The organism is Flavobacterium sandaracinum (genome assembly GCF_004349135.1).
In the GTDB taxonomy this organism is placed as follows: domain Bacteria; phylum Bacteroidota; class Bacteroidia; order Flavobacteriales; family Flavobacteriaceae; genus Flavobacterium; species Flavobacterium sandaracinum.
Window position 1 is genome coordinate 115343 of record NZ_SMFN01000007.1, and the last position, 57671, is coordinate 173013.

A 57671-nucleotide genomic window follows, 5' to 3' on the forward strand; every position below is an offset into this window, starting at 1 on the left:
ATGGACTTCAGCAAATGCTCAATTGACAGAGTTAGCAATGAAAAACATTAGAGAAGACCAACAAGGTTTCAACTCAGTGTATATGATGCTTGATTCTGGAGCAAGGGGTTCCAAAGAACAAATTCGTCAGTTAACTGGTATGCGTGGTTTGATGGCTAAGCCAAAAAAATCGACTGCTGGTGGTGGTGAAATTATTGAAAACCCGATTCTTTCTAACTTTAAAGAAGGTCTTTCGATCCTTGAGTACTTTATTTCTACTCACGGTGCGCGTAAAGGTCTTGCGGATACGGCATTGAAAACTGCCGATGCAGGATATTTAACAAGAAGATTGCATGATGTATCTCAAGATGTTATTGTTAATATCGAAGATTGTGGTACTCTTAGAGGTGTTGAAGTTTCAGCATTGAAGAAAAATGAGGAAATTGTTGAATCATTAGGAGAAAGAATTTTAGGACGTGTTGTTTTACAAGACCTTATTAATCCTTTGAATAATGAAGTTTTAATTGAATCTGGACAACAAATTACAGAAGTTATAATGAAAGCAATTGACGCTTCTCCAATCGAGAAAGTGGAAGTGCGTTCCCCATTAACTTGTGAAGCGTTGAAAGGGATTTGTGCAAAATGTTACGGTAGAAATTTAGCTACTGGTAAGATGACACAAAGAGGTGAAGCAGTTGGTGTAATTGCAGCACAATCTATTGGAGAGCCTGGTACACAGTTGACATTACGTACATTCCACGTTGGTGGGGTTGCGGGTGGTATTTCTGAAGAATCAAGTATCATTACCAAATTTAATGGTAAACTTGAAATTGAAGATTTAAAAACGGTTAAAGGAGAAGATAGTGATGGTAATTCCGTTGATATTGTAGTTTCTCGTTCTACTGAATTGAAATTAATTGATGAAAGAACGGGTATCTTATTAAGTACAAATAATATTCCTTACGGTTCAAGTATTTTCGTTAAAGACGGTCAATCTGTTGCTAAAGGAGATGTGATTTGTAAATGGGATCCATATAATGGAGTTATCGTTTCTGAATTTACCGGTAAAATTGCTTACGAAGAATTAGAGCAAGGTCAATCATTCATGGTTGAAATTGATGAGCAAACTGGTTTCCAAGAAAAAGTAATTTCTGAATCTAGAGCTAAAAAATTAATTCCAACTTTATTGGTTTACGGTAAAGACAATGAATTGATTCGTTCTTATAACTTACCAGTTGGAGCCCACTTGATGGTTGAAAACGGGGAGAAAATTAAAGCAGGTAAGGTATTGGTAAAAATTCCACGTCGTTCTTCTAAATCAGGAGATATTACAGGAGGTTTACCTAGAATTACAGAGTTGTTAGAAGCTCGTAATCCTTCAAACCCAGCAGTTGTTTCTGAAATTGATGGTGTTGTTTCTTTTGGAAAAATCAAAAGAGGAAACCGTGAGGTTGTTATCGAATCTAAGTTCGGTGATATTAGAAAATACTTGGTTAAATTATCAAGCCAAATTCTAGTTCAAGAAAATGACTTTGTAAGAGCTGGTGTACCGTTATCTGATGGTGCAATTACTCCGGATGATATTTTAAGAATTCAAGGACCAGCAGCTGTTCAACAGTATTTGGTTAATGAAATTCAAGAAGTATACCGTTTACAAGGGGTAAAAATCAACGACAAACACTTTGAAGTTGTAATACGTCAAATGATGCGTAAAGTAAGAGTACAAGATCCAGGTGATACTTTATTCTTAGAAGATCAATTAATTCACACTAAAGATTTTATCGTTCAAAATGATAAATTATACGGTATGAAAGTGGTTGAAGATGCTGGAGATTCTAGTGCATTAAAAGAAGGTCAAATTATTACGCCTCGTGAGTTGCGTGATGAAAACTCTTTATTGAAACGTACAGATAAAAATCTTGTTGTGGCTCGTGATGTTGTTACTGCAACAGCAACACCAGTTTTACAAGGTATAACAAGAGCATCGTTGCAAACTAAATCGTTTATTTCTGCTGCATCTTTCCAAGAAACTACTAAAGTATTGAATGAAGCTGCTGTTGCAGGTAAAATCGATTACTTAGAAGGATTGAAAGAAAATGTAATTGTAGGACATAGAATCCCTGCTGGAACAGGTATGAGAGAATATGATAATACGATTGTAGGTTCAAAAGAAGATTACAATGATATGATGGCTAACAAAGAAGAATATATTTATTAATATGAGTAATTCTAATCAACAACAAGAGCAGATTAATATTGAGTTAGACGAAAAAATTGCTGAAGGAATTTATTCCAATTTGGCAATAATAAATCACTCTTCATCAGAGTTTGTTTTAGATTTTGTAAGCATCATGCCAGGTATTCCTAAAGCTAAGGTGAAATCAAGAATTGTCTTGACGCCTCAACATGCTAAAAGATTGCTAAAAGCAATTGGAGAAAATATTCACCGTTTTGAAGTCGCTCATGGCGAAATAAAAGACACTGAACAAGCACCAATTCCGCTTAATTTTGGTCCTGCGGGACAAGCATAATACTCTTAAAAGGCTCCAGAAATGGAGCCTTTTTTATTTATAATTTATTCTTGAATGAAGAAGAGTTGTTTTAGCTTTCAAATTTTAAAATTTTACCCACTCTTGATTGAAATGATTTTTAGGGTATTACAAATTAGATTTCAATATACACTTCGATTTCCCCAGTACGCTCTGGTAATAACAGCACTATTTTCTGAGTTTGTGCACTGTTATTATTTGAGTCTAAACATCTTTCAACTTTAAGTTTGCGTTGTTATTCAATACTGCAACATTAACTCCTAGTTAAATCTAGCTTGTTTATAACAAATTTGTTCTTTAAACGAGTATTATGGTCCTTCATCGAAAATATTTTCCGTCCGTTTATAAATGCTATACTTTCGCTCTCGAGATAGAGAAAAGCATTCTATCTATTATAAAAACGAATTGTTATGAAATATTTTTCTTTAGAAGCAAATAAAAAAGTCATTTTAAATGGCTTCCTAATGGTTGCTTTTATTTTAGTGTCTAATACTGCTGTTTTTGCTCAAACTACAAAAAATGTAGCTGATGCAAATACAATTGAAGTTACTACTACCACTAAACAAGACAATGTTTCTGCAGTTTCATCTTCGAATAGTTTGAACTTTGTATTGTGGTTTATGGGTTCTAAACAAGATCCAAACACTACGATATCTACTGAAGGAATAAATACTAAAAAACAAGTTATTACTTCAGGTACAGCGCCAAATCGTTTGTTAATCAAAGCTTTTTTGAAAAAGGCAGTAAGTTTAGAAAGTATGGTGGCTTAAACTAAAAATAATTTTTAAAAGACATAAAAAAAACGCTAATTTTTTAATTAGCGTTTTTTTATGGAGTTTTTTTACTTTCATTTCTGGAGGACTTATTGTCATCCAGAGATCGTTTTTTAGCTTAAATATTATTCAAATTCTGAAGTAAAGAATAGTTTTACATTCGGATATTTATTTTGTGTCATTTGAATTGTAAAATCAGAATCAGCCAGAAATACTAATTGTCCATACTTATCATGAGCCAAGAATTTTTGTTTAATTCTTCTAAATTCTTTAAATTCTTCGCTTTTTGGGTCGTTTGGTTTTACCCAGCATGCCTTGTGAACCGGAAAATTTTCATACGTACATTTTGCACCGTATTCATGTTCTAAACGATATTGGATAACCTCGTATTGAAGTGCTCCAACTGTTCCAATGATTTTTCGGTTATTCATTTCTAATGTAAATAGCTGCGCTACACCTTCATCCATTAACTGATCAATTCCTTTATCCAATTGTTTGGCTTTCATTGGATCAGCATTGTTAATATATCGGAAATGCTCTGGAGAGAAACTCGGAATTCCTTTGAAACTCATGATTTCTCCTTCGGTTAACGTATCTCCAATTTTGAAATTTCCGGTATCATGTAAACCAACAATATCTCCAGGATAGGAGATGTCTACAATTTCTTTCTTTTCTGCAAAGAAAGCATTTGGACTGGAGAATTTTAAATTCTTCTTTTGGCGAACGTGATAATACGGTTTGTTTCTTTCAAAAGTTCCTGAAACAATTTTTATAAAAGCCAGACGATCTCTGTGTTTTGGATCCATATTGGCATGGATTTTAAAAACAAATCCAGTCATTTTCTCTTCTTTTGGATCTACTAAGCGTGTTTCGGAATCTTTTGGTCTTGGTGAAGGAGCAATTTGAACAAAACAGTCCAATAATTCTCTTACACCAAAATTATTTAAAGCAGAACCAAAAAATACAGGCTGTAGTTTCCCGTCAAGATAATCCTGACGATCAAATTTAGGATAAACTTCGTCTATCAATTCTAATTCTTCACGCAATCTATCAGCAGGTTTTTGACCAATGATTTTTTCTAATTCTGGATTCTGAACATCGGAAAAAGCAATCGTTTCTTCTATGTTTTTACGATTGTCTCCGCTAAATAAGTTGATGTTTTTTTCCCATAAATTATAAATTCCTTGAAAATCATAACCCATTCCTATTGGGAAGCTTAATGGTGTAACTGTTAAACCCAGTTTTTGTTCCACTTCGTCCATCAAGTCAAAAGCGTCTTTTCCTTCTCGGTCTAATTTGTTGATGAATACGATAATTGGAATTTTTCGCATTCTACAAACAGCTACTAATTTCTCTGTTTGTTCCTCAACACCTTTAGCAACGTCAACTACAACAATAACGCTGTCTACAGCAGTTAAAGTTCTAAAAGTATCCTCAGCGAAATCCTTGTGTCCTGGCGTATCGAGAATGTTTATTTTTTTGTCTTTATAATTGAATGCTAAAACTGAGGTAGAAACCGAAATTCCTCTTTGGCGTTCAATTTCCATAAAGTCACTCGTAGCCCCTTTTTTAATTTTGTTATTCTTCACCGCACCTGCTTCTTGAATCGCACCACCAAAAAGGAGGAGTTTCTCAGTAAGTGTTGTTTTTCCAGCATCAGGATGTGAGATAATCCCGAAAGTTCTTCTGCGTTGTATTTCTTCTAAAAAGCCCATATTTGTATAAATAGTTTGCAAAAGTACTATTTATAAATGCCAATTAAAAAAAATGCATACGCTAATTGGAGTAGGTGGGTTTTGAAGTTGCAATTCAGGTGATTTTAATTCATTATCAAAATTGCGAAGATTTAGTATAGGTACCAAAAAGGCTGCCTGATTTAGACAGCCTTGAGGACATTCATGTATTACATATTGATGGACCAAATAGAATAGCCGTTTGGCGGACATTGAATTTTAACCCATTTATCACCTTGTGTTGTTGGTAACCAAGTCGAATTTCCAGTGAAATCTTTGATTTGTGCGTTTGTCCAATTGGTTTGAATCCATCTTTCTTGCCAAGTGGATGAATTGTTGATGTAAACCACTAAACCAGGATTTCCATTATAGCCATTTCTTCGAGCGATATATTCATCAGTGTCTGTAAATAAAATGGAGGTATTTCCTGTCGCCTTTTGATTGTGAATCCAGATTAAATTGTTCATTTTTGTTTTGTTCAACCATTCCTCATAATCCTTGTAAAAAATTGTTGGATATCCTTCGTGAGTTAAAATATAAGCGTACGCTAACTCTTTTTTCCAAATTTCATCGGTGTCGTGGTTGGCTACAAAGGTGACTGCTTTATAGGGATTTCTTTTCCACATCATGTCATCATTCAAAATGTTTAAATTATTTCCGTCAAATGCATCATTCATTTTGTAATAACAGGCAAAGTCAAAAACAGAACTATTGGCATTATTCGCCCAATCATTTAATAGGTTCACGTTAGAATCCCATAATTCGCCAACAGAAAAACCGCCAACGTTTGCATTCCAATCTTTTATTACCCATGGAGCAAAACCTTTCACGTAATCAAATCTCCAGCCGTCAAATTTCATTGTGTTTTTGTAATATTTACCTACACCGTCTGTTCTTTTCCAAAGCCAGTCTTGTACATTTGGAACGACATGCGCTAAATCTGGAAAGCCTCCAAAAGCGCCTTCATCATTATTTCCATAAGAATTTTTATAAAAATCAGCGCTAGTTCTCTTAAATTTTCCTGAAGCAACACCAGTGAAATTTGTATATGTTTGCGTCCCTGTAAATGGATTGTTTTCTAATTGCCCGCCGCTGTTGTGGTTTAGTACCATATCGGCGTACACTTGCATATTTTCGGTATGAACTTTGGTGATTAGACTTTCGAGTTCTGTGCGGGAACCAAATCTTGTTTCCACGGTACCATTTTGGTTGTAATTTCCAAAATCAAAGTAATCGGTAGGATCATAACCCATAGAAAACGGTCCGTTTTGAGCTTTTGAAACCGGCGGAAGCCAAATGGAACCAATTCCAACATTTGACCACGCCGTTATTTTTGAATTAACAGTATTCCACCAGGTTCCACCGGCTGGTACATCCCAATAAAATGCCTGCATCATCACACCGCCACCAGGATTTGCAACGTATCGGCCTGTTGTGTTTGATTGTTTTCCGGTGCTGAAGGGGCGTCCATCGTGATTTGTAACATTAATAACTTTGAATTGTGCAGCCGCTTCTGTTGAATTGGTTACAAAATCATCGTTCGAATTACACGAGTACAAGCCAACGAGTAAAGCGGTTAACAAACAAATTTTAAATTTTTGTTTTTTCATAATAAGAATAATTTGGGGTTAAGTAATAGATTTGGGTAGGAGTAATTAAATAACAGAATAGGAAATAAACCGTTGTGTTAGATTTTTTTCGTAGGTTTAGGAATTTCAAACTAAATAATTTTGTGAATAGTAAAGTATTTATCGCTAAAAAGTAGCATAACTATATTTTTATATCTATTTTTTAAACAAAACAATATTTTTTTTAGCTAATTTATGTAAATTCTTATAGTAGAAGCATTAGTGCTGTTTTATTTTATAGCGAAAACGTTGTAGTGTTGAGAACTTTTTACTTAGCGCTCTTAAAATAAGATTTTTAAGAAAATATACCTTGCCTTTTATGGTAATGTTATTGAATTTTATTGAGATTATTTTTTGATGTGATTGCAATTGAAACTGGTTGTAGTAGTAGTTTTTAATTTAGAGATGAGGATTATAATATGAAGAAACACTTTGGTGGTAATTATAAGGTTTTAGATTTTGGAAATTAGAATCAACATTTACTTCTAACAGTCAGATTGTTGATAGCTTAGGGGCATGCCAAGTTAAATATTAAATGTCTTTATAATATTTTGTTAATACTAGTTAGGAAACTTGTATTATCTAATTGAATTGCTATTTTTGTTCGTTTTAAATTTGAAGAAAGTTGCTGCATTGTATTATCTAAAGCAGTTCAATACTTGATTCTTAAAGTGTATATTTGCCAAAATTATTCTGGATATATATAAATTTAAAAATAGCACGACCGGGATGTTTTACATTTAATACAAATTATAATAATGCCAATAAATATAATACAAATGAAATCTATTAATAATAGAATTGCACTGACTTTTTTTCTTTTGCTTTTTACAAGTGTCATAACAAGTGCTCAAGAAATTATTAAGGACTCGGTTATCGCTCCTGCTAAAAAGATACAATCGACCGGAAAACTTAAAATTGATGGAGTGATAGCAACTGTGGGAGACTATATTGTATTAGATTCAGATATTGACAAGTCATTTCTTGAAATTTCTACACAAGGAGGTTCTGTTAATGATATTTCAAGATGTCAAATGCTAGGAAAATTATTAGAAGATAAATTGTATGCGCATCAAGCAATTCAAGATAGTATCGTAGTTACAGATTCAGAGGTGAAAGGAATGATGGAAGACCGATTGAATTATATGATTGAAAAAATTGGTTCTTTAGAAAAAGTTGTTCAATATTATAAAAAGGATTCTGAAGAAGAATTTAGAACCTATTTCTCTGATATTCTAAAAGAAGGAAAGTTGAGTTCTGAAATGCGAAATAAGATCGTTGAAGCAGTAGAAATTACTCCAGAAGAAGTTCGTAATTATTTCAAGACTATTCCTAAAGCTGATTTACCAACCTTTGGAGTGGAATTAGAAGTGGCACAAATTGTGGTTACGCCTAAAATCTCGGCCGAAGATAAACAAAAAGTTATTGATCGATTGAATGGTTTCAAAAAGGAAATTGAAGAAGGGTCTAGTTTTTCTACTAAAGCAGTTTTATATTCTCAAGATCCGGGATCTAGATCGAATGGAGGATATTACAAAATGAATCGCAAAACACCATTTGTAAAAGAATTTAAAGAGGTTGCTTTCAGTTTAGAGGAAGGTGAAATATCAGCTCCTTTTGAAACAGATTTTGGATATCATATTATTTATGTAGAAAAAATTAAAGGACAGGAAATAGAATTGCGTCATATTTTACTTTCGCCAACGATTACTGAAACAGCGCTGGATGAAGCGAAAGAAAAAATTATTTTAATCAAAAAAAGAATTGAAGATAAAGAAATTACTTTTGCGGAAGCAGCCAGAACATTGTCTGATGAAAAAGAAACAAGAGCCAATGGAGGAGCATTAATCAACCCGCAAACACAGGATACTCGTTTTGAATTGACAAAAATGGATCCTACTTTTTACAGTCAAGTGTCTAATTTGAAAGCAAACCAAGTTTCTGTTCCTATATTAGACCAAGGAGAGGAAGGAAAGAAGAAATTCAAGTTAATCACAGTTACCAATAGAATTGATGAACATACCGCTGATTACGCCAAGGATTATATTAAAATTAAAGAATTGGCTTTAAAGAACAAGCAAATTACAGCTATAGGAAAATGGTTTAATGAAAAAATAAAAGAAACTTATATCAAAATCATTGGAGAATATAGAGACTGTGATTTTGCAAATAATTGGCTTAAAAAGTAGTCTTCTTTTTTGCCTTTTGCGGGTAGATTTGCAGTAAAAAAGTTTTCGTTAAATAAAGAAAAAGAGTTAGTTTTATGATTTCATAAGGCTAACTCTTTTTAATTTTAAAATACTTCAAACATGTCAGACGTAGCAGCAATACATAATTTAGTCCAAAAAAGAAATGAACTAAAAAAAGAAATCGCAAAAATCATTGTAGGTCAGGATGTTGTGGTAGATCAAATCTTGCTTTGTATTTTTTCTGGTGGTCATGCATTGTTGGTAGGCGTTCCCGGATTAGCCAAAACTTTGATGGTAAATACGCTGGCGCAAGCCCTAGGTCTTGATTTTAAGAGAATTCAGTTTACACCGGATTTAATGCCTTCGGATATACTTGGAAGTGAAATCTTGGATGAAAGCCGTCAGTTTAAATTTATAAAAGGGCCTATTTTTTCCAATATTGTTTTGGCAGATGAAATAAATCGTACGCCGCCAAAAACGCAAGCGGCATTATTAGAAGCCATGCAGGAACGTTCTGTTACTATTGCGGGGGAAAATTATAAATTAGATTTGCCCTATTTTGTTTTGGCGACACAAAATCCAATTGAGCAGGAAGGAACGTATCCTTTGCCCGAAGCACAATTAGACCGATTTATGTTTGCTATAAAATTAGAATATCCTTCATTTGAAGAGGAAGTTCAAGTAGTAAAACGCACAACCTCTGATGAAAAAAACACGATAAACCCATTGTTTTCCGCTCAAGAAATAATAGATTTTCAACATTTGATTCGCCGAATTCCTGTGGCGGATAATGTTATAGAATATGCAGTGACCTTAGTTAGTAAAACGCGTCCGGATAATCCGTTGTCAAATGAGTTTGTAAAAAATTATCTCGATTGGGGAGCAGGACCAAGAGCATCGCAAAATTTGATTTTGGCTGCAAAAGCCAATGCGGCTTTCAACGGAAAATTTTCTCCCGATATCGAAGATGTCAAAGCAGTGGCGATAGGAATACTTCGTCACCGAATAATCAAAAACTACAAAGCAGATGCCGAAGGTATCACCGAGGAAATGATAATTACAAAGTTGTTTTAAATGCTTTTTTTATTGTTTTTAGCTTGATTTTCGGGAGTAACTACAACGTTTTCTTAATTATCTTATTATTTGTATTTCAGAAATGATAAGAATGTATTTGATTAGTTATGGATTAATCAATTTTTTGTTAAATTTTTTAAATTTTATCATTTTTAAACAGTAAAAATCAGTATTAGGTAATAATATCTTTTGAAAACACCACGTCCATTAAATTTTTTTAGATTTCATCTTAAAGAACTAAATTTGCCTCATAAATAAAAACTAGATAGTATGGCTTTTAATTTTGAGAGGATCAAAAGAAGTAGCCTTTAACATTGAAAACAATTGTATTATGAGCATTTATAACGATTATCTAAAGGAAATCGAAGAAAGAAAAGGGCAGGGATTGCATCCAAAGCCAATTGATGGGGCTGAATTATTGGGCGAAATCATTACACAAATTAAAGATGTAGATAACGCAGATCGCGAAGACTCTCTTACCTTCTTTATCTACAATACGGTCCCGGGAACCACCCCTGCTGCCGGCAGAAAAGCTGCTTTTTTAAAGGAGATTATTCTTGGGGAATCAGTTATAAAAGAAATTACTCCAGCTTTTGCTTTAGAGCTATTGTCTCACATGAAAGGTGGACCTTCTATTGAGGTGCTACTTGACTTGGCTTTAGGCGAAAATGCTACCATTGCTAAAGATGCAGCACAGGTACTTAAAACACAATTTTTTCTTTACGAAGCAGATACTAATCGTCTAGAAACAGCTTATAAAAGCGGAAATGAAATTGCTAAGGAAATTTTAGAAAGCTACGCTAAAGCGGAGTTTTTTACAAAGCTTCCAGAAGTAGTAGAGGAAATAAAAGTAGTTACTTATATTGCTGGTGAAGGAGATATTTCAACTGATTTATTGTCACCGGGGAACCAAGCGCATTCCAGATCTGATCGTGAGCTTCATGGTAAATGTTTGATTTCTCCTGCAGCTCAGGATGAAATTCAAGCATTGCAAGCGCAACATCCTGACAAAAGCGTCATGTTGATTGCTGAAAAAGGAACAATGGGTGTGGGTTCATCGCGAATGTCAGGTGTGAACAATGTGGCGCTTTGGACTGGTAAAAAAGCAAGTCCTTATGTTCCATTTATAAATATTGCACCAATTGTTGCAGGAACAAACGGAATTTCTCCAATTTTCCTAACTACTGTTGATGTAACCGGTGGTATTGGTCTTGACCTTAAAAACTGGGTAAAGAAATTAGATGATAATGGAAATCCAATTCGCAACGAAAGTGGTGATGTGGTTCTAGAGGAAGCGTATTCTGTAGCTACTGGAACGGTGCTAACCATCAACACTAAAACAAAGAAATTATATAATGGCGATATAGAATTGATCGATATTTCTAAGGCATTTACACCTCAGAAAATGGAATTTATCAAAGCTGGTGGTTCTTACGCGATTGTTTTTGGAAAAAAATTACAAACGTTTGCTTCTAAGACTTTAGGGATTGCTATTGTTCCCGTTTTTGCTCCATCCAAAGAAGTTTCTATAGATGGACAAGGTCTTACAGCCGTTGAAAAAATATTTAATAAAAATGCTGTTGGTTCAACGCCAGGGAAAGTCTTGCACGCTGGATCTGACGTTCGTGTTACCGTAAACATTGTTGGTTCCCAAGATACGACAGGTTTGATGACTTCTCAAGAATTAGAGTCTATGGCTGCTACTGTGATTTCACCAATCGTTGACGGTGCATATCAATCCGGTTGCCACACAGCATCAGTTTGGGATAATAAATCTAAGGCAAACATTCCAAGATTGATGAAATTCATGAATGATTTCGGTTTGATTACAGCTCGTGACCCAAAAGGAGAATACCACGCTATGACCGACGTAATTCACAAAGTGCTAAATGATATTACTGTAGATGAGTGGGCAATTATTATTGGAGGTGACTCGCACACCAGAATGTCAAAAGGAGTTGCTTTTGGTGCTGATTCAGGTACCGTTGCTCTTGCATTGGCTACTGGTGAAGCTTCTATGCCAATTCCAGAATCAGTAAAAGTGACTTTCAAGGGTGACATGAAAAAATACATGGATTTCCGTGATGTGGTGCATGCTACACAATCTCAAATGTTGAAGCAATTTGGCGGTGAAAATGTATTTCAAGGACGCATTATTGAAGTTCATTTAGGAACCCTTACTGCGGATCAAGCCTTTACTTTTACGGATTGGACGGCAGAAATGAAAGCGAAAGCTTCTATTTGTATTTCTGAGGACGACACTTTGATTGAATCATTAGAAATTGCCAAAGGTAGAATCCAGATCATGATTGATAAAGGAATGGACAACGAAAAGCAAGTGCTAAAAGGATTGATCGCTATCGCAAATAATAGAATTGCAGCAATTCAATCTGGTGAAAAACCAGCGTTGACTCCAGATGCTAATGCAAAGTATTATGCGGAAGTTGTTATTGATTTAGACATCGTTGTGGAGCCAATGATTGCAGATCCAGATGTGAATAACGTGGATGTTTCTAAGCGCTACACGCACGATACCATTAGACCACTTTCTTTTTACGGGGGTGTGAAAAAAGTAGATCTTGGTTTTGTAGGTTCTTGTATGGTACATAAAGGAGATTTGAAGATTCTTTCTCAAATGCTAAAAAATATCGATGAGCAATACGGTAAAGTAGAGTTCAAAGCGCCGCTTGTAGTAGCGCCACCAACATACAATATTGTAGACGAACTTAAAGCAGAAGGTGACTGGGAAGTGTTGCAAAAATATTCTGGATTCGAATTTGATGACAATGCTCCAAAGGGCATTGCTCGTACCGGATATGAAAATATTTTGTATCTAGAGCGTCCCGGTTGTAACTTATGTATGGGTAACCAAGAAAAAGCAGCCAAAGGCGATACAGTTATGGCAACCTCTACGCGTCTTTTCCAAGGAAGAGTTGTTGAGGATACAGAGGGTAAAAAAGGAGAATCATTGCTTTCATCTACACCAGTTGTGGTATTGTCTACAATTTTAGGCAGAACTCCAACTCTTGAAGAATATAAAGCAGCGGTGAAAGGAATCAATCTAACACAGTTTGCGCCATCTCATAAATTATTGGTAAGGTATTAACAAGTATTTGTTAATTATATCAAAAAGCCTGAGTCTCCCAAAAGACTTAGGCTTTTTTTATGGGTATAGTTTCTCTATTTTTTGTACCTTGTGACTATTAAAGACTTGAATTTTTATTATACATAACAAACAATCCTATACATTATGGCTTTTGATATTGAAATGATTAAAAAAGTGTACGACAACATGACAACTCGTGTTGATAAAGCACGCGAAATAGTTGGACATCCACTTACTTTAACCGAGAAAATCTTATACAATCACCTTTGGGACGGAATGCCATCAAAAGCTTTTACACGTGGTGCTGATTATGTTGATTTTGCTCCAGATAGAGTGGCTTGTCAAGATGCTACTGCTCAAATGGCGTTGTTACAATTCATGCACGCTGGTAAATCTAAAGTAGCTGTGCCTACAACGGTACATTGTGATCACTTGATCCAAGCTAAAGTGGATGCGGTGACGGATTTGGCCAGAGCAAAAACGCAGAGTAATGAAGTGTTTGAATTCCTTTCTTCGGTATCTAATAAATACGGAATTGGTTTTTGGAAACCAGGAGCAGGAATTATTCATCAAGTAGTACTTGAGAATTACGCATTCCCAGGTGGAATGATGATTGGAACCGACTCTCATACGGTAAATGCAGGTGGTTTAGGAATGGTCGCAATTGGTGTTGGTGGTGCTGATGCTGTTGATGTAATGTCAGGAATGGCTTGGGAATTAAAATTCCCAAAATTAATTGGAGTAAAATTAACGGGTAAGCTTTCTGGTTGGACAGCTCCAAAAGACGTTATTCTTAAAGTAGCCGGAATTCTTACTGTAAAAGGTGGAACGGGGGCAATAGTTGAATATTTTGGGGAAGGCGCAACCGCTATGTCATGTACTGGTAAAGGTACCATTTGTAATATGGGTGCCGAAATTGGCGCAACAACTTCTACATTTGGGTATGATGATTCCATGAGTCGTTATTTGCGTTCTACAGACAGAGCTGATGTTGCCGATGCTGCCGATAAAATTGCACCGTATTTAACTGGTGATGCAGAAGTATATGCTAATCCAGAATTGTATTTTGACCAAGTAATCGAAATTAATTTAGACGAATTAGAACCGCATTTGAATGGTCCCTTTACACCAGATTTAGCAACGCCTATTTCTAAAATGAAAGAGGAAGCCATCAAAAATAACTGGCCTTTGAAAATTGAAGTGGGTTTGATTGGTTCTTGTACGAACTCTTCTTACGAGGATATTGCTCGTGCCGCCTCTATTGCAAAACAAGTTACGGATAAAAACCTAAAAATTAAATCGGAATTTACCATTACTCCAGGTTCTGAATTGGTTCGATATACTATAGAACGTGATGGATTTATCGATATTTTTGATAAAATGGGAGCGACTGTATTTGCAAATGCGTGCGGACCATGTATCGGGATGTGGGATAGAGAAGGTGCTGAAAAAGAAGAGCGCAACACAATCGTTCACTCTTTCAACCGTAACTTTTCAAAACGTGCCGATGGAAATCCAAATACTTTGGCTTTCGTAGGTTCGCCTGAATTAGTAACCGCTTTGGCAATTGCAGGAGATTTAAGTTTCAATCCGTTGACGGATACTTTAATTAATGAAAATGGAGAAGAAGTAAAACTAGACGATCCAACAGGAAATGAACTGCCACCAAGAGGTTTTGATGCGGAAGATCCCGGTTTTCAAGCACCAGCCGAAGACGGTTCAGGGGTTCAGGTTTCTGTTAGTGAAACTTCAGAAAGACTACAGTTATTAGCTCCGTTCTTGCCTTGGGATGGAAAAAACATCACAGGCGCTAAACTGCTTATCAAAGCTTTCGGAAAATGTACAACAGACCACATTTCTATGGCTGGACCATGGTTGCGTTTCCGTGGACATTTAGATAATATTTCTAATAATATGTTGATCGGTGCTATCAATGCATTCAACCAAAAACCAAATACAGTGAAAAATCAGTTGACTGGTACTTATGATGCAGTTCCCGCTGTAGCGCGAGCTTACAAAGCAGCTGGCGTTCCTTCAATTGTGGTGGGTGATCATAATTATGGGGAAGGATCTTCTCGTGAGCATGCCGCTATGGAACCTCGTTTCTTAGGTGTGAAAGCGGTTTTGGTAAAATCATTTGCACGTATTCACGAAACAAACCTGAAAAAACAAGGATTGCTAGGATTGACTTTTGCTAACGAAGCGGATTATGACAAAATTCAGGAAGATGACACGATCAACTTCACTGATTTAGTTGATTTTGCTCCAGGAAAACCATTAACATTAGAATTTGTTCACGCTGATGGAACCAAAGATATCATCTTGGCAAACCACACCTACAACGAAGGACAAATTGGTTGGTTCGTTGCTGGTTCAGCATTAAACTTGATTGCCGCGGCCGGAAAAGTATAATTAAGAAGTATTAAGTGACCCGTTTATAGTGGTCAGTTTAAAATATAAAGTGTTTAGTAATTTTGTTTGCAGTTATTCTAGACTGTGACTGATTACTGAACACTTTTTTTTTAGGAGCTGTTTCCTGCTGTCTGTTTCAAGCTTTTTTGCACAATTGCTTTTTTCCAAGATAAAAAGGAGCTTCTTTTAGTCGCTCTTTTTATTCTGGAAAAATAGGCAATTCTGCTTCAAAAGGCTTTCCACTTCCATCAGGGCTACCTCATGAAATTCAATTTATTAACAGATTTGCTAGTAGCGAAAAGAATGCATATTTTTTAAAAAAGCATCAAATTGGTATTCAAAATGTGCAGAAAAATTAAAAATTTGGATGCGTTTGTGTTTAAACTACGTTAAAATCAAAAAAAAAGATGGGTTTTTTGATATTATAGTTTAAATTAGCAATCAAGAAAAATATAATTGCACTTGAGTTTTTGATTGTTAGTTAAATCTGTTCTCTACCTAGTTATTTATTTTCTACGCAACAATAGTATACAATTGTATTGCGTTACTGTTTGAGTTGCTTTTGCAATTAAAACAAAAATCAACAAAATAATAATTGCACACTTTATACTCTCTTACATCCAAGAGACGAGTTTTTTTTATATTTTTTATTGAAAAATAATAAATGTGCATCCTAAGCGAGATTTAATAATTATATCCCGAAATCGCTATGAAGAATACAATGGGGTAAGTAATTTGAAATAAATGAATATGACTTTTAGAGTAGTAGTAACATTAGTTTTTTTAAATAGTATCGTTCTTTTTTCACAGGAGAAAATCACAAAACACACTATAGTAAAAGGGGAAACAATATCGAGTATCGCTGAGAAATATGAAGTAAAACAAAGCGCTATTTTTAACTTAAATCCCAATGCTAAGAATCTTTTAAAACTCAATTCGGTTTTATTAATTCCTATTACTTCAACAAAAAATACAGCTCCTAAAACTAAGATTGCAATAAATAATTCCTTTAAAGAACACGAAGTTCAAACTAAAGAAACACTTTACGGAATTGCAAAACAATACGGAATTTCTGTTAAAGAATTAAACCAAGTCAACCCTACACTCGCTTCATCAGAATTAAAAATTGGTCAAAAAATAAATATTCCCGGTAACGCTACCGCATCTGAAATAGCGATGATTGCACCAACAAAACAAATGGTATCAAAAAACGGAGTAGCTACATTGACTCAATCCAATGAATCGAAATCCACAAAAGTAGATACATTTAGTTGGGAAGTTTTACCTAAAGAAACGAAATATTCCATCACAAGAAAGTACGGAATTACAATCAAAGAATTTGATAAAGCAAATCCAGAAATAGGCGTAAAAGCACTTAGAGTTGGTCAAAAAATAAATATTCCGGCCGCTCCATTGACAGAAACCGTTTTAGCATCGCAAGAGAGTAAAGATTTACCTGTAGTTGCATCAAAAAATGGTACTTCAGTTCAAACAATAATACCAAAATTAGAGGAAGCAGTCATTTTACAAACTAATACACATTTGTCAAATACAACAACTTCAAATGGTTCTCAAAATGAAACAACTTCAACTAATACGCCACAACAAGTTATTCGCGAAGTACTTCCAAAAGAAACTAAATATGCTATTGCAAAAGAATACGGAATTACCGTTAACGAATTAGAAAAGCAAAATCCTGAGGTTAAAAATGGTCTTCCTGTAGGTTACAAACTAAATATTTTGGCGAATACTGTTCCTGCAGAGAACGCAATTGCAAATACTGATGCTGGTAATAATTCGGATGTTCAAACTACTAAAATTGATTTTAATAATGCTGCGAAACCAACTTTCAGTCATGATTTTTTAGATCAGTTGATAGAACGTGCTTCTGAAAATATTGGATCACGGTATCGCACCGGTGGAACTACAAAATCAGGATTTGATTGCTCAGGGCTTATGTGTACTACCTTTGGCGCATTCGATATTAATTTACCAAGAACATCGCGAGAGCAATCTAGTATTGGAACTAAAATTAATACCGATGAGGCTCAAAAAGGAGACTTAATTTTCTTTAAAACCAACGGTAGAAGCCAAATTAATCACGTTGGGATGGTCGTTGAGGTTTGTGAAGATGAAATTAAATTCATTCATTCATCTGTTAGCAACGGAGTGATAATATCATCGACCAAAGAGAAATATTATCGAAAAAACTTTTCTCAAATCAATAGAGTGCTACAATAATTTACTCGAAAAAATAAATATATTCATATTTAAAACGTTCCATAATTGGGGCGTTTTTTATGTGATTTATATTTTTATTTCACCTTCAGTACCACTTACATAATTAGTTCCTGTAGCAACTGAGGCCGCCATTTTTAGAAAATTAACCATTTGGTTTCCGTCAGTATCCCAGAAGTAGGCACTGCTCGGTTTTACTTTAATCAGGGAAACAGCAGGATCATTTTTACCTTCTTTGAACCACAAACTTACTACGGGAGACCATAGTTCCTCTATTTTATCTTGATCGGTAACTATTACTGCGTCACCATTTACAACCATGTAGCTTCCTTTTCCGGGGTGTGCAAAGAACAATTGAACAGTAGAATCTTGCTCTATTTCTTTGTTTTTATCACTATCTTTTTCGCTGAAAAACCAAATATTACCTTTGTCACATACATTGACAACTCCCATAGGTCTTGTCGTTGCTCCATCATTCGTTTTGATATTGGTACAAAAAAGACAGGTATTAATTTCTTGAATCAGACTTTTAAGTTTATCTATTCCTTCAACAGTATGTTCATTTGCTTGATCACTCATAATCCTACGTTTTATTTCGATTGTTAAACTCTTTAATTTCTTTTACAAAGTTGGGAAATTAAACAGTAAAAAGGATTACACAATTCAGAGTAAAAGTTTCATTTTTCACATATTGATGTTATAAGTAACTGTTATTGCGTAAATAGAACTTCTACAGGATAGAATTCAAATAGTAAGTATCTGGATTTATTTATTTTCAACGCTGTTAAATTCAATCCAATATCCATCAGGATCTTGAATGTAAATTTGTTTGATTCCATCTGCGCGAACCGTAATCTTGTCAAGTGTTCCCGGCCAGTCGGAATAGGTAATGTTGAGGTTTTGCAGCTTAGTGATTAAAGCTTCAAAATTAGTAATTTTGAATGCTAAATGAACCGCTTTGTTTATTATAACGGGTTCTTTGATAGTTGACACAAGGTGTAATTCTTTTCCATCTCCCAGTGAAATCCATCTAATTCCTTCTTTTTTGGTAAGGTTGGTGATTTCCGAAAGCTTCAATACATTTTTATAAAAATCGACAGAACGGTCTAAATCTTTTACTGAAAGTGCTATGTGATCTAACTTCAACGTAAAAGTTTCTGGATTTTGTGCCCAAAGCGTTCGTGAACAAAGGAACGCAATCAAGACTGGAAGTAGAAGTTTTGCTTTCATGTTGCTGCAATTGGTTTTAGTATTGTAATCGGATTAGTATTCCAATAGAATTATCTCAGAGGATGCATTATCGCGAAAGTAGGACGTTGTTTATTGTTTCAATCCAATTCTCTTTGTTGCCACTATTAGTATCAATAGCTGTGCTATTATTATTGTATGGACTGTACATGTTTATATTTGGTCTGGAAAATAATCCAACTGTTGGTGTTAGGACCGAGCTTGCTAAATGCATAATACCACTATCGGCACCAATAAAAAGTTCAGTATTGGCAATAACAGAACCAATTTCACGGATGTCTTTGCTGTAAAAAGTGGTTGCTTTAAATCCTATTTGTGAAATGTTTTCAACCGGTAAAACTTCGATGATATTGTATTCTACATATTCTATTTTGAGTCTTTCATAGAATTCTTCCCACCAAGTTTCGGAATAACATTTATCAGAAGTAGCGTAAGTAAATATGCAGATTGTCTTTTTGTCATTCTTAACCAATTCTTTAACAATTTTGTGGCCTTCGGCAATTTCTGACGCACTTAATTTAAGGTCCAGTGATGAAACAGGATTGTCATTTTTTGGATACCCTAATTTGGTCAAAAAATTTCTAAATTCATACACAGGATATTTTGCAATATGCTCATAATCGGTGTGTTTCAATTGCATCTCTTCATCGAGTTCTCCAAAAAATTTGTATTTAGCATCTGCAAATTGAGCCGATAATCGTCCCGATGAGGAGTTTTTATCCACATTGATGACAATGTCATATTTTTGCTTTTTAATTTTTATCCAAACCTTAAAATAGTCAACTAGATTTTTGAAAGGTTTTTTTGGAAGTTCAATAATGTAGTTGACGTTAGTGTAATTTTTAAAAACAATGGGAGCCAAACCTCCTTTTACAAACAAATCAATTTTACAGTCAGGAAAAGTAGTGATTACATCTTGTACAAGTGGCGTTATCAATAACAGATTCCCGAGTCTGTGATTGGGTCTGGAAATTAAAACTCTATTGATTTCGATTTTTTGTGTCAAATCGATTATTTGATTTTTTTGTGAGTTCCCAATATTTTTAGTTAGGTTATGCGTTACAATTCTTCGGTATACATTTACTTTTTTTAAGATACTCATGCTTTTATGATAGGATTAAGAATTGAATTTTTGTTGTTAAAAGGAATCAGTGTACTATCACAAAAATTTTTGGTAATACAAAACACTTTCTTTGCAACAGACAAATGTACACTTTAGATAGAAATAACGTTGGTTCTTATTTGGATTATAATTTGATGTTTTCAAGTATAGAGTAATCTTTTTAAATACTATTAGTGAATTTATAGCTCCATTTTCTACAGAATTATTTTATTTTTTTGTCAGTGTAAATTTTCCGCCGCCTTGTTTCAAAATCATTTGCTTTTCGTTTGGTTTGAATTCCAATTGGATTCCTGCCATTTTAAATTCGAAAGTATCCTTTTCGGTTGCTTCCAAAGGAAAAGCAGATTGACCTGTTGCCTGCGCAAAAAGTTTGGTGTCTTGTTTTGTGATTGTTATTTTCATTGGAAATCCCACATCTGAATATTCTCCTAGATACGGATCTAAATCCTCGGTTTTTATTGTAACCGTTTTAAAATTGGGAATTGTAAAGGGTTTGTTGTTGTACGCACTCAAAGCGGCAATCATGATGTCATTATTTTCATAAGTTCTCCCATTAGAGGTTAATGCAACAGCGATTTTGTCCTCTGGAAAATATGATAATGTGGATCTGAATTCATCAATTCCTCCGGTATGACCAAAACTTTTCTTTTCATAAAATGGATACTGGAAAATCCCCATACCGTAATTATCTTGTAGTGTTGTCATTTGCTTTAGACTGCTTTCGGAGATTATTGCATTGGCGAAAAGTTTTTCTATAAACAATGTCAAATCTTGTGGATTAGATACAATTGCCCCAGCACCCATTGGGATTGACATATCGGTTTCGGGTTCCTTTGTCCATTTTTCAGAAAAAGAATAGGAATTACTTTCGTTGTTTTGAATGTTGATTTTGCTTCCAACGTAGGTGTTTTTTAAGCCTAATGGTTTTACAATTTTATCGTTCAAAATGGCTTTGAATGGTTTTTTATAGGTTTTTTCTAAAATGTAACTCAATAAAACATAATTGGAATTACTGTAATCCGCTTTGCTGTTGGGTTCAAAAATACTTTTTCCTTTGGTAATAATTTCCACCATTTCTTTTTCCGTTTTTGGTTGGGTGTTGTAATTCATATATTCCGGAGCATTGGTAAAATTATAAATGCCACTCCGGTGGTTTAAGAGATTACCAACGGTTATTTTATTGGCATTTTCAATCGTTGGAAAAAAAGTTTCAATAGTTTGATTCAACGATAGTTTTTTCTCTTCAATGGCTTTAAATACTAATGCAGAAGTAAACATTTTTGAAATCGATCCCACACGGTATTTGGATAAATTACTTGTTTTTTTATTGCTTTCTATGTCGTCCATTCCAATAGATTTCGAATAAAGTAGCGTCCCGTTTTGTGAAACGGCAATACTTCCCATGAATTTATCTTTGGCTTCCAAAATCTGAAATAAACTGTCCAGTTTGGCAACGTTCATTTTTTGAGCGTAGCTTGTTCCAACTAAGAATCCTAAAAATAAGGTAATTACGATTTTATTTTTCATGAGAGTTTGATTGATGAATAGATTTAAAGCTCTAAAAATAGTCAATTATTCGTTTAGTAGATTGATTATTTGATGCGGAATGTTGGAATAGAAAGCAGCGAATTTTCATGAATTCTTGTCAAGTCAAATTTCCTCGGTATCTTGTTACGCAAAATAGAATTAATGTAAATTACGTTTTGGACAAATAAAAAAGAGTAGCAATGTGAAAAGGTCCTGAAATATTTTGCAATCTTTGAATTCTAAAAATTTAAAAGCATTATGAGCAAGACAAAACTAACAATCAATCGCAATGGTTCTATAAAAATAGAAGGCGATTTCGAAATAACAGACTGCGAAGGAAAAACATACGGTTTAGAAGGAAGAACGGCTTTGGGTCTTTGTCGTTGTGGTTTATCTGTCAATAAACCATTTTGTGATGGTTCTCACCGCAATGGTTTTGAGCATGAATCAGCAGCATTTGACTTGCCTCCGGTGAAAACGAAGTAATATCGTTTTCTGATTCGATTAAATAAGAAAAGCTACATCTTTATGGTGTAGCTTTTTTTTGTCTATTATTTTAACCAATTAAAATCAATGGTTTATTCGCTGAATGTATCGCTATTCTACAATGATTTATTTTTCAAACTGCTAATAATCGCCATCACATCTTGATCGCCTAATCCTTCTTTTTCTGCTGCGGCATAACTGTCGTACAAAGGATGAATGAGTGGTGAATCGAGTCCGGCTTCTTTGGCCAGTCTTAAATCTTTAACCAAATGCTTCAACGCAAATGCTGCCGGATACGAATCATTCAAAATGGAAGGTGTTTTGATATTCGTGATTCCGTTGCCACAAGCGCCTTGATTGATAATGTTGAGCATGTCTTCTTTGCTCACGCCGTTTTTCTCTGCAAATAAAACCGTTTCGGCGATCCCTTGAAGGTTCAATCCTAATAAGTAATTGATGGCTAACTTAGCCGAACTTGCCACGCCGGGTTCGCCTACGTGAATGGCAATTTTACCCAAAACGTCAAATATGGGTTTCGCTAATTCATAATCCTCACTAGAAGCGCCAACAAGAATAACCAAAGTTCCATCTTGTGCCGGTTTTACACTTCCAGAAACGGGAGCGTCTATAAAATGGACTTGATGTTGGTTGCAAATCGTGTTTAAATAACGTGACGTTTCCGGCGCAACCGTACTCATATTGATGATAGTTTTCCCAGATTTTGCAGCCGATAACAAACCTGCTGGTCCTTCAATTACTTCTTTTACCGCTGCGTCATTGGATAACATCGTCAAAACGACGTCGCAGGTTTCCATAAGTTCTTGCAAACTGCTTGCTGATTTTGCTCCTGAAGCGAGTAGTGGCAATTCTTTTTCTTTGGTACGATTGAAAACCGATACTTCAAAACCTGCTTTGAGTAGGTTCATCACCATTGGATTCCCCATGTTGCCAAGGCCTGTCCATCCTAATTTTAATGTATTCATGATTTTTGTTATTTATATTATTTCATTATTGTGGACACAGTTTGTAAAACTGCGCGAACGATTGTGGCGTATCATCTATTTTTGTAGGGATTACAGTCATTGCGAGGAACGAAGCAATCGCATTTAGTTTGTTGTTTTATTTACTCCTCTTTGTTGGGTATGAATTCTTAAAGATATAGTAACCGCGTTGCAAAAGCTACGATTGTGGTCTAAATTATAATTGACACTCGTTGCAAAAGAGCGCTAGTGGGGGTATTTATATTATTTCCTAATTGGGCACAGTTTGCAAAACTGCTCTAACGATTACGCGCTTATTTTTATTAGGTTTAATAATTACTCCACTATTTAACTTCATTTTCTAAATCCTTTTGTATTTTTTTTAAATTTAATAGTACATTACTATGCAGTTTTTCATAATTATCTTCCATTTTACCAAACAATTCATTTATTTCATTATCTCTTATGTTTTTCGATTGGTTTATTTTATTTATTTTTTGCAGAATTTCAGAGTTATCGCTTACAATTTTAAAATTATTATCTTCAATCAGTTCATAAAATAAATTTATATGATGATACTCGTAATGTGGAAAATGCTTTAATTTTTGCGAACAAAACTCAACGTTTTCTTGTTGAATGTTAATTAATAGATTGTCTCCTTCGATGACATTGTCTTTATACAATTTGAATTGCAATCTTATTAAATTAAGTAAGTTGATATACTCCAAATAAAATTCAGTTGCTTTTTTGCCAGCGTTAATTTTTTCTTTCCAATAATATGTTTTTTGTTCTCTTTTATATTTTGATTTTTCCCATATGACATTTGCAATCCAGCCAATTGCCCCACAAAATATTGGAATTATAAAATTAAGAACTGTTTGAGAGTATTTTACACATTCAGTTGTACACATCTAGTAGCCTTTATTAGTTAAAACGGTTTTTCTTAAATCTACAATTCTTAAAACGGCATTGTTATAGATGATAGTTTTTTCGGAAAAATCTTTAATAGGTTTTAAGGTATAACCCAAATCGAATTCATTTGGCTTAAAATATTTGCTGTTTTTTCTTTGTTCAAGGCCTTCCGCTGTGTATAAGCTAATACCTTCTCCAATTTTTAAGCCTGTATCAGGATTTGTAGAAGTATATTCGGAAATGTATTCATACTCTTTAGGAATTATTGTTTTTAAAAACTCATAATTTTCAAGCATTTTTTCTATGTTTTCAGACGTTGATTTACCAACACTAAAATCAAAATCAATTCTATATAAATAATCGTTGACTAAACTCAACCGATATGTTATATCAGCGTTTATACAATTTTGAAATTTTTTCGTCACTACCAAATAACCTTTTTCTATGTCTTTTTTTAGGTAATCTACATATTCCTTACGATTTCTTTGTTTAGCTAGAAAAGAATCGTCTGTTATTTTAAAATCTTTATTTTTCAGTACAATAATTGATATATCAAAATCACTCATACCAATCTTAAAAGGGATAATGCTTTCGAAAGAGCAATCAGAATTTGTTACTGCTCCATTGTATATTGTTAACTCGTTTCCATTTAGTTGAATTTTTCCTAATTTTTGAATTGCCGATTGACCGAGTAATAACGGCGCACTCAATTCGTGTATTACAGATGCTGTTACATCATAAAGTTTAAGTCCTTGTATTTCAATTTCGCGAAGTATTATTTTTGTATTTTCAGTAATCTGACCATTTGCTATTTGTGAATATGAAGTTCCTACTATGTCGTCTGCATTCAAATATCCATTTTTCAGCATAAAGCGTGCTTCTGACAATGAAATTACAACATCGCTTGCTCCAGTGTCAAAAATGAATTTTAACGGAATTCCATTAACTTTACAGGGAATAGTATAAACGCCATTTCCTTCATTAGTCATATGAACTTGTGTTTGTGCAATGTTCACACTTACGTAAAACAACATAAAAAATAGTGTAATCTTTCTCATATTTTAAAATTTTGTTAGATGTACGAAAGTCCGCAAGGATGACCGTTATCTTGCATATAGACCAAATAAACTTTCGTGTATCCTCCCATTTACAGGTAGTTTGGCCAAACTTTCTTCCCTTCTATATTCTTTCAAATATATTAAATTTTTCTTACAATTTTTATACAAATGAATAAACGTTATAGTTATTGCGGTTTGCGTGAGGGACAGCAGCGGCATCCTTTTTCGTGTTCTCGATACTGCTGTAAAAACAGCAACTCGAACTGACGAAAAAGATACAGCGGATGGCCCGACCCAAAGTGGCGAGGAGGAACGACAAAGCTGCTGCAGGGTCACGCCCAAAAAAACAATCGGTTTATAATACTCAAGTTATTCTCTTCACTCTTCACTCTTCACTTTTCACTTTTTTGTATTTTATGAAATTTCCAAAAAAAGTATATCTTTAGCCAACTAAATCCAAAACCCCAAAACCAAAAAATATGGAAGACCAAAAACCAGACGATTTTAAAAGAGAATTAGGATTACTTGACGGAACTATGCTTGTAGTGGGTTCTATGATAGGTTCCGGGATATTTATTGTGAGCTCGGACATGGTTCGGCAATTGGGTTCCGCCGGTTGGTTGATTGCGATGTGGGTGCTTACGGGCACGATTACGGTGATTGCTGCCGTGAGTTATGGCGAGTTGAGCGCGATGTTTCCTAAAGCGGGTGGTCAATATGTGTATATCAAGGAAGCGTATGGTAAACTCATAGGATTCTTATACGGTTGGAGCTTTTTTGCCGTGATACAAACGGGAACGATTGCTGCTGTAGGTGTGGCTTTTGCTAAATTTGCCGCTTATTTATATGCGCCTTTAAGTGATAAGAATATTTTATATGAAATAGGGGATTTTAAGCTCAATGCGGCGCAGTTGGTTTCTATTTTTACCATTATTTTATTGAGTTATGTGAACAGTCGAGGGGTGAAAAACTCGAAAATTCTACAAACGGTGTTAACGGTTATCAAAATTCTATCGTTGGCAGGTTTGATTATTTTTGGTTTTATGGCTGCCAAAGCAGAAGTTTGGGATGCAAACTGGACGAATGCTTGGACGTCACAAGCATTGAATGTAGAAACGGGCTCATGGTTGCCTATCAGTGGAACCGCATTGATATCTGGAATTTCGGCAGCATTAGTAGGTTCGATGTTCTCCAGTGTGGCTTGGGAAGGCGTTACTTTTATCGCCGGAGAAATTAAAAATCCAAAGCGCAACGTGGGATTGAGTTTGTTTTTAGGAACCTTAATCGTGAGTGTAATTTATATTTTGGCAAATATTATGTACTTGGCGGTGGTGCCTTTGTATGACATTGCTACAGCCGAATCTGATCGTGTGGCTGTTGTGGCTTCGCAAAGTATCTTTGGTTCAGTGGGAACATTAATAATCGCTGTGATGATTATGATTTCGACTTTTGCCTGCAACAACGGATTGATTATGGCGGGTGCGAGAGTGTATTATACAATGGCGCAAGACGGTGTTTTCTTCAAGAAAGCAGCTGAATTGAATCATGCCAGTGTTCCGGCTTGGTCTATTTGGGCGCAGTGTATCTGGGCTTCGGCGTTGTGTTTGACAGGGAAATATGGTGATTTATTGGATTTTGTGGTCATCATCGTTTTGATATTTTACATCCTTACTATTTTAGGAATATTTATTCTTCGTAAGAAAATGCCAGATGCTGAAAGACCGTATAAAGCGTTTGGGTATCCATTTCTACCGGCTCTTTATATTGTTGTTGCTAGTGCGATTTGCATCGCTTTACTATATACTAAAACGAGTACGAGCGGTTGGGGTGTTTTGATTATGCTAGTTGGTATTCCGGTTTATTATTTGACAAAAGCTAAGGAATAGTTTTTTAAAATTAGGAGTTATGAATTATGAATGATGAATTTGCGGATGTAAATCGTATTTTTAAAGGGGAATTTTTTGGAAATCAGTGAAAATCCGTTTTATCTGCGTTTTATTCGCTACAAAATAGGAAAAGTAATGCTTAAAAAAATCCGTTTAATCCGTGTCATCTGTGGCTAAATTTAGAGCAACAATGCCATTAAGAAAGCAAAAAAAAATCCGTCTCGTTGTTAAAAATGGACGGATTTTCTATTAAATTCAGGTTGTATTGCGGTTGTTTTAATTCTACAAATTAATGACTAAAAACTAATAACTAAAAAAGTACAACTGCAATATGCAACCTGTAAAGGACTGCTAGTAATACGTAAAACGTCTTACTTTAGCAATGTATTTTGCCAATCGGATTACTTGGTGGCTGTAACCGTATTCGTTATCGTACCAAATGTATAATACGATATTCTTTCCATCTTTTGAAACGATCGTCGCGTTACTGTCATAAATAGCAGGTTGAGGCGTACCTACAATATCTGAAGAGACTAACTCATTATTCATCGAGTATTTTATTTGCTCTACCAGCTCGCCTTCCAAAGCATATTTTTTCATGATAGCATTGATTTCCTGCACCGAAGTAGTTTTGGAAACTTCAAGGTTTAAGACAACCAAAGAGCCATTTGGAACTGGAACCCGAATCGCATTTGAGGTCAGTTTTCCTTCCAATGAAGGTAATGCTTTTGCAACAGCACTTCCAGCACCAGTTTCGGTAATCACCATGTTCAAAGCGGCTGCTCTTCCACGACGGTATTTTTTGTGCATGTTGTCTACAAGATTCTGGTCGTTCGTGTACGCATGAATTGTTTCTAAATGTCCTTTGACAACACCTAAAGTATCTTCAACCGCTTTTAAGATTGGTGTGATTGCATTTGTAGTACAAGATGCCGCTGAAAAAATATTAATTTCATCCGGATTGTATTCGTTCTGGTTTACACCATGAACAATGTTTGGAACTCCCTTTCCAGGAGCGGTAAGCAATACTTTATCGGCTCCCTTAGAAACCAAATGGCGGCTCAATGCCTCGTGTGTTGTAAATGCCCCCGTGTTGTCAATTACTAAAGCATTATCGATTCCAAAAAGCGTATAATCAATTTCTTCTGGAGCGTTTGCAGTAATAACATGGACAGTAGTTCCGTTGATTATCAATGCGTTATTTTCGGGGTCGGCAATTACAGAACCTTGAAAGTCTCCATGTATAGAATCATATCGCAACAAGGAAGCTCTTTTTTCAAGCGATGTAGCGTCATTTTTATCACGTGTAACAATCGCTCGCAAGCGCAACTGACTTCCTTTTCCCGTTTTAGACATCAGCTCTCTGGCTAATAGACGACCAATACGTCCAAAACCATATAAAACAACATCTTTAGGTTGCACTTCCTCTGAGTCTTTTGCGTTTTTTAATTTGTCAATCACAAAATACTTAGCATCTGGGTATTTGTCCTCTTCTAAACCATATTCATAGGTTAGCTTGCCAATATCTAATTTTGAAGGTAGCAAGTTCAATTCTAAAACCGCTTTTGCAATTTTAACAGAATCGAATATCGAAATGGGTTTGCCTACAAATTCAGCTGCATATTCATGCAGATTAATGATGTCACTGACATTTCTGTCAAGGAGTTGATTTCGAAATAAAACCATTTCGATTGATTTGTCGTACCATAAATCGCTGATAATTTTAATCAGTTTTACTCCTGCGCGTCGCCTGTCAGCTTGAAAAGAAACTTCTTTTTCGTATAAAGTTGTAGTTGCCATGTTGAAAATTTAATGAAAATAAGTGATTGTATTTTTTAAAATTTGCGCAAAAGTACCGATTTCAATCGATTTCGTAACGTGTTTTGTTATTTATTTGCAAATAAAAAAGCCATCTTGTTTTTTTCAAGATGGCTTTCGTTTTATCAAAAAAGGAAGCATTAGAGAATCACCCGCATTACTTCTCCACTTTTAGTAATCATTTCAATACGCACGGTTTGGCTTTCTTCTTTTTTACTTAAAAGTTTAGACACCGTTTCTACATCTGTAGCTTTGACATTGTCAATACTCAAGATAATATTTCCTACCAACTCCTCTTTGTATTGTTTTAAACTTTCGCTGGTGATCGATTTGATTTTTACGCCATAATCAATTTTAAATTTCTTTTTATCTGCTGCTTCAATATTTTCTAATTCAATTCCTTTAAATTCGGTGCTGAAAAATTCATTTTTACTCAAGATAACTGCAACAACTTTAGTTTTTCCGTCTCGTATAAAAGAGACCTGCACTTTGTCATTTGGTCTTTTAGTATTGATATATCCCGAGAGATCAGCAAAAGTAGCAATGTTTTGATCGTCTAATTTAATAATGATATCCCCTTTAGTAAGTCCTGATTTTTGAGCACCAGAATTTTGCGTTACTTTATTAATGTAGAATCCCTGTGTTTGCGAAATTCCTAACTCCTTAGAAGCAATTCCATTTAGTTCGCCTCCTTCAACACCCAAAATTCCACGTTGTACATTTCCAAACTCCATTAAATCTTCAATGATTTTTCGAGCAATATTCGAAGGAACTGCAAACGAATAACCTACATAAGAACCAGTCATCGAAGAAATCATCGTGTTGATTCCTATCAGTTCGCCACGCGTATTCACTAAGGCGCCACCACTGTTCCCCGGATTTACCGCGGCATCTGTTTGTATGAATGATTGGATACCGCTGGTGTCCAAATCTCTGGCTTTCGCCGAAACAATACCAGCAGTTACCGTGGACGTTAAATTATATGGATTTCCGACCGCCAAAACCCATTCGCCCACTTTCACCGAATCAGAATTAGCAAAAACAGTATACGGTAATTTCTCATTCGCATCAATTTTTAATAAAGCAATATCCATTTTAGAATCGGTTCCAATGAGCTTTGCCTGATATGATTTTTTATTATTCAAGGTAATTTCAATTTCAGAGGCACCTTTGATCACATGATTATTAGTCACAATATAACCGTCCTCAGAAATGATTACACCAGAACCTGTTCCTACTTGTTCCTGGGATTGCCCGCCTTTATACCCATAAAAATATTCTAAAATGGGATTTGTAATCGTTCTTCGAGAAACGTTTTTAACGTGGACAACCGTATGAATAGTCTTTTCTGCAGCCTCAGTAAAATCGAGTACATCCGATGATAAACCTACTTTCTTTCCGTAAGAATTGGATGCTGTCGTTACCAAAGTATCTTTGTCATTAGAAAAATAACCATTGGTGTCAAATAATAACTTGTAGGAACCTAGTGTTACTACTCCGCTCAACAAGGAAACTAAAAAAAGTGTTGAAAAATTTTTCATAATTAAATTCGTTTATTAAGATATTTACTTGTAAAAATAGAATTAAAATTGATTCCTAAAATACAGTTTAACGCTCTTTAACAATGATTAACATTTCATTAATAGTTCGTACTTTTGTGAGACACAATTCAAATTAAAATGCACTTAGAATTTTATAAATACCAAGGAACAGGAAATGATTTTGTAATGATTGATAATCGTTCTGAGTTTTTTCCAAAAGAGAACACAAAACTAATAGCACATTTATGTGACCGACGTTTCGGGATAGGTGGCGATGGGTTGATTTTGTTAGAAAATGATTCTGAAACCGATTTTAAAATGGTCTATTACAATTCAGATGGAAACCAAAGTTCCATGTGCGGGAATGGTGGACGCTGTTTAGTGGCTTTCGCCAAAAAGCTGCAGGTAATCGAGAATAATGCTACTTTCATAGCCACAGATGGTTTGCATCATGCAACAATTGGCGATGATGGATTGGTTTCGTTACAAATGATTGATGTTGCTGAGGTAAAGGTCAGTCCAGATCATGTGTTTCTAAATACGGGTTCGCCACACCATGTACAATTGGTTGATGATTTAGAAAAGTACAATATCAAGGAAAATGGAGCTGCTATTCGATACGGAGATTTATACGGTAAAGCAGGAAGTAATATCAATTTTGTAAAACAAATTGACGATTCTACTTTTTCGTTACGAACGTATGAAAGAGGCGTAGAAGATGAAACACTTTCTTGTGGAACAGGTGCTACAGCAGTTGCAATTGCGATGAACGTACTAGGAAAAACAGAGGCATCTTCAATAAATTTGAATGTTGAAGGTGGGAAATTAGTAGTTTCGTTTGAAAAAAAAGAAGGGCAATTTTCCAAAGTCTTCCTGAAAGGACCGGCGGAATTTGTATTTAAAGGGAGTATTGAGATTTAATTTTCGAAACAATTTATAAAAATTAAAATCCTCTATACTCTAAAATAAACAGCATATAATTTTAAACATATAAGTCAAGTAAGTTAGTCTGTCAAATAGTGGTTAAAAGGCAATGTAAGTTAAAACGTCCTTTGCAAGTCTATAAGTTCGTGCTAAAATGAACTATTGGTTTTACTTGATTTTATTCAAATTAAAAACTTATATGACTTATATGTTTTAACATTGTTGAATAAAATGCTGTTATTTGTAGCATTAAGCGTTAAAATAAACTTGGTGTATCTCTGTGATGCCTTTGTGTAACTTTGTGAAACAATTAAATGAAAACATTAAAAGGCGACAACATCTATATTCGTGCAATAGAGCCCAATGATTTGGAGTTTGTGTATGCTATAGAAAACGACCAGAGCATTTGGGAAGTTAGTAATACACACACGCCTTATAGCCGGTTTTTAGTCAAACAATATTTAGAAAATGCTCATCAGGATATTTATGAAGCCAAGCAATTGCGATTGGCTATTTGTCAGGATCAGGATTTCCCCGCTTTGGGTTTGATTGATTTATTTGATTTTGATCCAAAGAACAACAGGGCAGGAGTTGGTATTGTTATCCAAGACAACGAAAACCGAAAACAAAATATTGGTTCCGAAGCTTTGGCATTATTAATTGAATATGCTTTTTATAATCTTAATTTACACCAATTATATGCAAATATAGGAACCGAAAATGAAGCAAGTAAAGCTCTTTTTACTAAATTTGGATTCGAAAGGATAGGTGTAAAGAAAGACTGGACTTTTGTAAACGGAAAATACAAAGATGAAGCTATATTTCAATTGATTAATACTAAATTTTAAAACGTTCAGTTATAATTCCCAATCTTTTAAACAGAAAGTACAGATTATAAACACTAACACTCCAACAAAAAAATACCACAAATGAACATAAAAAAAATCATCACTATAGTTTCCGTAATTTTAATATCACTATTAATGATATACGGATTGGTCATTTTACGTCAGATTTTTTCTTCCAACACAAAATTTTCGGAGAACGAAGTCTATGTTTATATTCCAACGGATTCAAAATATGATGATGTCAAAAAAATAATGGCACCTTATGTCGAAAACATGGAGCGATTTGATATGGTTGCCAGTAAAAGAGGCTATTCTGATAATGTAATTCCGGGACGTTTTTTAGTGACAAAAGGAATGAACAGTTATGAATTGGTGAAAACCTTGCGACTTAATTCGGCTGTAAAGTTAGCTTTCAACAATCAAGAACGAGTAGAAAATTTAGCGGGACGTGTAGGTTCTCAAATCGAAGCCGACAGTGTAGCGTTATTGAATTCGTTTAAAGATTCTATTTTTCTAAAAGAAAATGGATTCAACGAAGAAAACGTTTTGGCACTATTTATTCCAAATACATACGAGATTTATTGGAATACTACCGCTGAAAAGTTCCGCGATAAGATGATCAAAGAATACCGTAATTTTTGGAATAAAGAAAGAGTTGCCAAGGCGCAAAAACAAGGGTTGACGCCAATTGAAGCAACTATTTTGGCTTCAATAGTGCATAAAGAATCTGTTAAAAAAGATGAAAGACCTAGAATTGCAGGTGTGTATTTGAACCGTTTAAGAGCTGGAATGCCGTTGCAAGCCGACCCAACCGTAATATTTGCAATGAAAAAGAAATCGAATGATTTTAATCAGGTTATTAAGAGAGTTTTTTATAATGATTTGACGATGGCGCATCCTTATAATACCTATATGAATGTTGGTCTGCCTCCTGGACCTATTGCTATGCCTGACATCACTGCGTTAGAAGCTGTTTTGGACCCTGAAAAAAACAACTTTATTTATTTCTGTGCCAGCGTAGAGCGTTTCGGATACCATGAATTTGCCGCCACTTTAGAAGAACACAATAAAAATGCCAAAAAATATTCGGATTGGATCAACAGTCAAGGAGTGAAAAGATAATTTTGAAATTTAAAGTATTCCTTTTATTTTTCTTGTTTATTGGGTTCCAAGTTGGTTTCTCACAAAATCAGGAGGAAAGTTTTTTTAAACCCTCCGATTCTTTAAATGCGAAAAGACAAAATTCCGTTATTATTTCGGAAGCAGTTTTGGCCACGGGAACTTTAATAGGCTTAAACCAACTTTGGTACGCCGAGTATCCTAAATCTAATTTTCATTTTATAAATGACAATGCTGATTGGCTTCAGATGGATAAAGCCGGTCATGTGTTTTCGTCGTATCATTTGGGTCGGTTTGGTGCTGAAATGTTACATTGGAGTGGAGCTACTAAAAAAAATCAATTGATTTACGGTGCTGGACTCGGTTTTGCATTTTTAACCGCCGTTGAGGTTTTAGACGGATATTCCTCTGAATGGGGTGCTTCCTCTGGCGATATAATTGCTAACGCAGCTGGAACCGCTTTATACATTTCCCAAGAATTAATCTGGAAGGAACAACGCATTACCCCGAAATTCTCTTTTCATACTACGAAATATGCAAGTGAAAGACCGGAAGTATTAGGCGGTTCCTTCTCTGAGCAAATTTTAAAAGATTACAACGGTCAAACGTATTGGCTTTCGGTCAATTTACATTCTTTTGCTAAAGGTTCTAAAATACCAAAATGGCTGAATGTTGCATTGGGATATGGAGCCGAAGGAATGATCACTGGAAGAAACGAAAATAGAACCACTTTTTCAGCTTCAAATACACAACGGTTTAGACAATTTTATCTGAGTTTGGATGTCGATTTAACAAAAATTAAAACTAATTCTCATTTTTTAAAGACCGTTTTTTCTGTTTTTAATACTATTAAAATTCCCGCACCAACCATCGAATTGAGGCGTTTCAACGAGGTAAAATACCACTTCATCTATTTTTAGAAAAGTTTAACTAACTGATTATCAGTATAATTATTTTTATTGTATCTTTGCGCGTAGAAATTTCATAACGGGACAGCGTTTGAAGAAAAACAATTTATGATAAAGAAATGGTATTTTTATGCAAGTTTGACTGTGATTACAGTTTTTTTGAGCTCAGGTTTTAGACCTTTTAATTTGGAAACCAACCCTTGGTTTCTTATCAATGAAGAAGATGGTACACACTACTTATATCCATCTCAAGAACAAGAAGAATACACGAATTTAAACATCCCTTTTACCGGAAATTTTTTCATTGGTTTCAGAGAAGCGTTAGGCCATCGAGAATCAGAAAGCAAATACAAAAAAATTAATTCTTTAGGATATATGGGTAAATACCAATTTGGTATTGAAACCTTAAAATCAGTGGGGATATACAATCGGTCTGCTTTTTTGAATAGCCCTGAACTGCAAGAAAAGGCGTTTTTAGCACTTTTGGCACAGAATAAATGGGAATTAAAAAAAGAAATTGAAAAATACGAGGGTACGATTTTGAATGGCATCCGTGTTACAGAATCTGGGATATTGGCAGCTGCTCACCTTGGAGGTGCGGGATCTGTAAAAAAATACTTTAGATACAAAGGCAAACGAAATTTTAGAGATGCTTATGGAAGTTCCGTACGTAGTTACATGAAAATGTTTGGAGGTTATGATACTTCGTTTATTGTTGCAGACAGCAATGCGAAAGCCAAAATCAGATAATACATTATTGGATAAAAAAAATAGGCTGTCACGCAAGGATTGACAGCCTATTTTTTTTGTATTATTAGATTACTTTGCTTTAAGAATTTCTCCATTAGGGCGAACCAATAATTTAATGGTTTCCTTATCTTTTTTTATTTTTACGTTATATTGTTTTTTGATGATGTCTCCATCCTCTTGTGTGTAAACAAAACTATCATTTACTATAGACCAGCCCGGATATGTTCTGTAAATGGAGTAGATTACTTCGCTAGGAAGGACTACATTTTTGAATTGTTCTACAACACGTACCAATTTTCCTTGTTCGTTGTAGGTAGCGGTTAACGATCCATTTTTTACCTCCATAACCACGAGATACTCTTCGTATCCTTCGGCATCTTTTCCTAAATCATAAGCGATGAATTTTTCTTCTACCATTTTGACTCTTTGGTCAGGATTATTATCAGGGATATAAACTGAAAAATCAGTTCCTACTCTCTTAATTATCACTCCGGGTAATTCTTCTATTTTGATTTTTCCTTTATCCGTCACTTGAGCATTTACTGCTAGTGTAACGCTTAAAAAAAGTATAATAATAAGTGCTTTCATAATATTTAAGTTTTTAAATTAATCAATTATTTTTGTTTTTACAATGTACTAAAAGATTCTAAGGCTTACATTTTACTTCCCCTTTTTAAATTCACTTAATTATCTAAATATCAGTATTTTAAAATATATTTTTTTTAAAAAAAATAATATTAACATGTAAATTTAGTTTTTTAATTCAGGGTTTAGCGTTAATTTTTACTATAATTAATGTTAATAAAATCAATGAAATCAAATTTTTTTTAACAGGATTTATAGGTTATTTAGTTTTAATTGAAAACAAAAAAACACCAAGCTTTCGATTGGTGTTTTTAAAGTAAGATATACAGTAAGTTGCGTAAATTTATTCGAAGCTACCCATTAAAATCTCTAATATTTTTATAGCTGCTTCGCTAATTTTTGTTCCTGGTCCAAAAACGGCTACTGCGCCAGCATCGAACAAAAATTGGTAATCTTGTGCAGGAATAACACCTCCAACAACTACCATAATATCTTGTCGATCATATTTTTTAAGTTCTTCAATTACTTGGGGAACTAAAGTTTTATGCCCTGCGGCTAGAGAGGAAACACCCAGAATATGAACGTCATTTTCTACCGCTTGTTTGGCAGCTTCAGCCGGTGTTTGAAAAAGTGGGCCAATGTCAACATCAAAACCTACATCGGCATAACCAGTAGCGACCACTTTGGCGCCACGATCGTGTCCATCTTGTCCCATTTTGGCAATCATGATTCTTGGGCGACGCCCTTCTTTTTTAGCGAATTCATTTGCCAATTGTTTTGCTTTTTCAAAACTTTTGTCGTCTTTTATTTCTTTGCTATACACACCGCTAAAGGATTTAATTTGTGCTTTGTATCTTCCAAAAACCGTTTCCAACGCATCACTAATTTCTCCTAAAGTTGTTCGGTTTCGTGCAGCTTCAACTGCGATTTCTAATAAATTCCCCTCACCAGTTTGTGCACAAAGGATTAATTTTTTCAGTGAATCCTGAACTTTTTCAGAATCTCTACTGGCTTTGATTCGATCTAATTGTTCCAGTTGTTGCTTGCGGACCATTTGGTTATCCACATCCAAAATTTGTAAAGGATCTTCTTTTTCTAATCGATATTGATTGACACCTACAATAATATCTTGGCCACTGTCTATTCTTGCTTGTTTTCTAGCCGCCGCTTCTTCAATTCTCAATTTAGGAATACCAGATTCGATAGCTTTGGTCATTCCGCCCAATTCTTCTACCTCTTCGATAAGTTTCCAAGCGTTTTCGGCGATTTCATTCGTCAAACTTTCAACATAATAACTTCCTGCCCAAGGATCGACGGTTTTGGTAATTTTAGTTTCCTCCTGTAAATAAAGCTGTGTGTTTCTGGCAATCCTTGCTGAGAAATCTGTTGGTAAAGCAATTGCTTCGTCCAAAGCATTGGTATGCAAAGATTGTGTTCCTCCAAAAGCGGCTGCGGCTGCTTCAATGCACGTTCGAGCTACATTATTAAAAGGATCTTGCTCTGTTAAACTCCAACCCGAAGTTTGACAATGCGTTCGCAACGCTAATGATTTATCGTCTTTTGGTTCAAATTGTTTGACCAGTTTCGCCCATATCATTCTTCCCGCACGCATTTTTGCAATTTCCATAAAATGGTTCATTCCAATCGCCCAGAAAAATGATAATCGTGGAGCAAATTCATCAATTTTCATTCCTGTCGCTAATCCTGTTCTAATGTATTCCAATCCATCGGCCAGTGTGTACGCTAATTCAATATCGGCAGTGGCTCCTGCTTCTTGCATGTGGTATCCCGAAATTGAAATAGAGTTGAATTTCGGCATTTTTTTGCTGGTGAATTCAAAAATATCAGCAATGATTTTCATCGAAGGGGTTGGCGGATAAATGTACGTGTTTCGCACCATGAACTCTTTCAAAATATCATTTTGTATCGTACCGGAAAGTAACTCGGGTTTTACGCCTTGTTCTTCGGCGGCGACAATATAGAAAGCCATAATAGGTAAAACGGCGCCATTCATCGTCATGGAAACGGACATTTCATCCAGCGGAATTTGGTCGAATAATACTTTCATATCTTCTACGGAATCAATTGCGACTCCTGCTTTTCCAACATCACCAACCACACGTTCATGATCGGAATCATAGCCACGGTGTGTAGGTAAATCAAAAGCGATTGAAAGTCCTTTTTGCCCTGCAGCTAAATTTCTTCTGTAAAAAGCATTACTTTCTTCAGCTGTCGAAAATCCTGCATATTGGCGCACGGTCCATGGTCTTCGGACATACATTGTTGCGTAAGGTCCGCGTAAATTTGGTGCAAAACCAGCTCCAAAATCAAGATGCTTGATGTTATCAATATCTTGTTTCGAATACGTTGGTTTTAGTTCGATTCCCTCTGCGGTTAGAAATGCATCAGTAAGAGAATTTTCATGCTCCACTTTCAACGGTGTACTTTCTAATTTTATATGTTGTAAATCTTTTCTTTTCATTTGTTTAGTACCAAATTACATGAATGCTGATGAATTTTCAATTTTGATTAGCCGAAATTTTTAAATGTTATTCAAGATCTAATCTTTCCTGTTCTATTTTTTCTGCCAAACGTTTTTCGATTATGGGCGTAATCAAAGTTTTTCTTGGTTTGACTTTTACAAAAGGAAACAACTCTAAATCATGTTTCATTTTGTCCTGTTTATTAGGATGTTTGTTTGTGCCTAATAGAATTTCTTTCCCAGAATCAAATAATTCCTGAGCTGCATCTGCACTTTCCTGAATTTTCCTTTTGATGATTCCGTCGTTAAGTTGTTTCAAGAAACCACCATTTGCTTCTATATCTTTGAACAAAGCCAATCCTTTTTCGGCTAATTGATTGGTAAGATTTTCGATATAATAACTCCCGTCAGCCGGATTATTGACTTTGTCAAAATAACTTTCGTTTTTGAGAATCAACAATTGATTTCTGGCGATTCGGTCGCCAAATTCATTGTCTTTGTGGTACAACGCATCATAAGGTAAATTAGCAATAGCGTCCGCTCCACCTATGATGGCACTCATACATTCGGTTGTGGTTCGCAACATGTTTACGTTATAATCGTATAATGTTTTGTTTCGTTTGGTTGGCGAAACGATGATGTTACAATCTAAGTTGTGGTTGTATTCCTTGGCAATCAGATTAAAAAGTAAGCGCAACGCACGTAGTTTTGCAATTTCAAAAAAGTAATTTGTTCCAACGGCCACTTCAAAAACTATGGGTTGATTTATGGTTTCAATTCGATTGAAATATTCATTTGCCTGTCCTAAACTATACGCAATTTGCTGCACCATATTGGCACCTGCATTTTGATACAAAGCAGCATTGATGCTGATTAATGACACTGATGGTGTTGCTGCCGAAAGTAAATTCAGTGTGTCAAAATTACTTTTTTCATTAGTTGTAAACCAGTTTCCATCTTTGGCTAATTGCCCAATTGGATCCAGATTGCAAAAAATAATAGTATTATTTATCTTTGCGAAAGCGTCAATTTTTTTGACGAAATCGATTGAAATAAATCCAAGATTAAAATAAATGGTTACTTTTTCTAATGGTAATTGCTCCAAAAGATTGGTAATATCAATTGATTCGTTTTCTATTGTAAACCGAAGGCTGTCCGCACCACGACTTAATGTGTCGAGCGCTCTCTCTATTGATTTTTGAACATCATAGACAAATATATTTTGACAAATTTTAAATTCAGACGCTTTAGTGGAAACAGGAAAAGCTTTAGTAAACTCATCTTTGTGGTAAAAGGGTTTTACCTGAATGTCTTCGGGAGAATTCCAAACTAAGGTTTCATTATAATCCGCTCCTTTGAGTTCAAACTGGATTTTTTGTTTCCATTGTTTGGAGGAAATTGGATCAAAAGCATCGAAAAGGTTTGCAGCCATTTTTTGGTTGATTAAGTATGGTTTTGAATAATTAATGTTTTAATTATTTTAGTTTTTTTCAATCGTGTCACCTTCGAATTCGATGATATAAATATCTTCACTATCTTTTTTCATATAGTATTTTTCGCGGGCGTATTTTTCTATTTGTTCTGAATTTTTTAATTGCTTAATGTTCTTCTGATCTTTCTTTATTTCTTCTTTGTAATACGCCGCATTATCCTCTAAATCTTCAATTTGTTGATCCAAAATACGATGATCAAAATACGAATAGTTGTCCAGAAAAATCATCCATGAACAAAAAAACAACAAAACCCAGACATATTTGTTACTTAGAAATTTAAACCAAGACTTGTCTTTATACGGATTTGTCATTTTATTTTTTTTAACCCCGATTGAAGTTGAAATCCTTTTAGTAGGTGATGAGGACTAAGAAAGACTCACGTACTAATTGATTGCAATCTCATCATCAAGACGAGACGGGAAATAGCTCTTACTAATTATTACTCTAAAATTACAACTAAATTATAGAATTTTCTGATTTATTACTGCACGTACCACATCAATGGCTACAGTATTGTATTTGTCGTTTGGAATAATGATATCGGCAAACGCTTTAGTAGGTTCAATGAACTGTTCGTGCATTGGTTTTAATGTGGTTTGATACCTATTAATAACTTCGTGCATATCGCGGCCTCGCTCTACAATATCGCGTTTCATCCGTCGGATTAATCGTTCGTCAGAATCGGCATGAACGTATATTTTCACATCAAATAATTCTCTTAACTCCGGATTTGCAAGAATTAAAATTCCTTCTACTATCATCACTTTTCTGGGATGTGTAAAAACAGAATCATCAGTTCTATTGTGCGTTGCAAAAGAATAAACGGGTTGGTGAATGTTGTTTCCCTCTTTTAATTCTTTAAGATGTGCAACGAGTAACTCAAAATCAATAGCACGCGGATGATCAAAATTAATTAAAGCTCTTTCATCAAATGAAAGTCCGTGATTTTCTTTGTAATATGAGTCCTGAGAAATAATACCAACTTCCGTTTGTGGTAATTCGTTCATAATCTGATGTACAACGGTTGTTTTTCCGCTTCCTGTACCACCTGCAATTCCTATAATGAGCATAAATGTTTGGTTGTGTTTTTATGGATACAAAAATAGGAATTTAATCGGGAGCAGTTTTTGTTTTTTTAGGAAATATTGCTAATTTAATATATGTGCTACGGGTTTTCAATAAACATTTTTTACCTTTAGTTTCTAAAATTAAAACTTTGTATTCTCAAATCAACAAAAACATAAGCCGCTACGTCTCTTTTGACCAGCAAGAATTAGAAATCTTCAATTCTTTATTGGAGTTTAAAACCGTTCCAAAGAAAACGATGTTACTGCAAGAAGGTGATAGGTGCAACTTTGAAGCTTTTGTTGTCAAAGGCTGTGTCCGAAAATATTATATCGATGACAATGGCTTTGAAGTGATTCTTCAATTTGCTATCGAAAATGCTTGGGTAAGCGATATCTCGTTCAGTATCTACGAAGACAAACCAAGCCGTGTTTTTATCGAAACATTGGAAGATTGTGAATTTTTTATGTTCAGTCCTGAATCAAAAGAAGAATTGTTTAGTAACGCACCTCAATTTGAACGTGCGTTCCGAATCCTAATGCAAAGGAGTCTTGCGGTTACTCAAGACCGTTTATTTAATACCATTTCTAAAACGGCAACCGAGAAATATTTAGAGTTTCTTGAACATTATCCTACACTTTCACAGCGCGTTGCCCAACATTATATTGCGTCTTATTTGGGTATTTCAGCCGAGTTTCTTAGTAAAATAAGAACTAAAATCGCTAAACTTTAAATTCTCTTTTTTTATTTCTTGTCCTAGTTCAATGCATGCGCTCTTTTTTCGACGCAACTTTGCACCATACTATTAAAGATCAAGACAATGGAAAATACAGATAAAATTATAGACAATACAATTACGAATTCTGTTTTGCACAAAGCGAATACTCGCGGTCATGCGAATCATGGTTGGTTAGAGTCCCATCACACGTTTAGTTTTGCGAATTATCAAAATCGAGAACGAATGAATTTTGGTGTGTTGCGCGTTCTTAATGACGATAGAGTTAGCCAAGGAATGGGTTTTGGAAAACATCCACATGATAATATGGAAATTATTTCTATTCCGCTCGAAGGTGATTTAGAACACCAAGACAGTATGGGAAATACTACCGTAATCAAGGAAGGTGATATTCAAGCGATGAGCGCTGGTACCGGAATTTTTCATAGCGAATACAATAAAAACAAAGACCAATTGGTTAAATTTTTACAGATTTGGATTTATCCAAATAAAAAAAATGTAACGCCACGTTATGACCAAATTACTTTAGATTTAAACGATCGTCACAATAAACTACAGCAAATTTTATCACCAAATCCAGAAGATGACGGCGTCTGGATTCATCAAGATGCTTGGTTTCATATTGGGAAGTTTGATAACGATTTTTCTACTTCGTATGAATTAAAAAAACCGGGAAATGGAATTTATGCTTTTGTTTTAAAAGGAGATTTCACGATAGGAAATAACGCTTTAAATGAACGGGACGGATTAGGGATTTGGGATAGGAATACAATTAAAATTACTGCTAATTCAGCTAATGCCGAAATCTTACTGATGGAAGTTCCGATGGAATTGTAATTTAATAAATATCTAATTAATAATAATTTAAATAAAATAATACTATGTCAACAACAAAATGGGTAATTGACCCAACACACTCAGAAATTGGTTTTAAAGTGAAACACATGATGTTCACGAATGTTTCAGGTAAATTTTCAAAATTTGATGCGAACATCGAAGCCGAAGACAACAATTTAGAAAACGCGAAAATTGAATTCACCGGAGCAATTGATTCTGTGACAACAGGAAACGCTGATAGAGATACGCATTTATTGAGTGCTGACTTTTTTGATGCTGCTCAGTTTCCAGAAATTAAATTTAGCGCAACTTCTTTTACCAAAATTAATGAAGGCGAATATGAATTGATTGGCGACTTAACATTACACGGTGTTACTAAATCAGTGAAATTAGCTGCGGATTATGGAGGATTAATGAAAGATCCATGGGGAAATACCAAAATGGCGCTTGCATTAGAAGGAAAAATCAATAGAAAAGATTGGGGATTAAATTGGAATTCGGCTCTTGAAACAGGCGGTGTTTTAGTAAGTGAAGAAGTTCGTTTGAACATCGAATTGCAATTTTTGCAACAATAATTGTAAAGTAAATAAACAGAAATCTCAAAGGATTATTTTCTTTGAGATTTCTGTTTTAAAAAATAGAATGATGGAAACCATACATATTTTATACATAGGAAGACATCTTGAAATTCTAGAAACCGTCATCCGATTAATAAATGCAAACGAGAATTGGAATGGAGTAGGCGTTATGAATGATGAGGAAGCGAAGGATGTTTTTCTAAGAAAAGATTTTTCACTTGTATTGTTGGGTTCCGGAATTCAGGAAGAAAGCGAAACTGAATTGTGTGCTTTTTTCAAAAATATATATCCAAATATTAGCATTGTTCAGCATTACGGTGGAGGAAGTGGTTTGCTGAAAAGTGAAATTCTACTCGCCTTGGAAAACAATAAAAATTAGTAGAAACAAAAAGAGAGCCATGTGAATGACTCTCTTTTTGTTATTTTATAAACTATTATTTATTCTTCTTTGCTTTGATCATCATTTCCAATTGATCCCAAAGTTCCTCTGGAATTGCTTCAAGTAAATTAAACTGTCCAGCGCCTTTCAGCCATTCACCACCATCAATTGTAATTACATCTCCGTTGATGTATGCTGAAAAATCGGAAACTAAATAAGCTGCTAAATTGGCTAATTCCTGATGATCTCCCACCCGTTTTAACGGCACTTTTTTAGCCATGTCAAATTTTTCGGCTAAATCTCCAGGTAACAATCGGTCCCACGCACCTTTAGTAGGGAACGGTCCCGGAGCAATTGCATTCGACCGAATTCCGTATTTTGCCCATTCTACCGCAAGACTTCGTGTCATAGCCAAAACACCCGCTTTTGCAGTAGCGCTAGGCACCACGTAAGCAGAACCTGTCCAAGCGTAAGTCGTAACAATATTCAAAATGGTAGATGATTTTTGTTTGGTGTCAATCCAATGTTTTCCAAAAGCAAGTGTACAGTTTTTGGTTCCTTTTAAAACGATATCAATTACAGTGTCAAAAGCATTTGCAGACAATCTTTCGGTTGGTGAAATGAAATTTCCGGCAGCATTATTTAGTAAAACATCTACTTTACCAAAAGCTTTCAACACTTCTTTCAGCATATTTTCGACTTCTTCATAATGACGTACATCGCATTGAATAGGAAGGCATGTTCCGCCGGTTTCCGTTTCTAGTTCTGCAGCAGTATTTTTTAGTTTTTCTAAATCTCTGGAAGTAATGGCCACTTGCGCACCCAATTCCAAGAAATATTTAGTCATTGCTTTTCCTAAACCGCTTCCGCCTCCGGTTACGACAATCACTTTGCCTTTTAGTGCATCGTCGCGTAACATTTTATCTGTATAACTCATGTTTTGATGTTTTTATAAGGTAAATATATTAAATTAAAATAGTATGCATGCATAATAAAAACAAATACTTTTAAATGACGCATAATCTTCTAGCGGCTTCTTCCAGCGTAGCATTGTCTTTGGCAAAGCAAAACCGAATTAATTTTAGATCTTTTCCATCAGCGTAAAAAGTAGAAATAGGAATTGCAGCAACGCCATGTTCTATAATAAGTCGTTTACAAAAAGCAACATCATTCTCATTTGAAATAGCTGCATACGAAACCACTTGAAAATAAGTTCCTTCACACGGCATCAGTTCAAAACGGCTGTCTTTTAATAATTGTCTAAAATAATCTCGTTTTTCCTGATATAATTCTCCAATTGCAGCTGTAGAAACCAAGTCCAAATACGCACTAATGGCCATTTGACAAATACTATTGACGCTAAAAACTAAAAACTGATGGACTTTTTTGATTTCTTTCATTAAATAATCAGGTGCTACTAAATAACCAATTTTCCATCCCGTAACATGGAATGATTTTCCAAAAGAAGAAACCATCACACAACGATTCAACAGTTTCTCCCGAGTATGAGCTGAAATATGTTTTTCCTCGAAAGTGATGTATTCATAGACTTCATCCGAAAGAAGTACGATATCAGGATATTTTTCGAGCAGCATTTCCAAGGCTTCAAAATCAGATTCCGTTAAAATTTTCCCCGTTGGATTGTGCGGATTGTTAATGATAATCATTTTTGTTTTTGTAGTACACGCTTTCTCGATAATTTCCCAATTGGGGGTGTAGTCATCGTTTAGAGCCACACGAATCGGAGTTGCGTTGGACAATAATACGGGCGCTTCATAGCAATCATAACTTGGATCTAAGATAATTACTTCATCATTGTTTTTTACCAAAGCGGTTATGGTGGTAAAAATTCCTTGTGTCGCTCCGGCGGTAACTAGTAGTTCCGTTTCAGGCTGAACTGTTCTTTGATAAGAGTTCTGAATTAATACCGCTATTTTTGATAATAACGGGGGATAGCCGGACATTGGTGTGTATTGATGCACATTTTCTTTGGCTAGTTTGGCAACAATATCTGTTAATCTTTCGTCAACAGGAAAGTTTGGAAAACCTTGTGAAAGATTGATGGCATTATGTTCAGCTGCCATTTTTGACATAACTGTAAAAATACTCGTGCTGATATTTGGTAGTTTACTCATAAAAAAATGATTAATTCTAAACATAAAAATAGGTTTTTATATTTAGAATTAATCATTAGAAGTATTGTTTTTATATTTATTCAACTCTTTTGAGTTGAATAATTTAGAAGCTTAATATCGTTTGGATGAAGTATATGTTCTGTGATTTCTGTTAATTTCATCCTTTAGGATTTTTAAAGAAAAGTTTGAATTTACATTTTGTGTATGATAAAAATGGTAGGACGTTTATGCAAATCGATAGTTTCTTTTTTCCAAGCCGCAATTTTTTTTGTTTTGATGTATTCTGTAGGCAAGGTGATATCCGTGGCGATACATAAATGCGTTTCAGGATGTAAAGTTTGGACTAAATCTTCCAGTAATTTATTATTACGGTATGGTGTTTCAATAAAAATCTGAGATTGATTTTTTTCAAAAGAGACTCTTTCTAACGTTTTAAAACTGGCTTTCTTTTCGTCTTTTTCAATAGGTAAATAACCATGAAAGGTGAAACTTTGACCGTTCATTCCTGATGCCATCATTGCCAAAAGAATAGAAGAAGGACCTACCAAAGGAATAACCTGAATTCCTTTTTCATGCGCTAATTTTACAATTACAGCACCAGGATCAGCTACTCCAGGACATCCCGCTTCGCTCATTAAACCCATGTTTTGTCCTTCCAAAAGTGGTTTTATAAAGTCTAAATGTTCTTTAATTTCGGTATGTTTGTTCAACACAAAAAGCTTTAGCTCAGCTTGTTTTTTCTCTGGACTTACTTCCTTGATGGACTTACGCGCTGTTTTGTCGTTTTCAACAATATAATAATCGATAAGATCAATACTTCTTTTTATAGTTTGTGGTAAAACATCCATCGGATCACAATCGCCCATGGTTGTAGGTATTAAATACAATTTTCCTAAAACAGTGTTTGATTTCATGAGTGTTATTTATGGACCTATTATGGTGTTGATGGGATTATTATTGTTGGCGATTGATTGCGAATTATAAGATTCTAAGTGCTAACCACAATTTTTGAACAAAAAAATTATTGGTGTTTGGCTAATAGTTTTTTGGCAATTACATCGCAAACTTCATCCAACATGTTGTAAACAATTTCGAATCCATTGGGTAAACCAAAATAAGGATCAGGAACATCTACATTTTCTTTTGGAAATAATTCATTTAAAATTAGCTCGACTTTTTCTTTGTGTTGTTCAGTTTTGGCTAAAGTTAGTACATCGCTGTAATTAGTATTGTCCATCACATAAATGTAATCGTACGCATCAAAATCAGTAGTGCTGAATTGCCTTCCTTTTTGATGTGAAATGCTAATTTTGTTTTTTTTTGCAACAGCAATAGAGCGTTCGTCAGGTGCATGACCAATGTGCCAAGAACCAGTTCCTGCGGAATCAACAGTGAATTTTCCCTTTGGAAGTTTTGAAGCCAATATTCCTTCAGCTAACGGAGAACGGCAGATGTTTCCTAAGCAAACCATTAAAATTTTTACAGGCATAATGCTTTTACAACGTTAATTTTTTGTTGATATCTTCTACAAATTTCTTGAATTGTTTGTCGGTGGCCACTAAATTGTCAACCGTTTTGCAAGCATGTAACACGGTAGCGTGATCACGATCTCCAATTTGAGAGCCGATATTTGCCAAAGATGCTTTTGTGAATTTCTTTGCAAAAAACATAGCCAATTGTCTGGCTTGCACTACATGTCTTTTTCTCGTTTTTGATTGTAAGGTTTCTAAATCCAATTGGAAATAATCAGAAACAATTTTTTGAATGTAATCAATAGAAATTTCTCGCTTTACATTTTTAACGAATTTTTCAACGACACTTTTAGCAAGTTCTAAAGTAACTTCCTTTTTGTTAAAGGAGGATTGTGCAATCAATGAAATAATTGCTCCTTCTAATTCTCTAACGTTCGATTTGATATTACGGGCAACGTATTCTACAATTTCTTCTGGAATTTCTACACCATCGCGATATAATATATTTTTCAAGATAGAAATTCTTGTTTCATAATCGGGCTGGTGTATTTCAGCAGACAATCCCCATTTGAAACGAGATAACAAACGTTGTTCGATATCTTGCATGTCAACCGGTGCTTTATCTGAAGTTAAGATCACTTGTTTTCCATTCTGATGCAAGTAATTGAAGATGTGAAAAAACACATCTTGCGTTCCTGATTTGCCAGAAAGAAATTGTACGTCATCTATGATCAAAACATCAATTAGCTGATAGAAATGGATGAAATCATTTCTATTGTTTTTTTTAACGGAATCTATGTATTGCTGAGTAAAAATCTCTGCTGAGATATACAAAACGGTTTTTTCAGGATATTTATCTTTTATTTCCACACCAATAGCGTGTGCTAAATGTGTTTTTCCTAGACCAACTCCCCCAAAAATCAATAGCGGATTGAATGAAGTTCCACCTGGTTTATTGGCTACAGCCATACCTGCGGATCGTGCTAATCTATTAGAATCTCCCTCTAAAAAATTATCAAAACTGTAATTAGCATTTAGTTGAGATTCAATTTTTAAATTTCTTATACCTGGAATGACAAAAGGATTTTTTAATTCGGGGTTTAAGTTTTTAAATGGAGCATCTACTTCTTGTGGTTTCATAGGAACTCTATTCGCACTTGGCAACTGTTCTGTAAACGGTTGTTTATTGCCATAAGTGTTTTCCATTCTGATTTTATAGAGTAACTTAGCGTTTTTTCCAAGTTCTTTTGTAAGGGCTACTTTTAGTAATTTCACATAGTGCTCCTCTAACCATTCATAGAAAAATTTACTAGGAACTTGAATATATAATGCGTTATCGGTAAGTTCAACTGATTTGATTGGTTCGAACCAAGTTTTGTAAGCTTGGTCTTGGATGTTGTCTTTTATAAAAGACAAACAGTTTTCCCATACTGATTGAGCAGTTTTGTTCATATATTCTATTAAATTGTTTTTAATTGGTAATTGTTATCTTACTAAAAAAAAGGAGTTTTGTAATTATTTATCGGGGTAACAAATATGTGAACAAATTTCTGTAAAAAAAAATATATAGGGTAATAATTTCACGAATTATTGTTGTAAGGCACTGTTTAAAATTAAAATATTTAATATAAAATTAATGAAAGATCATCAAATAGAAGTTAGAGTACGCTACTCGGAAACTGACCAAATGGGCGTTGTATATCACGGAAATTACATACCTTATTTTGAAATAGGAAGAGTGGAATGGCTTAGAAACAAAGGGATATCGTATAAAATAATGGAAGAAAAGGGAATTGCCCTTCCTATTGTTTCTATGAATATAAATTATAAAAAATCAGCGCGTTATGATGAGTTGCTTACGGTTCACACGGTTTTCAAAAGTCAGACGTCCGTAAAGATAGAATTCGATTGCGCAATCTATAATGAAGCGAATGAGTTATTAACAACTGCCCAGTTTATTTTGGTTTTTGTGTCAATAAAAACGGGTCGCCCAATTGCTCCTCCAGATTATATTTTGGAATTGTTAAAAACTTTGGAATAAACTGAAAAAAGTACGGTTTTAAATCAGAATTAGACTCGTTTTATGTCTATTTCAAATAACGTTTGAAAAATGTCGAAGACCATTTCGGCATTTTTTTTTCGTGTTTTTACCTCAATTACCCCCATTGGAAGGGTTGAGATTTCATTTATTTCCATTTCTTGAGAAACAATTTCTAGTTTCTTTTCCTTGATTACCCGCATCACTTTATTCATGTTTTTGTAATCAAAGGAGATTATAAAATGGACATCAATGGTTTTTTCGACAATATCGCAGGTGGCAAGTACGAGTTGTGCAGTTGTTTTGTAGGCTGTAATCAATCCTCCAACACCTAATTTTACTCCTCCAAAAACGCGAACGACTACCAGCAATACATTTGTAATGGCAAAAGATTGAATTTGGCCATAGATGGGCATGCCAGCGCTGTTACTAGGTTCTCCATCATCGTTTGCTCTATAAGTAAGCGCATCAGTACCCATTTGATAGGCATAACAAAAATGACCAGCATGCGGATGTTGTTTTCGTAAATGGTCTAGGATTGGTTTTAGCTGATCCTCTTCTTGCATTGGGAATGCGTAACCAAAAAACTTACTATTTTTATCTTTGTGAAGAATTCCTTCTACGGGTAATTCAATGGTGTTGTATGTATCTTTCAATAGGAATTAAAAAGGGAATGAATTTTTAAACTCGATTTGCTTTTGAAGCCTTTTTTCAAATTAATTTTTTGTCTAATAAATGGATGACGTCTTCTTTTCCGACTTGTAAATTCCAAACTTCAAATCCTAAAGCCAGCGCAACATCAGTGTTTTCTTTTTTGTCATCTACAAATAGGGTTCTTTTGGGAGCCAATTCATGATTGTTTATCAGGTGATTAAAAGTTTCAGGATTGGGTTTTCTTGTGCCAAGTTCAAACGAAAAATATACTTTTTCAAAACATTGATAAAAATCCCTGTAAAAAGAAATTCCGTTTGTTTGCTCAAAATTTTCAATATGGATGGCGTCGGTGTTCGACAATAGAAACAAGCGGTATTTTTGGGAAAGCATTTGTAAAAATTCTAATCGATATAAAGGAAAGTCAAGAAGGATGGCGTTCCAAGCCGTTGTAATTTGCTTGATACTAGCCGTTGGGATGTGTTTTTGAATGCCAAGCAGAAAATCTTCACGAGATATTTTTCCAGTTTCAAACTGCAGGTTCAACTGTTCTAGATCATCATTCCACTCTGTTAAGCCTAAGTTTTTAAAAGCAGTAACAGAAGCTTGCTTGTCTAAATTGATAAAAATATCACCAAAATCAAAAATTATAGTATTAATCATAGTTTCTAGAAATTAGAAGTTCGTCAGTACCAATCAAAGATTTTTCGAACTGTTTTTTACCGAGAATAGGCGCTTTGATTCCGGAATTGAATGGGATGTTTCCAACGAATATTCGTGCTTCATCCCATAGATTGGCGTCTATAAAAGATTGCAAAGTTTGCCTTCCGCCTTCAATAATAACGGACTGAATTTGATGTTCGTACAGCGATTGAACTACTTGCTGAACTACGTTTTGTTCAAAATCAATTATTTCAAAGATAGTATTTTCTTTTTCAGCAGCGGTTTTAAATTTAGAAAAAAGGATAGTTTTAACTTGATTGTCAAGAATTTGGCTATCTTCTGGAATGCGATTATTTTGGTCTAAAACTATTCGGACAGGATTATTTCCCCGCCAGTCTCGTGCGTCAAGTTTAGGATTGTCGTCAATAACAGTTTGTGTTCCTACCAGAATTCCCTGCTCCTCAGTGCGCCATTTGTGAACTAGTTGTCTGGAAAATCCATTGGTAATCCAAACGGGTTTTTTTTCTAATTTTTCCATTGGAGCGATAAAACCATCTTTGGATTCTGCCCATTTTAAAATAAGGTACGGTCTTTTCTTGTTGTGAAAAGTAAAAAAGCGCTTGTTCAATTCAAAACAGGCCTCTTCTAGTACGCCAACAGTTACTTGAATTCCGGCTTCGATTAGTTTTTTGATTCCCTTACCCGCCACTTTTTCGTTAGGATCTATAGTTCCTATGACCACTTTTGGGATTTTATTAGCGATAATCAAATTGCAGCACGGTGGTGTTTTTCCAAAATGGCTGCACGGTTCTAAACTTACGTAAATGGTTGCTTTTTTCAATAAGGTCTTATCTTTTACTGAATTTATGGCATTTACTTCTGCGTGTGGTTCACCCGCTTTTCTATGCCAACCTTCACCGATTATCTTTCCATCATAAACAATTACACAACCTACCATAGGGTTTGGATATGTAGTTCCTAAACCATTTTCAGCTAATTCGATGCACCTCTTTATATATATTTCTTGTATTTTCACAATACAAAAGTAGTAATTTTTGAGTTTATGATTTTGTTTCAAAACTTTGGAGAATAATAATAAACAATTTCTATTTTTGCAGGTATAATTAGATTTTTAAAAAATGGAAAATTACAGTATCAGAAAAATAAATAGAGAGGATAATCAAGAAGTTGCAGCATTGATACGAGCGGTTTTTGATGAATTGAATATTCCAAAAGTAGGGACGGCTTATGAAGATCCTTATTTGGATTTTATGTTTGAAGAGTACAGCAAACCAAGATCTGTGTATTATGTGGTTGAAAACAACGGAAGAATTATTGGTTCTGCTGGAATTGCGCCACTAGAAAACGAAGCGGAAACTATTTGTGAGTTGCAAAAAATGTATTTTCTGCCGGAAACACGCGGTTTGGGAATTGGTGCCGAAATGATGGCGGTGTGTTTACAAAGCGCAAGGAATTTTAGTTTTGAGAGCTGCTATTTAGAAACAATGCCCTTTATGCTTGACGCACAAAAATTATATAAAAAAGTTGGTTTTGAATATATTTCGGCCCCAATGGGTAGTACAGGACATGTGAGTTGTCCCATTTGGATGTTGAAAAATTTAGAATAATGATTATTACTTCATTCTTTTAACACTAGAGATAAAAGAGTAGAAACAGCAAGTAATCATTATTCCTTATATTTTTAAATAGCAATCCATTTTAAACTTATTTTTTGTCTGCTATACAATTAAATTGATACTTATAAACCATGAAAATTAAAGAGTACAGAGCTCATTTTATTCAAGAACTCACCCCTCTTTATGATGCTGGTGAAGCAGAGAGTTTTTTCTACTTAATCTTAGAGGAAAAACAACAACTGAAACGAATTGATTTGGCGTTGCATCCTGATTTGGTTTTTTCTGCTGCAGAAATTGCTTTATGGAACGCGATTTTAGCACCGTTAAAACAAGAAATCCCAATACAATATTTGTTAGGAAATACGAGCTTTTATGGATTGGATTTTAGTGTCAATGAACACGTTTTGATTCCAAGACCAGAAACAGAAGAGTTGGTTGATTGGATGCTATCGGATCACCGAAAAACACAACTATCTACTACTCTAAAAATATTGGATATCGGTACAGGAAGCGGCTGTATTGCTATTTCCTTGGCAAAAAATCTTCCAAATGCTACCGTTTTTGCTATTGATGTTTCTGAAAAGGCTTTGGCTACAGCCAAAAAAAATGCCGACAATAATGCAGTAAACGTTAATTTCATTCATCAAAATATTCTAGAAGCGGTTACATTAAGTGCAGTTGAAGGAATCAACGAACAGTTTGATATTATAGTTTCAAATCCTCCTTATGTTCGAAATTTGGAAAAAGAAGAAATCAAGAAAAATGTTTTAGATAATGAACCACATTTGGCTCTTTTCGTAGAGGATGATGACGCGTTGATTTTCTACAAAAAAATAGCCGAATTAGCTCAAGAAAATCTCACTGAAAGCGGACTGTTGTACTTTGAGATCAATCAATATTTAGGGGTAGCAATGATTGATTTGCTGGAGCAAATGCATTTCAAAAATATCGAATTACGAAAAGATATTTATGGTAATGATAGGATGATAAAATGTACTAGATGATTTTTAGCATATAAAATTCTTCTCATTTTTAAGCTGATTCAGTCATAAAAGGATAATCCCCACGGTTATTACAGGAAAGACTTTTCAATAAGCAATTTAAATTGGCTAACTAATCCACATGTTTTTTTTCATATCATAACGGCAAGGCACGAGACTTTACTCGTAACGCAACGCTTCAATCGGATCGAGAACTGCAGCTTTAATAGCAGGATATAAGCCCGAAGCAATAGCTACGATGAAACTGGTGATAAAAGCGGCCATAATAGCGCCCCACGGAATTACGAATGCAAAATCCATCGCGGTGGCAATTCCAAATCCAATCAGGATGCCAAAAATAATGCCTACCAATCCACCCATTTGACCAATCAATAACGTCTCTATAAAAAACTGAATAGCGATGGTCGTTTTCTTGGCTCCCAAAGCTTTTCTAACTCCTATTTCTCGCGTACGCTCCGTTACGGAAACGATCATGATGTTCATCAAAGCAATAGAAGAGCCTAAAACAGTGATGATACCAATCAACCACGAGGCCAGTCCTAAGTATTTTGTGATTCCTAAAATTCGGTTAATAAGATCGTCACTGCGAACAACACCAAAATTATTGTCTTTCACAGGGCTTAATTTGCGCACCCTTCGCATGGTGCTTGTGGCATTGTCTAAGGCTTGTTCTAGTAATTCTTTTTTACCTACCATAACACTTACGGTATAATTTATGTTGGGCGCCGTAAATATAGAACGAGCCAACTGAATAGGAATTAAAACGCGTAAATCTTGATTGTTTCCAAAGGTGGATCCCTTTTCTTTCAACACTCCAATAACTTTAAATTTAGCACCTCGGATTGCGATTGTTTTATCAATTGGATTCACGTCTTTTAGCAATCCTTTCTCAAAATCAGATCCTACAACACATACATAAGCGTTGTTGTCGATATCAAAACTGGTAAAATTTCGTCCTGCGCTGGTTTCTAAACCAGAATTGGTCATAAAATACTCGTCCACTCCAAGAATAGAATTTTCGGGATCTGTTTTAGTCGCTTCATATTTTACTTCAGCAGCGGATGTTGCTGTAAAAGAAAGGGACGTTTCCGTAAAAGGATATGTGTATTTGTTCTTGAAAGCCACTGCTTCAGGATAGGAAATAATCGGATTTATGATTACGCGCTCGTCACCACCACGATTACGCGTCGTATTTTCATACTGTTTAATATTAAAAGTATTCGCACCCATCGATGCAAAATCAGAGGAGATGGTGTTCTCAAGTGCTGAAACAACCGTAAGAATACTAACTAAAGCGGTGATTCCTATAGCGATAATCATCACAGTAAGAACCGTTCGTAACAATTGCGTTCTAATTGAACCTAATGCAATCCGAATATTTTCTTTGAATAATTTTAACATCATAATGGTTTGACACGAAAATACAATTTTTGTTACAAATTTTATCTAGCTAAAAACTAATTTATTGTAATCTCTTTTATTTGAAGCTATTTCCCGCTTTCCGTTACCATACGACAGCAAAAAATAATTTGTTTTCAATTGCCTGAAAGGAGCTTCCTACGGTCGCTCTTTCCGGCAAGAAAACAATATTATTTTTTTACTGTCGCATTTTCACTTCAATCCGGGCTAGTGGTCCTGCAATAAAATGATGCAATTTGTAAACAGAATAATTTTAAAAATAGGATATTTGCAAAGAATTAGAATTTGGAGCTTTTCAATACTTCCAAAATCTGAAAATCTAAAATCCAATACTCATACAATGGCATCAAAACCGAGCATTCCAAAAGGAACCAGAGATTTTTCACCTGCTGAGGTGGCAAAACGGCAGTATATTATACAGATTATAAAAAATAATTTCGAGAAATTTGGCTTCCAGCCCATAGAAACTCCTTCATTTGAAAATTCCGAAACCCTAATGGGGAAATACGGCGAAGAAGGCGATCGCTTGATTTTTAAAATATTGAATTCCGGCGATTATTTGGCGAAAGCCAATGCCGCACATTTGGAAAGTAAGGAGAGCACCAAGCTAACGTCGAGTATTTCGGAAAAAGCGTTGCGTTATGACTTAACGGTTCCTTTTGCACGGTACGTGGTGCAACACCAAAACGAAATTGAATTTCCATTCAAACGCTATCAAATCCAACCGGTTTGGCGTGCAGATCGACCCCAAAAAGGACGTTTTAGAGAGTTCTTTCAATGTGATGCGGATGTTGTAGGGTCTAAATCCCTTTGGCAAGAAGTTGAATTGGTGCAGCTTTACGATGCTGTTTTTACTGATTTGGGTTTGAGTGGCGTAACCATAAAAATCAATAACCGAAAGATATTATCAGGAATAGCTGAGGTTATTGGCGCTTCTGATAAATTAATTGACTTTACAGTTGCTTTAGATAAGCTTGACAAAATAGGAGAGGACGGTGTCAAAAAAGAAATGATGGAGAAAGGAATTGCTGCTGAAGCAATTGCAAAAGTGCAACCATTATTTAATTTCACGGGAACCATTGCAGAGAAAATAGAAAAACTTTCTGTTTTGCTTTCTGAATCAGAGGAAGGCTTGAAAGGAGTAGAAGAATTGCGTTTTATATGTGACAATGTCATGAAGCTTGGATTGAATAACGCTGTGTTAGACTTAGATGTAACTTTAGCCCGAGGATTAAATTATTATACAGGAGCTATTTTTGAAGTCGCTCCTCCAAAATCCGTTTCCATGGGATCCATTGGCGGTGGCGGCAGATACGACGATTTGACTGGAATTTTTGGTTTGAAAAACATGAGCGGTGTAGGGATTTCTTTTGGGTTAGACCGAATCTATTTAGTGGTTGAAGAATTGAATTTGTTTCCAGAAACGGTATCGGCAACCTCTCAAGCACTATTTATAAATTATGGAGAAACGGAAGCTTTTTATGGGTTACAAGCCATTCAAAAATTAAGAGCGGCAGGTATAAAAGTAGAATTGTATCCCGATGCTGTCAAGGTGGCGAAGCAATTTCAGCACGCGGATAAAAGAAGAATTCCTTTTGCCGTTATCGTTGGTCCAGATGAGATGACATCCAACACATTTTTACTTAAAAATCTAATTTCGGGAGAGCAGCTTTCACTGAATTTAGAAAGTTTAAAGGAAGCTTTACTGGGTTCGTAAAGTAAAGACATAAAAAAAGCTTCGTTTTAGAAAACGAAGCTTTTTAAATATAAAGTAATGGTGAATTAATAATTGTTGAGAATAAACTCTAGAATTTTTATTAGTGAAATAATCATCAAATAAAAATTTTAACAAAGCTAGAAAAAACAATAATAAGATAATCTTAAAATAATCTTAAAATTTTAACTTGTTCTGTTTTATGTAGCTACAAAAAGTGAAATTATTAAAAAGATGACAATTTGACATTTAAAAAGAATTGGCAGAACTTTTGCAATCCAAAGAAAAGAATAAAAATGAACTTTAAGAATATTTTTAAAAATACGAGTAATATGACTACTGAAAATACAGAAATCGATCAAGAATTAGAGGAGGCGACATTAGAGAATAATGCCAGTGAAGAGCAAATCATTGTTGAGGAATTAAGTGTAGAAGAGCAATTGACGCAAGATTTAGCCAAAGAGAAAGATAAATATTTACGATTATTCGCTGAATTCGAAAATTACAAAAGAAGAACTACAAAAGAGCGTATTGAGTTATTCAAAACGGCCAATCAGGAAGTTTTATTAGCCATGTTGCCTGTATTGGATGATTTTGACAGAGCAATTACAGAAATAAGCAAATCCGAAGATGAACTTTTGTTAAAAGGAGTGGAGCTTATTCATGAAAAATTAAAAAACACCTTGGTAGCTAAAGGATTGGAGCAAGTTGAGGTAAACGCGGGAGATGCATTTGATGCTGATTTTGCAGAAGCCATAACTCAAATTCCTGCTGCGTCAGACAAGATGAAAGGTAAAATTGTTGATGTTCTTGAAAAAGGATATAAACTAGGAGATAAAATCATTCGTTTTCCAAAAGTGGTAATAGGTCAGTAATGCGTAAGTATAGAGACGCAATGAATCGCGTCTGTGTTTTTTACAAGAAAAAATAAAAATGAAAAAAGATTTTTACGAAATATTAGGCATTACAAAGAGTGCCGATGCTGCCGAAATTAAAAAAGCATATAGAAAGCAAGCTATAGCGCATCACCCTGACAAAAATCCTGGAGACAAATCGGCAGAAGAAAAATTTAAATTAGCTGCTGAAGCTTACGAAATATTAAGTGATCCACAGAAGAAAGCAAAGTACGATCAACATGGACATCAAGCTTTTGATGGTTCTGGAGGTTTTGGCGGCGGAGGTCAAGGTGGAATGAATATGGATGACATTTTCAGTCAGTTTGGTGATATTTTTGGAGGTGGTTTTGGAGGTTTTGGAGGCGGAGGCGGAGGAGTTCGTCGTGCTAAAGGAAGCAACCTGCGTATTAAAGTAAAATTGACATTGGAAGAAATTGCCAATGGTGTCGAGAAAAAAGTAAAAGTAAAACGTAAGGTTCAAGCGCCAGGCGTGACTTATAAAACGTGTTCTACTTGTAACGGTCAAGGGCAGGTAATGCGCGTGACCAATACAATTCTTGGTAGAATGCAATCGGCTTCAACCTGTCCTACTTGTGGCGGTTCTGGTCAAATTTTAGATAGAAAACCAACGGAAGCTGATTCTCAAGGAATGATTCTTGAAGATGAAACTGTTTCAATAAAAATACCTGCGGGTGTGGTTGATGGCATGCAGTTGAAAGTGTCAAACAAAGGTAATGATGCCCCAGGAAATAGTATTCCAGGAGATTTAATTGTTGCCATTGAAGAATTAGAACATGAATCGTTGAAACGTGAAGGAGAGAATTTGCACTTTGATTTGTACATTAGCTTTGCTGAAGCGGTGCTTGGAATTTCAAAAGATATTGAAGCTGTAAACGGCAAAGTGAGAATCAAACTAGAAGAGGGAATTCAATCTGGTAAAATTTTAAGATTAAAAGGGAAAGGAATTCCAAGTATCAATGGATACGGGAATGGAGATTTATTGGTTCATGTGAATGTATGGACTCCAAAAACATTGAACAAAGAACAAAAACAGTTTTTTGAAAATGCGTTGACCGATGAT

The 57671-nt window shown here is 34.9% G+C and carries 50 protein-coding genes (2 of these 50 running past the window's edge); 25 read left to right on the plus strand and 25 right to left on the minus strand.

Annotated features, from left to right (window positions below):
• The 3 genes from rpoC to E0F91_RS07885 all read left to right on the plus strand — a co-directional run.
• Positions 1-2197 carry the 3' portion of a DNA-directed RNA polymerase subunit beta' gene (rpoC, locus tag E0F91_RS07875; RefSeq protein ID WP_132065739.1) on the plus strand. It extends 2117 nt beyond the left edge of the window, so 2197 of the gene's 4314 nt are visible here — the last part of the coding sequence; its start codon lies off the left edge, out of view; the stop codon is at positions 2195-2197.
• 1 nt (position 2198) lies between these two features.
• A complete protein-coding gene (locus E0F91_RS07880) occupies positions 2199-2510 on the plus strand; it encodes a DUF3467 domain-containing protein (RefSeq protein ID WP_073354716.1) in 312 nt (103 codons plus the stop codon).
• Between the two features lie 428 nt (positions 2511-2938).
• Positions 2939-3298 (plus strand): hypothetical protein, encoded by a 360-nt coding sequence (locus E0F91_RS07885; RefSeq protein ID WP_132065741.1) that lies wholly within the window; start codon positions 2939-2941, stop codon positions 3296-3298.
• A 128-nt stretch (positions 3299-3426) separates the two neighbouring features.
• Here E0F91_RS07885 and E0F91_RS07890 read toward each other — a convergent pair whose 3' ends face one another.
• Positions 3427-5016: a peptide chain release factor 3 gene (locus E0F91_RS07890; RefSeq protein WP_132065743.1), complete on the minus strand. Its 1590-nt coding sequence runs from the start codon at positions 5014-5016 to the stop codon at positions 3427-3429.
• 188 nt (positions 5017-5204) lie between these two features.
• Positions 5205-6644: an alpha-amylase gene (locus E0F91_RS07895; protein WP_132065745.1), complete on the minus strand. Its 1440-nt coding sequence runs from the start codon at positions 6642-6644 to the stop codon at positions 5205-5207.
• A gap of 776 nt (positions 6645-7420) precedes the next feature.
• On the opposite strand from E0F91_RS07895, the gene E0F91_RS07900 reads away from it, so the two are divergent.
• From E0F91_RS07900 to E0F91_RS07920, 5 genes are all read left to right on the plus strand, one after another.
• Positions 7421-8851, plus strand: a complete 1431-nt coding sequence (locus E0F91_RS07900; RefSeq protein WP_132065747.1) for a peptidylprolyl isomerase — start codon at positions 7421-7423, stop codon at positions 8849-8851.
• A gap of 120 nt (positions 8852-8971) precedes the next feature.
• Positions 8972-9925 carry an AAA family ATPase gene (locus E0F91_RS07905; RefSeq protein ID WP_132065749.1) on the plus strand — a complete coding sequence of 318 codons (954 nt, stop codon included), beginning with the start codon at positions 8972-8974 and terminating at the stop codon, positions 9923-9925.
• Positions 9926-10256: 331 nt separating this feature from the next.
• Positions 10257-13031, plus strand: a complete 2775-nt coding sequence (locus tag E0F91_RS07910; RefSeq protein ID WP_132065750.1) for a bifunctional aconitate hydratase 2/2-methylisocitrate dehydratase — start codon at positions 10257-10259, stop codon at positions 13029-13031.
• 144 nt (positions 13032-13175) lie between these two features.
• Positions 13176-15443: an aconitate hydratase gene (locus tag E0F91_RS07915; RefSeq protein ID WP_132065752.1), complete on the plus strand. Its 2268-nt coding sequence runs from the start codon at positions 13176-13178 to the stop codon at positions 15441-15443.
• Between the two features lie 750 nt (positions 15444-16193).
• Positions 16194-17684, plus strand: a complete 1491-nt coding sequence (locus E0F91_RS07920) for a peptidoglycan endopeptidase (protein ID WP_132065754.1) — start codon at positions 16194-16196, stop codon at positions 17682-17684.
• A 66-nt stretch (positions 17685-17750) separates the two neighbouring features.
• Here the strand turns inward: E0F91_RS07920 and E0F91_RS07925 are convergent, their stop codons facing one another.
• The 4 genes from E0F91_RS07925 to E0F91_RS07940 all read right to left on the minus strand — a co-directional run bounded on the left by E0F91_RS07925 (position 17751) and on the right by E0F91_RS07940 (position 21579).
• Entirely contained in the window at positions 17751-18260 is a 510-nt protein-coding gene (locus E0F91_RS07925; RefSeq protein ID WP_132065756.1) for a pyridoxamine 5'-phosphate oxidase family protein, read from the minus strand.
• A 186-nt stretch (positions 18261-18446) separates the two neighbouring features.
• On the minus strand, positions 18447-18911 hold the full coding sequence (locus E0F91_RS07930) for a VOC family protein (protein ID WP_132065758.1): 465 nt from the start codon (positions 18909-18911) through the stop codon (positions 18447-18449).
• A gap of 67 nt (positions 18912-18978) precedes the next feature.
• Positions 18979-20031: a glycosyltransferase family 9 protein gene (locus tag E0F91_RS07935; protein ID WP_132065759.1), complete on the minus strand. Its 1053-nt coding sequence runs from the start codon at positions 20029-20031 to the stop codon at positions 18979-18981.
• A gap of 228 nt (positions 20032-20259) precedes the next feature.
• Positions 20260-21579 carry a serine hydrolase domain-containing protein gene (locus tag E0F91_RS07940; protein WP_132065761.1) on the minus strand — a complete coding sequence of 440 codons (1320 nt, stop codon included), beginning with the start codon at positions 21577-21579 and terminating at the stop codon, positions 20260-20262.
• Between the two features lie 258 nt (positions 21580-21837).
• On the opposite strand from E0F91_RS07940, the gene E0F91_RS07945 reads away from it, so the two are divergent.
• Positions 21838-22065: a CDGSH iron-sulfur domain-containing protein gene (locus E0F91_RS07945; protein ID WP_132065763.1), complete on the plus strand. Its 228-nt coding sequence runs from the start codon at positions 21838-21840 to the stop codon at positions 22063-22065.
• A 116-nt stretch (positions 22066-22181) separates the two neighbouring features.
• On the opposite strand, the gene E0F91_RS07950 is transcribed toward E0F91_RS07945, so the two are convergent.
• The 3 genes from E0F91_RS07950 to E0F91_RS07960 all read right to left on the minus strand — a co-directional run bounded on the left by E0F91_RS07950 (position 22182) and on the right by E0F91_RS07960 (position 25015).
• Positions 22182-23048 carry an NAD(P)-dependent oxidoreductase gene (locus E0F91_RS07950; RefSeq protein ID WP_132065765.1) on the minus strand — a complete coding sequence of 289 codons (867 nt, stop codon included), beginning with the start codon at positions 23046-23048 and terminating at the stop codon, positions 22182-22184.
• Between the two features lie 341 nt (positions 23049-23389).
• Positions 23390-23956, minus strand: coding sequence for a hypothetical protein (locus tag E0F91_RS07955; RefSeq protein ID WP_132065767.1), 567 nt, complete (start codon positions 23954-23956; stop codon positions 23390-23392).
• The gene (locus E0F91_RS07960; protein WP_132065769.1) at positions 23957-25015 is read right to left on the minus strand and encodes a retropepsin-like aspartic protease family protein; all 1059 of its coding nucleotides are present in this window, start codon (positions 25013-25015) and stop codon (positions 23957-23959) included.
• Between the two features lie 479 nt (positions 25016-25494).
• Here E0F91_RS07960 and E0F91_RS07965 point away from each other — a divergent pair, with 479 nt between their 5' ends.
• Entirely contained in the window at positions 25495-26901 is a 1407-nt protein-coding gene (locus E0F91_RS07965; protein WP_132065770.1) for an APC family permease, read from the plus strand.
• Between the two features lie 351 nt (positions 26902-27252).
• On the opposite strand, the gene E0F91_RS07970 is transcribed toward E0F91_RS07965, so the two are convergent.
• The gene (locus tag E0F91_RS07970) at positions 27253-28701 is read right to left on the minus strand and encodes a glyceraldehyde-3-phosphate dehydrogenase (protein WP_132065772.1); all 1449 of its coding nucleotides are present in this window, start codon (positions 28699-28701) and stop codon (positions 27253-27255) included.
• A gap of 158 nt (positions 28702-28859) precedes the next feature.
• Positions 28860-30260 carry a trypsin-like peptidase domain-containing protein gene (locus E0F91_RS07975; RefSeq protein ID WP_132065774.1) on the minus strand — a complete coding sequence of 467 codons (1401 nt, stop codon included), beginning with the start codon at positions 30258-30260 and terminating at the stop codon, positions 28860-28862.
• 138 nt (positions 30261-30398) lie between these two features.
• Here E0F91_RS07975 and dapF point away from each other — a divergent pair, with 138 nt between their 5' ends.
• The 5 genes from dapF to E0F91_RS08000 all read left to right on the plus strand — a co-directional run bounded on the left by dapF (position 30399) and on the right by E0F91_RS08000 (position 34809).
• Complete coding sequence (gene dapF, locus E0F91_RS07980) at positions 30399-31181, plus strand: diaminopimelate epimerase (RefSeq protein ID WP_132065775.1); 783 nt, start codon at positions 30399-30401, stop codon at positions 31179-31181.
• A gap of 317 nt (positions 31182-31498) precedes the next feature.
• Positions 31499-32032 carry a GNAT family N-acetyltransferase gene (locus tag E0F91_RS07985; protein WP_132065777.1) on the plus strand — a complete coding sequence of 178 codons (534 nt, stop codon included), beginning with the start codon at positions 31499-31501 and terminating at the stop codon, positions 32030-32032.
• An 81-nt stretch (positions 32033-32113) separates the two neighbouring features.
• Positions 32114-33154, plus strand: coding sequence for an endolytic transglycosylase MltG (gene mltG / locus E0F91_RS07990; protein ID WP_132065780.1), 1041 nt, complete (start codon positions 32114-32116; stop codon positions 33152-33154).
• Entirely contained in the window at positions 33151-34071 is a 921-nt protein-coding gene (locus E0F91_RS07995) for a DUF2279 domain-containing protein (RefSeq protein WP_424955341.1), read from the plus strand. The genes mltG and E0F91_RS07995 overlap by 4 nt, the downstream gene beginning before the upstream one ends.
• A gap of 96 nt (positions 34072-34167) precedes the next feature.
• Positions 34168-34809 (plus strand): peptidoglycan-binding protein LysM, encoded by a 642-nt coding sequence (locus tag E0F91_RS08000; protein WP_132065784.1) that lies wholly within the window; start codon positions 34168-34170, stop codon positions 34807-34809.
• Between the two features lie 69 nt (positions 34810-34878).
• Here E0F91_RS08000 and E0F91_RS08005 read toward each other — a convergent pair whose 3' ends face one another.
• The 5 genes from E0F91_RS08005 to udk form a co-directional block, all read right to left on the minus strand.
• Positions 34879-35397, minus strand: a complete 519-nt coding sequence (locus E0F91_RS08005) for a hypothetical protein (RefSeq protein ID WP_132065786.1) — start codon at positions 35395-35397, stop codon at positions 34879-34881.
• 340 nt (positions 35398-35737) lie between these two features.
• Entirely contained in the window at positions 35738-37876 is a 2139-nt protein-coding gene (gene scpA, locus E0F91_RS08010; RefSeq protein ID WP_132065787.1) for a methylmalonyl-CoA mutase, read from the minus strand.
• 67 nt (positions 37877-37943) lie between these two features.
• Complete coding sequence (locus E0F91_RS08015) at positions 37944-39308, minus strand: methylmalonyl-CoA mutase subunit beta (protein ID WP_132065789.1); 1365 nt, start codon at positions 39306-39308, stop codon at positions 37944-37946.
• 48 nt (positions 39309-39356) lie between these two features.
• A complete protein-coding gene (locus E0F91_RS08020; RefSeq protein ID WP_132065791.1) occupies positions 39357-39680 on the minus strand; it encodes an FtsB family cell division protein in 324 nt (107 codons plus the stop codon).
• A 150-nt stretch (positions 39681-39830) separates the two neighbouring features.
• Positions 39831-40439 carry a uridine kinase gene (gene udk, locus E0F91_RS08025; protein WP_073353515.1) on the minus strand — a complete coding sequence of 203 codons (609 nt, stop codon included), beginning with the start codon at positions 40437-40439 and terminating at the stop codon, positions 39831-39833.
• 146 nt (positions 40440-40585) lie between these two features.
• On the opposite strand from udk, the gene E0F91_RS08030 reads away from it, so the two are divergent.
• The 4 genes from E0F91_RS08030 (at position 40586) to E0F91_RS08045 (ending at position 42964) form a co-directional block, all read left to right on the plus strand.
• Positions 40586-41167: a Crp/Fnr family transcriptional regulator gene (locus E0F91_RS08030; protein ID WP_132065793.1), complete on the plus strand. Its 582-nt coding sequence runs from the start codon at positions 40586-40588 to the stop codon at positions 41165-41167.
• An 87-nt stretch (positions 41168-41254) separates the two neighbouring features.
• Complete coding sequence (locus E0F91_RS08035) at positions 41255-42007, plus strand: pirin family protein (RefSeq protein ID WP_132065795.1); 753 nt, start codon at positions 41255-41257, stop codon at positions 42005-42007.
• Between the two features lie 44 nt (positions 42008-42051).
• A complete protein-coding gene (locus E0F91_RS08040; RefSeq protein WP_132065797.1) occupies positions 42052-42582 on the plus strand; it encodes a YceI family protein in 531 nt (176 codons plus the stop codon).
• Between the two features lie 67 nt (positions 42583-42649).
• Positions 42650-42964 (plus strand): response regulator, encoded by a 315-nt coding sequence (locus tag E0F91_RS08045; protein WP_132065799.1) that lies wholly within the window; start codon positions 42650-42652, stop codon positions 42962-42964.
• Between the two features lie 55 nt (positions 42965-43019).
• On the opposite strand, the gene E0F91_RS08050 is transcribed toward E0F91_RS08045, so the two are convergent.
• The 5 genes from E0F91_RS08050 to dnaA form a co-directional block, all read right to left on the minus strand.
• Complete coding sequence (locus E0F91_RS08050) at positions 43020-43901, minus strand: SDR family oxidoreductase (protein WP_165930105.1); 882 nt, start codon at positions 43899-43901, stop codon at positions 43020-43022.
• A 70-nt stretch (positions 43902-43971) separates the two neighbouring features.
• Complete coding sequence (locus E0F91_RS08055; protein ID WP_132065801.1) at positions 43972-45099, minus strand: methionine aminotransferase; 1128 nt, start codon at positions 45097-45099, stop codon at positions 43972-43974.
• A 191-nt stretch (positions 45100-45290) separates the two neighbouring features.
• Positions 45291-46013, minus strand: a complete 723-nt coding sequence (locus E0F91_RS08060; protein ID WP_073353511.1) for an SAM-dependent methyltransferase — start codon at positions 46011-46013, stop codon at positions 45291-45293.
• A gap of 107 nt (positions 46014-46120) precedes the next feature.
• On the minus strand, positions 46121-46588 hold the full coding sequence (locus tag E0F91_RS08065; protein ID WP_132065803.1) for a low molecular weight protein-tyrosine-phosphatase: 468 nt from the start codon (positions 46586-46588) through the stop codon (positions 46121-46123).
• Positions 46589-46595: 7 nt separating this feature from the next.
• Positions 46596-48023: a chromosomal replication initiator protein DnaA gene (dnaA, locus tag E0F91_RS08070; protein ID WP_073353506.1), complete on the minus strand. Its 1428-nt coding sequence runs from the start codon at positions 48021-48023 to the stop codon at positions 46596-46598.
• 184 nt (positions 48024-48207) lie between these two features.
• On the opposite strand from dnaA, the gene E0F91_RS08075 reads away from it, so the two are divergent.
• Entirely contained in the window at positions 48208-48612 is a 405-nt protein-coding gene (locus E0F91_RS08075) for an acyl-CoA thioesterase (protein ID WP_132065805.1), read from the plus strand.
• A gap of 29 nt (positions 48613-48641) precedes the next feature.
• Here the strand turns inward: E0F91_RS08075 and E0F91_RS08080 are convergent, their stop codons facing one another.
• The 3 genes from E0F91_RS08080 to ribD are packed head-to-tail and all read right to left on the minus strand — an operon-like array spanning position 48642 to position 50959.
• Positions 48642-49265: an IMPACT family protein gene (locus E0F91_RS08080; RefSeq protein ID WP_132065807.1), complete on the minus strand. Its 624-nt coding sequence runs from the start codon at positions 49263-49265 to the stop codon at positions 48642-48644.
• A 55-nt stretch (positions 49266-49320) separates the two neighbouring features.
• Entirely contained in the window at positions 49321-49923 is a 603-nt protein-coding gene (locus E0F91_RS08085; RefSeq protein WP_132065809.1) for an HAD family hydrolase, read from the minus strand.
• Positions 49916-50959 (minus strand): bifunctional diaminohydroxyphosphoribosylaminopyrimidine deaminase/5-amino-6-(5-phosphoribosylamino)uracil reductase RibD, encoded by a 1044-nt coding sequence (gene ribD / locus E0F91_RS08090; RefSeq protein WP_132065811.1) that lies wholly within the window; start codon positions 50957-50959, stop codon positions 49916-49918. Before ribD ends, E0F91_RS08085 begins: the two co-directional genes overlap by 8 nt.
• A gap of 103 nt (positions 50960-51062) precedes the next feature.
• Here ribD and E0F91_RS08095 point away from each other — a divergent pair, with 103 nt between their 5' ends.
• Together E0F91_RS08095 and prmC are read left to right on the plus strand one after the other, a co-directional pair.
• A complete protein-coding gene (locus E0F91_RS08095) occupies positions 51063-51551 on the plus strand; it encodes a GNAT family N-acetyltransferase (RefSeq protein ID WP_073353499.1) in 489 nt (162 codons plus the stop codon).
• 140 nt (positions 51552-51691) lie between these two features.
• Entirely contained in the window at positions 51692-52564 is an 873-nt protein-coding gene (gene prmC, locus E0F91_RS08100) for a peptide chain release factor N(5)-glutamine methyltransferase (RefSeq protein ID WP_132065812.1), read from the plus strand.
• Between the two features lie 156 nt (positions 52565-52720).
• Here the strand turns inward: prmC and E0F91_RS08105 are convergent, their stop codons facing one another.
• A complete protein-coding gene (locus E0F91_RS08105; protein WP_073353495.1) occupies positions 52721-53965 on the minus strand; it encodes an ABC transporter permease in 1245 nt (414 codons plus the stop codon).
• Between the two features lie 355 nt (positions 53966-54320).
• Between E0F91_RS08105 and hisS the strand changes: the two genes are divergently transcribed.
• The 3 genes from hisS to dnaJ all read left to right on the plus strand — a co-directional run.
• Positions 54321-55697: a histidine--tRNA ligase gene (gene hisS / locus E0F91_RS08110; protein ID WP_132065814.1), complete on the plus strand. Its 1377-nt coding sequence runs from the start codon at positions 54321-54323 to the stop codon at positions 55695-55697.
• A 293-nt stretch (positions 55698-55990) separates the two neighbouring features.
• Positions 55991-56569 carry a nucleotide exchange factor GrpE gene (locus E0F91_RS08115; protein ID WP_132065816.1) on the plus strand — a complete coding sequence of 193 codons (579 nt, stop codon included), beginning with the start codon at positions 55991-55993 and terminating at the stop codon, positions 56567-56569.
• A 58-nt stretch (positions 56570-56627) separates the two neighbouring features.
• On the plus strand, positions 56628-57671 hold the 5' portion of the coding sequence (gene dnaJ, locus E0F91_RS08120; protein WP_132065818.1) for a molecular chaperone DnaJ. The gene runs 69 nt beyond the window's last position; the window shows 1044 of its 1113 coding nt (coding positions 1-1044); its start codon is at positions 56628-56630; the stop codon falls past the right edge of the window.

Coding starts and splice junctions, on each gene's coding strand:
- E0F91_RS07955 (WP_132065767.1), bottom strand. CDS start 23,956: ATGTGTACAACTGAATGTGTAAAATACTCTCAAACAGTTCTTAATTTT.
- E0F91_RS07895 (WP_132065745.1), bottom strand. CDS start 6,644: ATGAAAAAACAAAAATTTAAAATTTGTTTGTTAACCGCTTTACTCGTT.
- E0F91_RS07970 (WP_132065772.1), bottom strand. CDS start 28,701: ATGGCAACTACAACTTTATACGAAAAAGAAGTTTCTTTTCAAGCTGAC.
- E0F91_RS08105 (WP_073353495.1), bottom strand. CDS start 53,965: ATGATGTTAAAATTATTCAAAGAAAATATTCGGATTGCATTAGGTTCA.
- E0F91_RS08095 (WP_073353499.1), top strand. CDS start 51,063: ATGGAAAATTACAGTATCAGAAAAATAAATAGAGAGGATAATCAAGAA.
- scpA (WP_132065787.1), bottom strand. CDS start 37,876: ATGAAAAGAAAAGATTTACAACATATAAAATTAGAAAGTACACCGTTG.
- E0F91_RS08115 (WP_132065816.1), top strand. CDS start 55,991: ATGAACTTTAAGAATATTTTTAAAAATACGAGTAATATGACTACTGAA.
- E0F91_RS08020 (WP_132065791.1), bottom strand. CDS start 39,680: ATGACAAATCCGTATAAAGACAAGTCTTGGTTTAAATTTCTAAGTAAC.
- E0F91_RS07940 (WP_132065761.1), bottom strand. CDS start 21,579: ATGAAAAATAAAATCGTAATTACCTTATTTTTAGGATTCTTAGTTGGA.
- dnaA (WP_073353506.1), bottom strand. CDS start 48,023: ATGAACAAAACTGCTCAATCAGTATGGGAAAACTGTTTGTCTTTTATA.
- E0F91_RS07925 (WP_132065756.1), bottom strand. CDS start 18,260: ATGAGTGATCAAGCAAATGAACATACTGTTGAAGGAATAGATAAACTT.
- E0F91_RS07935 (WP_132065759.1), bottom strand. CDS start 20,031: ATGAGTATCTTAAAAAAAGTAAATGTATACCGAAGAATTGTAACGCAT.
- E0F91_RS08000 (WP_132065784.1), top strand. CDS start 34,168: ATGATAAAGAAATGGTATTTTTATGCAAGTTTGACTGTGATTACAGTT.
- prmC (WP_132065812.1), top strand. CDS start 51,692: ATGAAAATTAAAGAGTACAGAGCTCATTTTATTCAAGAACTCACCCCT.
- E0F91_RS08015 (WP_132065789.1), bottom strand. CDS start 39,308: ATGGCTGCAAACCTTTTCGATGCTTTTGATCCAATTTCCTCCAAACAA.
- E0F91_RS07880 (WP_073354716.1), top strand. CDS start 2,199: ATGAGTAATTCTAATCAACAACAAGAGCAGATTAATATTGAGTTAGAC.
- E0F91_RS07920 (WP_132065754.1), top strand. CDS start 16,194: ATGACTTTTAGAGTAGTAGTAACATTAGTTTTTTTAAATAGTATCGTT.
- E0F91_RS08075 (WP_132065805.1), top strand. CDS start 48,208: ATGAAAGATCATCAAATAGAAGTTAGAGTACGCTACTCGGAAACTGAC.
- dapF (WP_132065775.1), top strand. CDS start 30,399: ATGCACTTAGAATTTTATAAATACCAAGGAACAGGAAATGATTTTGTA.
- E0F91_RS07910 (WP_132065750.1), top strand. CDS start 10,257: ATGAGCATTTATAACGATTATCTAAAGGAAATCGAAGAAAGAAAAGGG.
- hisS (WP_132065814.1), top strand. CDS start 54,321: ATGGCATCAAAACCGAGCATTCCAAAAGGAACCAGAGATTTTTCACCT.
- E0F91_RS08040 (WP_132065797.1), top strand. CDS start 42,052: ATGTCAACAACAAAATGGGTAATTGACCCAACACACTCAGAAATTGGT.
- E0F91_RS08045 (WP_132065799.1), top strand. CDS start 42,650: ATGATGGAAACCATACATATTTTATACATAGGAAGACATCTTGAAATT.
- E0F91_RS07975 (WP_132065774.1), bottom strand. CDS start 30,260: ATGAAAAATTTTTCAACACTTTTTTTAGTTTCCTTGTTGAGCGGAGTA.
- E0F91_RS07965 (WP_132065770.1), top strand. CDS start 25,495: ATGGAAGACCAAAAACCAGACGATTTTAAAAGAGAATTAGGATTACTT.
- E0F91_RS08035 (WP_132065795.1), top strand. CDS start 41,255: ATGGAAAATACAGATAAAATTATAGACAATACAATTACGAATTCTGTT.
- E0F91_RS08060 (WP_073353511.1), bottom strand. CDS start 46,013: ATGAAATCAAACACTGTTTTAGGAAAATTGTATTTAATACCTACAACC.
- E0F91_RS08050 (WP_165930105.1), bottom strand. CDS start 43,901: ATGAGTTATACAGATAAAATGTTACGCGACGATGCACTAAAAGGCAAA.
- E0F91_RS07905 (WP_132065749.1), top strand. CDS start 8,972: ATGTCAGACGTAGCAGCAATACATAATTTAGTCCAAAAAAGAAATGAA.
- E0F91_RS07960 (WP_132065769.1), bottom strand. CDS start 25,015: ATGAGAAAGATTACACTATTTTTTATGTTGTTTTACGTAAGTGTGAAC.
- E0F91_RS08005 (WP_132065786.1), bottom strand. CDS start 35,397: ATGAAAGCACTTATTATTATACTTTTTTTAAGCGTTACACTAGCAGTA.
- E0F91_RS08085 (WP_132065809.1), bottom strand. CDS start 49,923: ATGATTAATACTATAATTTTTGATTTTGGTGATATTTTTATCAATTTA.
- udk (WP_073353515.1), bottom strand. CDS start 40,439: ATGCTCATTATAGGAATTGCAGGTGGTACAGGAAGCGGAAAAACAACC.
- E0F91_RS07945 (WP_132065763.1), top strand. CDS start 21,838: ATGAGCAAGACAAAACTAACAATCAATCGCAATGGTTCTATAAAAATA.
- E0F91_RS07915 (WP_132065752.1), top strand. CDS start 13,176: ATGGCTTTTGATATTGAAATGATTAAAAAAGTGTACGACAACATGACA.
- E0F91_RS07885 (WP_132065741.1), top strand. CDS start 2,939: ATGAAATATTTTTCTTTAGAAGCAAATAAAAAAGTCATTTTAAATGGC.
- E0F91_RS08065 (WP_132065803.1), bottom strand. CDS start 46,588: ATGCCTGTAAAAATTTTAATGGTTTGCTTAGGAAACATCTGCCGTTCT.
- E0F91_RS08055 (WP_132065801.1), bottom strand. CDS start 45,099: ATGAGTAAACTACCAAATATCAGCACGAGTATTTTTACAGTTATGTCA.
- E0F91_RS07985 (WP_132065777.1), top strand. CDS start 31,499: ATGAAAACATTAAAAGGCGACAACATCTATATTCGTGCAATAGAGCCC.
- mltG (WP_132065780.1), top strand. CDS start 32,114: ATGAACATAAAAAAAATCATCACTATAGTTTCCGTAATTTTAATATCA.
- E0F91_RS07950 (WP_132065765.1), bottom strand. CDS start 23,048: ATGAATACATTAAAATTAGGATGGACAGGCCTTGGCAACATGGGGAAT.
- E0F91_RS07930 (WP_132065758.1), bottom strand. CDS start 18,911: ATGAAAGCAAAACTTCTACTTCCAGTCTTGATTGCGTTCCTTTGTTCA.
- E0F91_RS07900 (WP_132065747.1), top strand. CDS start 7,421: ATGCCAATAAATATAATACAAATGAAATCTATTAATAATAGAATTGCA.
- E0F91_RS07890 (WP_132065743.1), bottom strand. CDS start 5,016: ATGGGCTTTTTAGAAGAAATACAACGCAGAAGAACTTTCGGGATTATC.